The organism is Prescottella sp. GW823-FHT02E09, assembly GCF_058797375.1.
In genome coordinates this window covers 346,029-403,699 of the sequence record NZ_JBXAJP010000004.1, presented here as the reverse complement: position 1 = coordinate 403,699, position 57,671 = coordinate 346,029, and the positions used below count along the sequence as shown (strand labels likewise).

The window sequence follows — 57,671 nt, the reverse complement described above, 5'->3', positions numbered from 1 at the left end:
CGCCGTCCGTGAGCGGGGCACACATCGGTACCGTCAGCGGTGGCGCGAGAGGACGTGCAGCGAGCACCTCGCGAACCGTCATCCCTGCTCTGTAGAAGGCACGTTCGTTGTGAACGGCATGCAGGTGGTTCTTGGCGGCAACGGCAGCGATCTGTTCGTCAGTCGTGCCGAACTCGCGCATGTGTGCGCGCGCAACTGCAGCATAGATATCCATGAATACGGAGCGCTGGCCGATGGCGGAGTCATCGATGTCACCGCCGAGTTCGGTAAGGGTCTCGGCGAGGGTCTCGGGCCTCGAGGTGTCGTACGCTCCGTCGAACACAGCCATCGCACGGGCACGATCACCGACATTCATCTTCTCCGCACCGACGGCCAGCGCGATATCGGCGAGCCCTGCCCTGACGTGAGCGACCGCGAGATGGAAAGCGCTTGTTCCACTGGCGCAAGCATTCTCGACGTTGAAGATCGGGATTCCTCCCAAGCCGATTCTGCGCAGGGCAATCTGTCCGCCAATCATGTGCTGACCTTCCAGCGGCGATTGCGTGGTGTTTGCATAGAACGCGATGTCGATATCCGAGAGGGAGAGAGCAGCGTCAGCAACCGCAGCGTGCACAGCCTCAGCGGCGAGGTCAGCCACGGAGCGGTCCCGGTGGCGGCCGAAGGTAGTCATTCCTGCGCCGGCTATCTGAACGGAAGCAGAATTGGAAGCAGTGGTCACGGTCAGTCCTCGAGAGGTTTGCGGGCGGTCTCCGGCATGGAGACGAAGGTCAAGAAGGTGATGGCGGACAGGGCTGCGATGTACCAACTGAACAGTGACGTTCGACCCGAGTCGATCAGCCACGTGGCGATGTAGGGACCTGTTCCACCGAAGATCGCCACTGTGAGCGCATAGGGAAATCCGATACCGAGGACGCGAATCCGGGAGGGGAAGAGCTCGGCCTGGACCGCTGACGCGATGGACGCGAAACACGCAAGCGCCGCCATGCCGGCACACTGCACGACGAGCAGGCTCCAGAAGCTGTTCGACAGCATCCCCAACAACGGCACCGTGCCCACGGTGAAGGCGAGGGAACTGGCATACAAGAAGGGCTTACGGCCGACCTTGTCGGATGCCCATCCGCATACGGGGACGACAGCCCAGAAGAAGATCAGGGAAATCAGTCCGATACGGATCGACTCTGCCCGATCGAAACCAACCGTGATCTGCGCGTACGTCGGCAAGAACACAACCCAGGTGTAGAAGGCGACAGATGGTCCGAGTTGCATCCCGACCACCTGCAGAGTCTGACGGGGATGCTGCCTGACAAAGTCGAACATTCCAGACTTCGCACGGCTTCCCGAAGGCGCTTCACCCGTGGTGAGGGTCTCCACGCTGCTACGGCGAATCCAGATGGCACACAACGACGCCGCAGCGCCGATCAAGAACGGTACACGCCATCCCCATGACTCCATCGCGGCTTGATCGAGGATTCCCGAGAGCAGAGCAACGGACCCGACAGCGGCAACATTGCCGGCCGTCGCGCCCAGGTAGAAGAAGCTCGAGAAGAACCCCCGCCGGTTCGGAGGGGCCGATTCGACGAGAAATGCAGAGGCGGAACCGTATTCGCCGCCCGTGGACAAGCCCTGGAGCAACCGCGCCGCGATGAGGATCACCGGAGCGAGAAGGCCGATCTGATCGTACGTAGGAGACAGCCCGATAAGCAGGCTGCCGACCCCCATCAACGAAACAGTGGTTTGAAGTGCCTTCTTCCGCCCGTAGCGATCACCGAGTCGGCCGAGGAACAAGCTCCCGAGCGGACGCATGAAGAAGCCGACCGCAAAGACCCCGAGTGCCGCCAGCAGCGGGACGAGGCTACCTTCGCTGTCGCTGGGAAAGTACTGCTCGGCAAAATAGACCGCGAGCAGCGAGTAGATGTACCAGTCGTACCACTCGATGAGATTTCCGACGACAGCAGCAGCGATTTGCCTGTACGGGCGTTCCACGGCCGGGACGTGGGACACCTCGGCGATCTTCGATTTCATACACATGCCTCCGCAAGCTCGAGTACGCATGACAGCCGCCACCTGTGATGACGGTCATGTTCGCTTGAACAAGCATGGGGGGACACAGTCCGCTAGTCGACGGACGCCGGTCCGAAGATTATTGGAGATTCGAACAATTTATCGCTGTCAATCGATGCCGATCTCCAGCGCCCAGCTGAGCCCGATGATCACGTCGGTGCACTCGAGGTCGACATCGAGCAGTGCCTGGATCTTGTTCAACCTGTACCGGAGCGTGTTCGGGTGCACCACGAGGGCCGCAGCGGCAGACTGGACATTGCGGCGATGCTCGAGGAAGACCGCAAGCGTGCCCTCCAGTTCTCGGGATGAACGATCCTGTGCCCGTAAGGGATTGAGGTATCGATCGCGTAGCCACTCGCCAACCACGGGAGCACTCCGTGCAGCTGCCCGCCAGGTCACATCGTCGAGCGTGTACACCCCCGGGATGCCGCGAGGTGCTACCACGGCGTACACCAGTTCGGCGATCTGCATCGCTGCTGCGGCCGAGGCGGGCTCGCACGGTGGCCCGAGGGCAACGACACCGAGTCGATCGGGATCGGGCTTTCGGGGGCTCAACCCGATGCAACGCTCGTCCCACACACATGTCAGCGCCGCACGATCGCCGCTTCGTCCCGTCGACTCGAGACGTTGCCGCAGAGCATGGTGGCCGACACCGTCGATCGGTTGTGCAATGAGGGGATGGTAGGAGCTTGTGGGGGACAGGCCATACTCCGAGGTGATCACCGCACCGAACGAGCCGGTGACCACATCGCGAATGAAGTTCGTCCGCGCCCTGTCCTCCTCCAGCGCATTCTCGATACCGATACGCTGGTATGTCACCGCGGCCTGGCTGATGAAGTGGTCGCCGAGGCGCCAGAGCAGGCGGGCACCAGCGAGCACCTGGGCCGGATCGACCTGCTCCCGAGCTGCCCACTCGTTGAACCGCTCGTAGATCACGGTGATCGACAGTCGGTAGCCGCGGATGATGTCCTCGATCGGGATTCCCTGCGCGGCCCGCTCCGCGGTCGTACCAGTGGCCTCCGCGACCGTCTCGGGAGCCGGGACGTCTCCACGCTCGAGGACCTCGGCCGAACGCATCACGTTCCGGTGGAGCGAACTCCTCAGGTCATCGACAGGAATCGCCCGGTACGAGGGAATCTCATTCATCCCGCGGTCGATGCAGTCCTGCGTGATGCTGTCGACATCACGTCGCATCATCGACGCCCCCTCGGCTAGGACACGTAGTGCGCGCTCGTCAAGCATCCATTCCTGCCCGTCCATTCTCGCGACACCGGCATAGAGACTGCATCAGCCCGGGTGACGACAACAATAGGACCAGGGGCCGGCAAGAGGCACGAGGGGCAGCTGCAGGGCGGGGCGAGGACGAGGTGTGTGCTCCACGACTCGGAGCCTCGGGCCTATGTGCAATGGTTTCTCTCACAGCCCGACCCGGGGCTACGAAACGTGGCGAACCTCGCCCAGGCTGGAAGGGCGACGCGGCGTGAGTAGCTACGAGGAAGTCGAGAACTCCGTTCGCAAGTGTGCAACCCGCGCTACGGCCGAGGCGCAGGTCGCGTTCGGGATCGCGGTCACTCGGGAGCTTCTCACCGCCGATGGCGTGGAAGCGGCAGCGGCAGTGGAGCTGACGGAGTCCGGAGCACGCGCCGTCAGCGCGGCGGCCGACGGCGCGGGTACGGCGTCTGCCGAGCAGCTTCGGGCATGGATCGTGGAGATCGACGAGGGCGATCTGTCGGATGGCGACATGGACCCGGATCTCCTGCGCGCGATCACCGCGCTGGAGGCGTGGGCCGCCTATCTGGAGGAGAGGTCGTCGGAGCGGATCGCCGCACTCGGCATCGCGCTGCTCGAGCAGGCGGACTTCGAGGCCAGTGGGGCACCGTTGGACGACTTCCTCGCGCCGCCGGAGACTCGGCAGGCGTTCGAGCGGATTCGTGTGGCCCTCGCCGAGCCAACGATGCATGGAAGCGAGCCGCAGGCTGTGTGGGAGAACAGCATTACGATCGAGGCTGCGGACATGGCGGCTGTCCGGCAGGCCTTCGTCGCTGCGGCGGTGTCGCGTCGACTGCGGATCGCAGGCGCGATCGCGCTCCCGATCGCGCTGGTCGTCGGCGTCGTGGCGGCGGTGTCGGGTCGCCCCATCGGGGTGTTCGCACTCGGGGTGATCGCAGCCCTCGCGCTGCTGCTTGTCGTCTTCGTGCTCGTCCTTCGTCGCGTCGCCACGAAGGCGGTTGAGGACGGCATGAGTGCCGGATCGCGCCTCACGGTGCGGATCGACGCGGACGGGCTGGGGTTGGACGGCAGGTTCGGCTCATCGCGTGCGCCGTGGGATTCGCTCTCCGGCACCGTGCGCATCAAGGACGGCATCGTGTTTCGGAACATGGCGGGGAAGGCGGCTTTCTTCGTGCCAGGTCGCACACTCGACGATACTGCACTTGCACTGGTCGAGGAGTACATCGATCGGGATCGGACAAGGAGCGGAGATGAGTGACGCGTTCGTGATCAGGCGCAGCGTGACGAGCATGGAGGGCGTCACGTGAGCGAGACCTACGACTGGGATCGACTCTTCCACGCGTATGCCCTGGCGACGGACACACCGGCTCATCTGGAGGCGTTGGTGTGTCCCGACGAGACGGCGTTCTCGGCGGCGATCGAGCATCTGTACAGCGCGGTACTGCATCAGGGCACCATCTACCCGGCAACGGCGCCCGCAGTTTCCGCTGTTGCACAAGCGGTTTCGTTCTGGAGTGGCGATGCGGACCGGAAGACAGCGTCGGCACGCCTGCCTGCGCTGGCGGATTTCCTCGATGCCGCGGGCGACAGCCTGACCCAGGCCGGGGAGCTGCTCGCGGACGGAGACGAGGTCGTGTCGCCTTCCGCCGAGGAGGAACGCGAGTTCTTCGAGACGCTGGCGTCCGACGACGAGGAAGAATCGGAGGAAGCGTGGGAGTCGCCCGTGGCCGGCGTGCTCATGACTCTCGCCGTCCCGGCACTCCGGCAACAGACGGACCCGGTCCTGGAGGGGCTGCTTCAGCTCATGAGATCGGAGGCCGACGCCCACCAGGCCGGGGCGGTGAGCGCGTTGGCGCGGTGGCACGGCACCGCGACATCTCCGTATCAGCGCCGGGTCGCCGCGGCGCTGTCTGCGTTCGCGGACAGCGCCACGGGGCGTGACGACCGGGCCGCGGCTGTTCTCGCTCTCGGCACCGTCGGAGCCGACGTCAGCGGCTGGCTCGCCGACGCCGATCCTGCGATCCGCGCTTGTGCCGCAATGCATCTGCCGTCTTCCGGGCAGGCCGCGAAAGAACTCGTTCGTGCGCTGACCCAGCCGGACGAGGTCGACCAGTGGTTCGAACGGAATCCGAGCAGTTTTCCCATGCACGTCCGGTTCACGCTGCTGAACTCGCTCCTGCAACGGGACGCAACCTTCGCCGCGATCCTGCCGGCGGCCGTTGCGATAGCGCAGCTTTCGACTCCGTACACGGCCGACAGCGACTGGGGACCGTTGCTTCGTGCCGCGTTCCCCGAGGTCGAATTCGTTCCGGGCGAGTACCCACCGGTACCCGAGAACATCGGCGCGCCTCAGCGGCAGTTCCTCGCAGCCTTGGTGGCGAACGAGAAGTTGTGGGGAACGAACATCGGCAACGCAGGTCTGGCGCTCATGCGCGTCGGTCTGCCGTACGACCGACACGCAATCACGTTGCTGCTCAACCACGGGACCGTAGATGAGTGACGACGGTCGCGACCAGGCGTGGCGGGACGAGCTGATCCGCCTGGGCGGCAGCATCCATCAGGACGAGGCGGAGCCGCTCAGCGACGAGGAGGACGCCGTCCAGCAGGCAGGGATCGATCGGTACCTCGCGATGCTCGATGCCCTCGACGGGCGGGCCATCGATGCGGAAACCGTCGAGGCGATCCTGTGGTCGTTGCACCCGCTCGACGACTACGGCATCTACGAGGCCGCCTACGGCTCTCTCTCGCAAGCCGATCCGGCAACGGGTGGTGCCGCCACCGCGCGGGTGCTGCCGAACTGGCTGGAATCGCGCGGGGATCACGGCAGCATCCGTACCGGCTCGATGTTCGTCACGAGTAGCGAGAACGCGAGCCGCGCGTTCCTCACGGCGGCCGACACCTGGGGCGATGCGCAGCGTGCACTCGTGCACCGCACGCTCGGCCGCTGGGTCCGTGACGACGAGCAGTGGGAGCCGATCCACGAGGCACTCGGCGGCACGAACAGGAAGCCGATGCTCGATCCGATCCCGGACGACTGGCCCGAGGACTGGAGATCCGCGGCCGAGGCGTTCCGCGAAAGTGGTCGGGTCGATCGCGCCTGGACGAACGAGAAGGACTTCCCGAGCAACTTCGAGCGCGTGTTCGCAATCATGGAGCTCGGCCACGGCGCGCGCTGGCGGGAGGTGCCCGACTTCCTCAACGCGCTGCTCCTGCGGCGAAGGAACGAACTCCCGAAGTTCATCGGTGCACTCGCCGCGCTCCCCGACGATCGCCGCGAACGCATCGTCCGTGCCGTCGACGCCGCGCGGCCGGACACCGCCGAGTACCTGCGGGAACTTTTGGAACGACTCTAGGACCGCGGCGGTGGCGGAGGGGCGGACGTGTTTGCCGATTCTGCTGAGCGCCTTGGGGACCCGATTGCCGACACAATGGGAGCGTCCCCTCCGCACTGGCCGCGGAGGGGACGCTTCACCGTCCGGGGCGCTCGGGCGTCCGGGCCGAGGACTACTCGCCGAGCCGCTCGTCCGCGTAGACGACCATCGCGTCCCGCTGGTACTCGGCCAGGCCCTCGGCGATCCTCTCGTAGTTCGCCTTGAACCGCTCGTCGTCCACATACATCTGCCCCAGGCATTTGTACGCGTCCCGGTTCGGAGTCCACATGCGGCAGATGCCCTGGTATTGCGTGTGGATCTCGGCCTGGACCGCCCCATCGCCGACCGGGGTGCCGGCGGCCATGAACTCGGCCATGCGGATCATCGCCGCGGTCAGCTCACGCTGCATACGCTCGACGTCCTCGGCGGTCATCGTCCCGGTGTTGCGCCGAGACTGCTCGAACTCCTCCGGCCAGCGTTCGCGGGCCTCGTCGTCGTACTGCGTGTGGTCGAAGCCCTCGAACAGGTTCTCCGGGCGGTTGATCTTTGCTGTCATTTCCGTCGTCCCTTCGAGTTCGGCGATGGTGCGCGCCACGGTGTCGGCCATCCGCGTGAGGCGGTTGCGCTCTCCGAGGAGGCGGATGTGCTGGCGCTTGAGGGCGGCGAGCGTGTCCAGCTCGGAGTCGACCGACTCGGCGATCTCGGCGAGGCCCAGGCCGAGCTCGCGCAGGACGAGGATCTGCTGCAGGCGCAGCAGTTGCGCATCCTCGTAGTAGCGGTAGCCGTTGCTGCCCACGTAGGCGGGCTCGAGCAGTCCGATGTCGTCGTAGTGCCGCAAGGTGCGGGCGGTGACGCCCGACATCCGCGCCACATCCGCGATCGACCAGCCCATGGTGCTTCCCATCTTCCGTGAAGCCGGTCCGTCCGGCCTCGTCTTCGACCGTAGAAGTTGCCGCTACGTGAAGGTCAAACGGGAATGCGCCGAACCACAGCCGCCGGCCGCGTGCCTGAGCGCGATCCGAGCTGAGCCTCAGCGACCGAAGCAACGCCCGAAGAACCCACCCCTGCCCGACGCGAGCGGCACCCACTCAAGGTTCCACAGTTCCTCGACCGTGATCCTGGCGAGGCGGCAGACGAACTCCAGGTGCGCGTCCTCCGGGTCGTCCTCGGTCTCGAACACCGCCTCGGCGTCGATCGGGGCGCCGAGGTCTTCGGCGACCTCGCGCTCGGCGAGCACTCGGAGGCGGGGGTCGTCGCCGAACGACTGGACCACGTAGACGTCGCTGGTGCCACCGAGAGTGACGAGCACCGTTCCCGCGGGCGGCTCGGAGAGCTGCGGAAGCTGCTGGAGATCGAGACCGGGATCCACGAGCACCACGTGCGCGCCGACCTGTGCGGCCGACGGGCCGGCCGCGGTGCTGCGGCTCGCTTCGTCGAAGTCGATCGTCGATTCGGCGTCAGCTCCGAAGGCCGAGAGGTCGGTGTTGGGCACGAAGCCCAGCATGAAGTTCATCGACATTTGCGACAGCCTAGCGACCGGGGACGGCGGTTCCCCGGATCGAGTAGCCGCCGTGTGCCGCCGGGTTCGCGCTCGCTACTCGCCGTCGGCCCGCCCGTCCGCGTACTGCGCGACCACGCGGTCACGCCATTCGCGGAAGTCGTCGAACTTGCCGGCGAGCGCCTGCCACAGCTCGGCGGCGCTGTTCACCCAGTCCGTGTCCTCCGGATCCGGAACATCTTCCGGGGCATGGTTGGCGCCGGGGACGACATAGGTCGGGTTGCCCTGCGGATTGACGATGAGGAACCCGGCCGCGATGCACAGCTCATAGATGAACGTCGTCTCCTCCTCCGTCAGCGAGGCGTGATCGATCCCACCGCTCAGCGGCTCCTCCTGATCGAGCGGGTCGAGGTGTAGGTCGGTCCAGTGGCCGTCGAACGAGAGCGCCTGCCCGTCCGCATCGACGAGAAGCGAACTTTGGCCGTCGCTGTCCACCACGTGCAGGCCGCGCGTCTCGAGGAAGGCGGCGACGGCATCGCGATCCGCGTCGCACTGCTCGTCTCCCTGGACGCGGACGAAGATCAGCGAGAATCCCATGCCCGGAATACTGTGCCGTCGCGTGTCCCTCCGCAAGGAAGACAATGACGGTCGCGGACGATGCCCCGTTCGCACAGTGCGGGCTAGGAGACGGCTTCACGCAACGTCCCCATCGGCCGGCGAGTTCGGCCGAGGCTAGGCGGACGGCTTTCGGCGGTCGTCGATTGCCCCAGACGGCACCTCGCTGCGGATCCCAGAGCATCAGGCCATGGCTCAGTGCCACCTCCATCAGGACGCCGGTGTAGTGCTCAACCGCCGAGTGCGGTGCGTGGACGATGATCCATGCGGTCTCGCCATCTCGACCCGAACTCGCGATCAGCGCGTTGTCAGGATCCGTCGCCTCGTCCGGGAAGAGGGCAGCGAGCTCCGCCGGCGCCGCGGGTAGAAGTGCGACGCGCGGTTCATGAACGCAGCCAGGGGGATCGGCATACCGCAGTGCAGGCAGGGCTCCCAGTGCGGCCATGAGGATTCAGCAACCCGGCAGGTCGAAGAGCCCGCCGGTACGTCGCGCGTCTCACGACGGAACTGTCGCCCCTCCGCATCTTGTCGATTCGCCAGGCCTCGTGGTCGGCGACCATACGGTCGGCACGATGCAGCCAAACCTCGAACTTGTTCTTCCCGTTGGGCGTAGCGAGTAATCGACGTTACGTGTCGATGTGGAGGGCGATGGTCTTCTCCGCGAGCGCGGTGAGGCGTTCTGGGGGATAGATCTTCGGGTCGGCTAGGACGAGGCGCCCGGATTCCCACATCACAGCGAGCAGCATTCGCGCGAGGAGGGGTACGTCGGTGTCTTTGTCGAGACCAGCACCGACAGTCCGGTCGAGGAGTTTCTCGAGGCTCTGCGCGGCGACTTCCCTACCGAGTTCGAGTCGTGCACGGAATTGGGGGGTGCTGCTGTCGGCGAGCATGAACACCGCTCTCCACAGGTCCGGTGACTCCTGAACGATGTCGAGGAAGTTCCGAAATCCGGTCGTGGCTGCCTGGACCGGCGTCCCGTGATCCGCCGGCGGCATCGCCGCGACCCATTGGGCGGTTGCGCGTTCCTCTTCTCGTGCCAGTGAGGCACGCAGCAGCGCGTTGCTGTCCTCGAAGTGGCCGTAGACCACCGGCCGGGTCACCCCGGCCTCCCTTGCGACGGAGTCGATGGAGACCTTGTGAACTCCCTGGGTCACGATCACACGCAACGCAGCATCGAGCAGCTGTTCGCGGCGCTTCTCGGGTGCCATGCGCTCGGCGTACCGCCCCTTGGCCTGCCGCACCGTGATTGCCATCGCTCCTCCTGCTTCGGTTCCCGCCTCTTGACACGTGACTCCCACCGGACAATTGTTACACGCACTGTAAGTTACAGTTAGTGTAGGAATTGAGGGGCGTCGATGGTTCGAGACAGAAGCGACCGCGTTTGCGTGATCGGCGCCGGATACGCCGGTCTCGGCTTGGCATATGCGTTGAAGATGGCGGGCATTGCCTATGAGCAGTTGGAGGCCACTGGACGCATCGGCGGGAACTGGGCCCACGGCGTGTACGACTCCACCCATCTGATCAGCTCTAAGAAGTCGACCCAATACGTCGAGCATCCGATGCCGCAGGGATACCCGACGTTCCCGAGCGCAGTACAGATGCTCGACTATCTCGAGTCCTATGTGAGTCGTTTCGGCCTCGACGGCAACCTCGAGCTCGATACGGAGGTGGCCCGCGTTTGGCCGGTGGACGCGACCGGCACAGCGGGGTGGTACGTGGAACTGGCGACCGGCGAGGTCCGCCGGTATCGCGCCGTTGTGATCGCCAACGGTCACTACTGGGAGCGCAACATACCCACCTACCCGGGCGAATTCACCGGTCGGCAGCTGCACTCCAAGGACTACCGGCGGCCCGAGGATTTCGGGCCGAGCTACCGGGTACTGGTGGTCGGGGCGGGTAACTCCGCCAGCGATCTCGCGGTCGAGGCGGCCGCAACGTTCGGGACGGCCGATATCTCGATGCGCCGCGGCTACTGGTTCATCCCCAAGTCCATCTTCGGCATCCCATCCTCGGAGTACGACCGGCTCTGGTGCCCAATGCCCCTGCAACGGTTCGTGTTCAGGCAGATGCTGCGACTGTCCTACGGCGACTACCGCCGCTACGGCCTGCAGAGGCCGGACCACAAGCTGTTCACCAAGGACGTGACCGTCAACTCCTCGCTGATGTACGCGCTGGAGCACGGCAAGGTTCATCCGAGACCGGAGATCGAGGGGTTCGACGACGAGGTGGTGCACTTCGCGGACGGCAGCTCGGAAACGTACGACACGATCGTGTGGGCCACCGGGTTTCGAACGCGGTTCCCGATGCTCGACGAATCGATGTTCGTGTGGGAGAACGGCCAACCGCTGCTCGTCGAGCACGTGCTGGTTCCGCGCTACGCCAACCTCTATCTATGGGGGCTCGTGGCGCCCCGGTCGGGTGCCGGCCGGATCATCTCCCACGGCGCAGCCTTCCTCGCCGACGCCATCGGCGCCCAGGAGCAGCTCGACGAACCATTGTCAGACATGGTCGGCCGGTGGATCCCTACGCGGTCTTCCATGCTTGCCGGCTCGGCGGAGATCCTCGGCCGAATCACCCTCGCCCGACGACTCTTACGCCTTCTCACCACCCATTCCGCCCCACAGCCTCACCGTCAGGAGGTCACAGCATGAGCCTTCCCGCGCCGTCCGCCACCGCTCGCGCCGTGATCACCGGCGCCTCCAGCGGCATCGGCGAGGCCATCGCCGAAAGCCTCGCCAAACGCGGCCACTCCCTGATCGTTGTGGCGCGACGCGAGGATCGGCTGCGCGCCCTGGCCGAGCGGCTCAGCAACCGGTACCTGGTCGCTGTCGACATCGAAGCATGCGATCTCGCCGACCGCACCCAGCGTGGCGCGCTCGCCGCCTCTCTCGCCGAGGCGGAGATCAACATCGTGTGCCTCAACGCCGGCTTCGCCACCTACGGTGCTCTCGGCGCTCTCGATCCAGACCGGGAACACGAGCAGGTCGAGCTCAATGTTCTTGCCGTGCACGACTTGCTACTGGCCGTGCTCCCGAAGCTTCTCGACCGCGGGTCAGGGGCGATCCTCGTGACCGGATCGACAGCAGGAAACCAGCCCAGCCCCAACAACGCCACCTACGCCGCGACCAAAGCGTTCGCGAACACATTCGCGGAGTCGCTTCACGGGGAGTTGGCCGGCACCGACGTCACCTGCACCCTGCTCGCGCCGGGCCCGGTGCGCACCGAGTTCGCTGCGGTCTCTCACCTAGGCAACGTCGAGAAACTACTCCCATCGTTCGCGTGGGTCAGCGCGCAGCAGGCCGCCGAGGCCGCGGTGCGGGGTATGGCGGCGGGTCGCCGCCGAGTGGTGCCCGGTATCACCGCGAAGCTGCAGGACATCGGCGGCCGGCACACCCCGCGCACCGTGCTCAACCCGATACTGCGCCGCGTCTACGGGCAGATGCGATGACTCCCCGGCGCACCGGCGACTACGGGCTGCTCGGCGGGGTACGCCAAGCTCTCGAACTCGCACCGCCACGCGGCCTGCTCTACCGAGACGCGCACTACTTCACCGCCACCGTCGAGGTCGACCCGACGGCGATGCGACGCTGGCTTCCGGCCGGCATCCGCCTCGCCGCCCCCGCCCGCGCCGAGGTGTTCACCGCCTGGTTCCCCGACTGCACCTACGGCTCGGCGTACCACGAGGCGGGTGTGTTCGTGCACATCAAAACACTGCGCGGCACCGGCATTCACTGCCCCTGGATGATCCTCGACGACGACGTCGCGCTCATCTTGGGTCGAGAGTTGCTCGGCTACCCCAAGAAGCTCGGCGACATCAGCTGGCAAGTCCAGGGCGACGAGATCGCCACCAGCGCATCCCGACGTGGCACCCAGTTGCTGACCATGGCGGGCAGCCTCGGCGACGTCCTCGCTGATGCGCCTCCGATTCTGGGCCGGCCGCACCGCAACGTCACCGGCACCCTCGGGCTTGCATTGCCCCGCGTCGTCGCCTTCACCCCGGGCGAGCATCCGATCCAGACCCGCCGAGTCGATCTGACCCAGTTCGCAATCGGCGGCTCCGAGCGCGATCCGCTCCATCTGATGGGCCTCGGCGAGGTCGTCGAAGCCCGACTCCACCGCGTCGACCTGTCCGCCGGGATCCCACCGGTTCCCATCCGACCTCTTACCCCGCTGTTCTCCCTGACCCGACTCCGACCGAGAGTGCTCTGACCATGACCACCAGTACCCTGGCCACCCCCTTCCAGCTACCCTGCGGCACGATCCTGCCCAATCGGATAGCCAAGGCCGCCATGAGCGAGCAGCTCGCCCACCGCGACGGCACACCCAGCGACAAACTCAGCCGCCTCTACGCCGTGTGGGCACGCAGCGGCGCCGGCCTTCTCATCACCGGCAACATCATGGTCGACCGCGACGCCCTCACCGAACCAGGCAATGTCATCCTCGACGACGGCCGCGGACTTGACGCCGTCCGTTCATGGACCACCGCGGCGAAGGAGTGCGGGTCGGCGGTCTGGGCGCAGCTCAACCATCCCGGCAAGGTCGCGGTCTCGCCCTTCAACAAGCGACCGGTCGCTCCAACAGCTACACGCAGCAGCGTGCCTGGCTACAACATCCGCAAGCCACGCGAACTCACCGCCACCGACATCGACGCCCTGATCGGCCAATTCGCCCGTAGCGCCGAACTCGCGATCGCGGGCGGCTTCGACGGCGTCCAGATCCACGCCGCCCACGGTTACCTTCTATCCCAGTTCCTGTCCCCGCTGGCCAACCAGCGATCCGACGCCTGGGGTGGTGACCCGAAACGCAGGATGAGGTTGCTGCTCGAGGTCGTGACCGCCGTCCGCGGCACTGTCGGAGCGCAGGTGCCGGTGTCGGTCAAACTCAACTCGGGAGACTTCACCTACGGCGGATTCGGTAACGGAGACGCCCTCGACGTCGCTCTCGCGCTCTCCGACGCCGGCATCGACCTGCTCGAGATCAGCGGCGGCGGATACGAGCAACCCGCGATGACCGGAGTCGCCCACGGGCAGGAAAACCCAACGCATGAGGGGTACTTCGCCGACTTCGCTGCCCAGGTCCGTCGCTCGACCCCGGTCCCTCTGCTCCTGACCGGCGGCCTGCGGACGCCCGGATACCTCGACGCCCTGGTCAACGACGACGCCGTCGACCTGGTCGGTATCGGTCGCCCAATGGCCTTCATACCCAACTATCCCGCGCGGGTGCTCTCCGGCGATCAACCCCGCCTGCCTTCGCATCCGCCCCGGCTGGGCTACCGGCCCCTCGACGGCTACATCGAATTGGCCTGGCACAACGACCAACTCCACAAGATCGCCACGGGAAAGTCCCCACAACGGAACCCCGGGATGCGCACGATCGCACGTGCCATCGCGCGTGTCAGCAACGCGGCCATCAAGCAAGTCACCATCCCCAGATAGGCGCCACCTGACCGGCGCCGCCGATCACACTGCCAGTGGGCCACCATCACTGGTGGGGGCGTTCGCGTATCGGTTCGGGCACCGCACCACGGTGCGCCCGCCACACGTACTCAACACCCACCAACGCCCACGGGATGCGAATCTGACCGGAAGCGAGGAACCCAGTGAACGTTCTGCACCTACACCAACGAATCTACGAAAAGACCGACGGCCGCGTCGGCCACCGCCTGATCGGTCCGCCCACATTGCTACTACGCACCCGCGGCCGACGAACCGGATACACACGCACAAACGCCCTGGTCTACGCTCGCGACGGCGACCACGTCATCGTCGTAGCCTCCAACGGAGGTCGCCCCGCAGACCCCGCGTGGTTACTCAACCTGACCGCCCACCCCGCCGTCGAACTACAGATCGGCCGCGCCCGTCGACAGGCCCACGCACAGCCCGTCTACCCCAAACACTTCGACTACGACCGCCTGCTCGCGCTGTGCGATGGCGTCAATCACGGCCGCTTCAGCGAGTACCGCCAGCTCACTGCCCGGCCAATCCCCATCGTGATCCTGAGCCCCGAAATCGAAAATCCGAGTCACGGAGCCCCGATACGTCCCCAAACGATGTAGGCGTCTCGCCGCCTCTCACAGCAGTGATCTTCGGATCCAGAAGGAACTCCGGACCGGGTGACACGCAGTGCCGACACCAGTCGCCGGAACGCGACCAGAATGGACTCAGCCTGGATGGAAGACAAGTACGGGACTGATTACCACTGATTACCTCGGAAAAGGGCATCCAGATCCGGAGCCTAACGCAGCAGCAGCTGTAGGTTCCGGGCCCCACTTGTCCGAGCCACCTTGGATTTTCAAGATCTTCCACGACACTTGTCACCCGAAATTCCGCGCGACGATGTCCTTTTCCACAGCCCTGGTCCGAGTCGATGCCAGATCATCGCGGCCACACACACTCTCGGTCTCCATTGTCACCCGTCCGCAGCCCCAAGAAACCACAGGCCGTCACAGGCACTCGGTGCCGGTACTGCCAGCCCCTCCGGGTTTCAGGCAGCCCGCCGATCGGCGCAACACGCCGGGTTGCGGCTTGTATGGCGTGGCGGCGCGTAGTCGAACCGCCGTTCCCCTGAGCTGGGGCTACTGCGCGGCCCAGAGATGTCCTGTTTGACGATCCTTGGGTTCGCGCGGTGAGGCCACGAATCCGGGGCGTGCACGGGTGGAACCGCTACTGGTATGCGAGGCGGAGTACCGCGAGCATACCGGCAGTAGCCTTCGTCATCCGAGCTGAAAGGGACAGCGCGACAAGGCGCCCGGCGAGGTCAAAGTGCCATGACCGGGGCATGCCCGGGGCGTCCATGGTCAGCCGACGCTCGCATAGAAGGGCTCGAGTCCCGTCAGTAGATCGTCGATCAACGCGGCAACAGCGTCCACCTCGTTCAGGTGGATCACCTTCCGCGTCGTCGTCGGCTTGTCGAGCTTGTAGGTGAGTTCGGTGTAGGGATGCTTCGACATCCCCATGTAGACGCAGTACGGCCGATCTTCGATCCGGGTGTAGGTGACGTCGATGAAGAGCTTCCCACGAGTCGCCGAGAAGACCAGTTCCACGTCGTCGTGCGCAGCTTCTGTTTCAGTCAGATTGTTGACGACAACCGTCCAACTGGAGAGCCGGAGAGGAATCAGGTCCTTGTCGAGTGGGTTGAGGAACCGGGGGAGCAGGCCGTAGATGGCCTCGATGTCGTGGCCGGCCGCGATCGTCTTGTGGACGCTCCTGTCTTCGTCGTACATCCATCGGCCCAACGATCTCGACAGCAGAATCCGCTCGAGCGAGTAGCCGATGGCTGCGTTCTCATAGGAGAGGGAAACCGTCTCGCCGGTGATGCTGTTCACCGCGGTGAACAGGACGGTGTCATCGAACGGCACGTCCTGTGCGTTGTAGTGCTCGTCGACGAACGCATTGGAGTCGACACTCCACCCGCCGTCGACCTGGATCCCTCTTGTCCTGATCTTCGCCACCGAGCTCCCTCGAGTCCATCCTGCGTCCGTGAGCGTAGCCCGGCGCTCTCCACGGCTGCATCGACGGTCCCACGCCTAGGACATGCGGCGGGCGGCCTGCTCAGCGATCGTCGAGGAGGAGTTTTGCTGCGCGTTCGATCGTGTGTCAGCCCGAGTTGGCTGACTTGGCCGCGGTGAGTGTCTGCTCGAGAAGGACTGCGATGGTCATCGGGCCGACCCCGCCGGGCACCGGTGTGATGAGCCGCGCCCGCATGGCGGCACCGGCGTAGTCGACGTCGCCGAGGTTTCCCGGGTTGTAGCCGGCATCGATGACTACCGCGCCGTCTTTGATCCACTCGCCGGGGATCAGTTCGGGACGGCCGACGGCAGCTATGACGACATCGGCGCCCCGGACGTGCTCTGCCAGGTCCCGGGTGTGGGAGTGGCAGTAGGTGACGGTCGCATTTCGAGCGAGGAGCAGCATGCCGACTGGTTTCCCAAGGATCGGGCTGCGACCGACAACGACCGCGTGTCGCCCTGCGAGTGGGACGTCGTAGGCATCGAGGAGACGGAGTATTCCGCCGGGAGTGCAGGAGTGGAATCCGCTCTCGCCGAGCGCCATTGCGGCGAAGCTGTGCATAGTGACGCCGTCGACGTCCTTGGCGGGAATGATGGCCTCGAACGCGGCGCGTTCGTCGATGTGGTCCGGGACCGGGTGCTGCAACAGGATCCCGTCGACGGTTGGGTCCGCAGACAGGGCCGCGATCTCGGCGACGAGAGTGGCAGTGGTGGTGGCCGACGGGAGTTCAACGTATCTCGACTCCATGCCCACCTGGGCACACCGGTTGCGCTTCATACGGACATAGGTGTGAGAGGAGGGGTCGTCGCCGACCAGCACGGTAGCCAGACATGGTCGTCGTCCGTGCGTCTGGGTGAACTGCGCCGTCTCGCGGGCGATGTCTTCCAGGAGCTTTGCTGCTTCAGCGCAGCCATCGATGATCTGTGCGGTCACGGTCGGTCCTCTCGATCGAAGTCGAGGGACACCCAGGCGGTCGATGTCTGCTCTGCTCGCACTCCCCGATGGTTGCCCACCCGCGCCAGTCGTGCAGAGCAAGCGTAGCGGCGCGATTCACCGATAGCTACGACAGGAGACCGCCAGCCGGAAGAGCCATCGATTGGGTGCCCTGTTCGACGATCCCCACCAGGCCGCAGCGATTACAAACAGTGCGTGTCGGTGTCTCCTGGAACGATCGGTCGATGCAACCTGCCGTTCGTTCCGTCCGTGACCTTGTTTCCAACATCGAGCCACTCGACGACCTCGAGCGCGAACACATCTCAGATTCGCTGGCCTGGATCGAAAGCACCGATGACATCTTTCGCCGTGCCAAGCCGGCGACTCCACCACGTCACCTGGTGTCCTACACGGTTGTGGTGGATCCGTCCGATCAGAGCGTGTTTCTCGTCGACCACATCAAATCTGGACTGCAGCTCCCCACTGGCGGGCATGTCGAGCCCGGCGAACACCCCCTGGTTGCTGCCAGGCGGGAGACGAAGGAGGAGCTCGGCGTAGAAGCCGACTTCACCGTTGCCGGGACTGAACCGCTATTCCTCACAGTCACGGCAACCGTCGGAGCCGACAACAACCATGTCGATGTCAGCCTCTGGTACGTGGTCGCGGCGCGCCGCGACACGCGGTTCACCCTCGATCCCCGCGAGTTTCGTGGCGGCCGGTGGTGGACAGTTGGCGAAGTACGGACGGGCGACCCCCAACAGTTCGATCCGCACTTCCTTCGCTTCATCGACAAGTTGCGTGGTATTCGTCGGCCGAGCCGTAAGTCCGGTCAGCGGAAGAATCGGATCCCCGACATGGTCAACATCTCCCACTGTGCTGACCACGTGAAAGACCTTTCTGCGCTGGGACATTGGGAGAACGGTAAACAGGACACCCCGCTGGCATGAGGTATGGAGCGCTACGTTCGATCGGAAGCCCAGCGGGTACTCGAGCATCTCCCCGCGGCGTGCGGACGGCAGCCGTGGACCGATCTTCAATTTCAACTCGAACGGTTGGTCGCGCTGAGCAGCACCGGCGCCTGTTCCGGGGGGGGTCGCCACGTTGGCGACTCCGTGAAGGCTGGGCTGGATCGGCCCGCCCTGCAGGGCAGTAGTCAGGAGTGAAGGCGTCCGGTCTGTCGCGCGACAGCCTGAAGCGTCGTAGCGGATGCCGGCGACGCGGTAGGGGAAATCAGGCACGCGCGCACCGCGCAGGTGAACCGAAAACAATAGTAGGCGGCAAAGAAGGATGGTGTCTTGATTATGGGAATCTTCTTGAAGATCACTTATGATTCACAAGGAGGGAAAACGGCGGAAAAGGCCACGGTAAACCAGGGAATCCTGGACGACGTTCTCGATAGCCTGAATGACTATGCCTGGCAGGATCGGATTGCTCCCCAATTGCGAAACCTTGATGCCCAGTTCAGCCACATTACGCTCGGTTTGATCCTGCGGTTCTACCACATGGTCAATATCGAGAAGGGCAACCTGCGGTCGCTTGCTCGGTACACCAAGAAGGACGACAAGCTTCTGGTCGATCAGATGCTCGTCGTAGACGAGTACGAGGATCTATCGGAAGGGGAGACGAGGACACAACTTTGCGACGATATCGTGAGTCATCTCGAGCAAGCCCTCATGAGGTACAGGGACCGCTTCCAAGACTTTGATGCCGTTACGTTCATTCCGTTGCTCGGAGAGCGATTTGAAGAGATCAAGCAGCAAGGAAGTCGCTAGCTGTTGCGGTTCATGAGGTTGGTGATGGAGACCGCCGCCGCTCGGTTCATGAAGCGATGAGGGGCTCTGGGTAGCGACGCGACGCCGAGAGAGGCCATCAGCGCCTTGCTGAACGAACTGCTTCCACTGCACGACGCGCGCCGAGAGGAAGCGATCGTCCTCGGGGCCTTCAATACCGCGTAGATTCCGGAAATGGCATCACCGCGGAGGAAACGCTGGCGGCACCGCGCGCCTTGGTGGCAGTTGTGACAGAACAACTTCGGCGAGCCGATCGCCCAACGCCCTCCGCAAACCCGGAACTTGATGCCGAACTCATCTTGGCCGCTACCGGCGGAATCGCCCAAGGAATGCTCCCCGGCCACCACACGCCAGAGCTCGCGATCGACCTTGTCGACCGCCTCCTCGACCGCGTGCTCGACGCGGAGCACCCGTCTGCCCATCCAGCAGACAGCTAGGGCGGTATCCGGCGGGATCGCGCGACTCAGGAAAAGGTCGAGGTGATGGTGGGGTGGACGCTTCGGCAGGCAATCGGATTGAAGCGTGACCCTGCCGCCATTTCAGGTGTGCCTGGGCTCGGATGGTGATCATCGTGCGAATCGCCCCGTAACGGCCCCGCGGGTGGCTACGCTGCGACGCATGCGCAGATCGAGGATCTTGGCGGCAATGGGGGCGTTTTCAACTCTGGTGGCGGTGTGGGGCGGTGCAGTGACGCCTCCCGTGCTCGCGGGTGCCGCTCCGGTACAGCCGAGTGTCGACGACTTCTACCGTGCGCCGGACGGATTCGGAATGACAGCTCCCGGCACCATCCTGCGCGAGCGTCCGATACAGCTGGCGTCCTACTCCGCGTTGCCGTTCAACGCGCAGGCATGGCAACTTCTCTATCGAACAACGGATCTCGCGGGCAATCCCATGGCGAGCGTGACCACCGTGATCCTGCCTGCCGGCGCGCCTCCTCCTGGTGGGCGCCCGTTGCTGTCGTATCAGATGGCAACGGACAGTATCGATCCCGGCTGCGCGCCCTCTGTTGCTATGCGGCCTGGATCCGGACTCGAGGCATTCACCAGTCAGGGCCAGATGACCTTCGTCGGACAGGCTCTCCAACGGGGCTGGGCTGTATCGGTTCCCGATCACGAAGGGCCCGCGCCGCGTGTGGGCACTCCACGAGAGCCCGGTTATGTAGTGCTCGACGGCATCCGGGCCGCGGAGCAGTTCACTCCGCTCGGGCTCTCCGGGGCACAGACTCCGGTCGGGCTGTGGGGCTACTCGGGCGGCGGGCTCGCGTCCGCATGGGCCGCGCAAGTGCAGCCCACGTACGCGCCGGAGCTGAACGTACGAGGATTCGCGGTGGGCTCGCCGTCCCCGGATGCTGGGGCGGTCATCGACCATCTCGGCGGAACGCCCTGGGCTGGACTGCAGACAATGGTTCTCGCGTCGGCACGGCAGGTATTCCCCGACGCAGCACGCGAGATCGATGTACGCCTCACTCCGGAGGGACGCGCAGCGTTGGCCGCGCAGTCTGATCAGTGTCTGGCGTCCACGGTGGTCAACAACCTCTTTCGCGACAACACCGTCTACTGGACAGTCCCGTTCACGGAACTGATGCAGGTGCCCGCGGTTGCCGCCGCCATCGAGCAGACGAAACTCGGCGGCACTGCACCCACGGCTCCCATGTATCTGTACAGCGGCGTAAACGACGAGATCGTTCCGATCGCCACCGTCGATCGCCTGGCCGACACCTACTGTGCGGGCGGTACTCCGCTCACCTACCGCCGAGACGAAATCAGCCTGCACGCCACGCTCATGGTGACCGGCGCCGCAGACGCGCTGAACTGGCTGGGCGACAGGATCGGTGGCGAGCCGAGCGCGCCGGGTTGCGATACACAAACACTGACCTCGACCCTGCAGGCGCCGGGTGCCGCAGAGACCTACGTGTCGACCGCCCTGGGGATGGGTGACATCTTGATGGGCCGACCGATCGGGCCCCGGTAGATCGTCGGGTCACCTGCCTATTCCGGTTCAGGCTCGTCCGAATTGATGGCGCCGCACCATCCTCGATGTCGGTATCGAGTTCGGTGAGCTCCACATCAAGGGACATGATCTGCTGCGCGAGTTTGCCGACTGTCGCCGCGGCGACGTCCTGTCCCGGCACACGCACATGCTGAAGCGTTCGCAGCCTCGATGGCGATGGCCGCAACCTTGTCGGCGTTGTAGGTCTTGCGTTCCGTAGCCAGGACTCGATCGAGCCGAACCCGCCCGCTCCGCCGAAGCCCGTCGGGTGTCCGGTAGCCGGTCAGCAGGATCAGTGCCGCTTTGGTGTTGCTGACATCCAATGCTCGCTCCAGGGCAGGAAAGTAGGTGCTCAGCAGTGACCGCAGGCGGTTGATCGAGCGGGTTCGGTCCCGCATCAGGTCGGTTCGATACGACGTCAGAATCCGCAGTTCGACACTGCTTTCGTCGTCAGTCCGCATCGGGTGCAAGTCGCGGCGCATACGAGCCTGATCGGCGATGATCGCGGCGGCCATTCCCTTCCGGCTATACGCGCAGCGAAAAAGAAAAAGCCATACCGCGACGCCCCCAGACAGCCCGAACCTACGACACTGGGCCCGAGTTGCCCGGCAACGACGTTAAGGAAAAAGAGTGTTGAGCTGGTCTTTCTGATCTCCGCATTCCACGCCTTTGGCGTTCACCGCTGGTGTCCGAGTCGCCGCCCTCGGGCACGTCGGGCCGCCGTCAACCTCGATCAAAGCCGAACTGCAGGCGAGCGAATTGACTCCGCACTCGCCGACGCGATCGACGAAGCCCACTGCGACCCGCAGGCCGCCCGCTTCCTGTCGCACCCCGACACGGTTGCCGCACCGAGCGGGAGCTCGAACGCCTACTGGCCATCATTGCCAAGGCCTACGGATAATCTCTGCCCTTGCATGTCGATGTCGAAGAGCAAGAAGCGACGACCACCTGGTCAACCAGCGTCGCGTCTCGCTTATCTGCGCTACATCGCGAGAACAGCAGCAGCAGCGGCCTACCCCCGCGCCATGTCCACGAACCGCGACAGGTGCAGCTGGTGCGCGACGGTGATGGTCGCGGTGGGACCACCACGGTGCTTGCCGAGGATGATGTCGGCCTCGCCGCCGCGCGGGTCGTCACGCTCGAAGGCGTCGGGGCGGTGCAGCAGCATGACCATGTCGGCGTCCTGTTCGAGCGAGCCGGACTCACGAAGGTCGGAGACCTGCGGGCGCTTGTCCGTTCGCTGCTCGGGACCACGGTTGAGCTGACAGATCGCAACCACCGGCAGCTCGAGTTCCTTCGCGAGCAGCTTGAGGCTTCGCGAGAACTCGGAGACTTCCTGCTGGCGGGACTCGACCTTCTTGCCCGACGACATCAGCTGCAGGTAGTCGATCACGATCAGCTTGATGTCGTGCTTCTGCTTGAGCCGACGCGCCTTGGCCCGGATCTCCATCATCGTCAGGTTGGGGGAGTCGTCGATGTACAGCGGGGCCTCGCTGATCTCGCTCATCCGCCGCGCCAACCGCGTCCAGTCGTCGTCGGTCATCTTGCCCGAACGCATGTCCGAGAGCTTGATCTTCGCCTCCGCCGACAGCAGACGCATCACGATCTCGGTCTTGCTCATTTCCAGCGAGAAGATGACACTGGCCATGCCGTGCTTGATGGAGCACGAGCGCATGAAATCCATTCCAATGGTCGATTTTCCAACGCCGGGGCGCGCCGCGACGATGATCATCTGCCCGGGGTGCAGACCGTTGGTGACCTCGTCGAGTTCGGCGAATCCGGTGGGCACGCCGAGGGACAGGCCGCCGCGGCTGGCGATGGAGTCGATCTCGTCCATCGTGGGCTGCAGCAACTCCTCGAGCGGCATGAAGTCCTCGGTGGTGCGGCGCTCGGTGACCTCGAAGATCTCCGCCTGCGCGCGGTCCACCACCTCGGCGACGTCCTGGCCGTCGGAGCCGGCGTAGCCGTACTGCACGATGCGGGTGCCGGCGTCGACCAGGCGGCGCAGCACCGACTTCTCGGCCACGATCTCCGCGTAGAAGGCGGCGTTGGCCGCGGTCGGCACCGTCTGGGTGAGCGTCACCAGGTAGGGGGCGCCACCGATGCGGCGCAGCTCGCCGCGACGGTCCAGTTCGGCGGACACCGTCACCGGGTCGGCCGGCTCGCCGCGGCTGTACAGGTCGAGGATCGCGTCGTACACCGACTGATGTGCGGGACGGTAGAAGTCGCCCGGCCGCAGGACCTCGAGCACGTCGGCGATCGCGTCCTTGCTCAGCAGCATGCCGCCGAGCACCGACTGCTCGGCGACCATGTCCTGCGGAGGCTGCCGACCGAACTCCTCGCTGGGCTCCTCCGGGGGTCCCGGGTACTCGGAATGACCACGATCATCTACAACCGCCAACGCGACCGCCTTCCCCGCACGAGGCTTTCGGTCCCGCCCGAACCACTCGCCGGACGGCACCTTTCACACTCTTTGTACCCGTATCCCCCGACAATCTGTCGCCGCCCCGCGGGCGGCTCGAGAGACACGCTCGGCACGACGGTAGGGGCCTCGAGTACCCCTTACCAAACCGGGTTGTGGACAAGGCTGTAGATGAATTGGGGACGCGGAACTCTCGAGTGTTAACCGGCTGGGGAAATCTGGGGATAACCTGGGGATCGACGAACATCACACTCAACAATTCGCAGGTAGAAGGCGGTTTTTCTTTTCACAGCCCTGTGGATGAAAGGTAGTTCGGCGTGTCGCCCAGGTTGACAACCCGGGCGTGTTGGGTAAACGGCCACCCAACAGGGGTATGTCGCAGGTCACAATATTGGCACCGGGTGGCGAATCTATCCACAGTCCGTCCCCAGCCGACGCGAAGGGCCCCGCGGAACTGGTCCGCGGGGCCCTTCGGGAGAACGGGTCGACTACGCGCCGACGACGTTCAGGTGGAACTTGGCAGCAACCTCGGGGTGCAGGTTGACCACGATCTGGTGCTTGCCGGTGCTCTTGATGTGAGCCTTCGGCAGCTCCAGGCTGCGCTTGTCGACGACCGGGCCGCCGGCAGCCTTGATGGCGCCTGCAACGTCGGCCGCGGTGACGGAACCGAACAGCTTGCCCGAGTCACCGGCGGTCTTCACCGACAGCGACACACCCTCGAGACCCTCGATGGCAGCCTTGAGCTCCTTGGCGTGGTCGAGGCCACGGACCGCGCGCGCTTCCTGCGCACGACGGATGCCCTCGACCTGCTTCTGGGCGCCACGGGTGGCAACGATCGCCAGGCCGCGGGGGAGCAGGTAGTTACGGCCGTAGCCGTCCTTGACCTCAACGGTGTCGCCGGGCGCACCGAGGTTGTCCACGTCAGCGGTGAGGATCAGCTTCATGTCGTCCCTCCCTTTCCTTAGCGAGCCGTCGAGACGTAAGGCAGCAGGGCCACCTCACGCGAGTTCTTCACGGCAACGGCCACGTCGCGCTGGTGCTGAACGCAGTTGCCGGTGACACGGCGGGCGCGGATCTTGCCGCGGTCGCTGACGTACTTACGCAGCAGCGTCGTGTCCTTGTAGTCGATCTGCGTGTTCTTTTCCTTGCAGAACGTGCAGACCTTCTTCTTCATAACCTTGTCGCGCAGCGGCGGCTTCGGCATGTCTTTCTCCGTTTTCTGGATGTTCCGATCGGGTACGGATCAGAACGGCGGTTCGTCGTCTCCGCCACGGGCGCCTCCGAAGGAGCCCGCCTGCGGCGCGCTGCCCCACGGATCGTCTCCGCCCTGGCTGTAATTGTTGGACGCCGGACGTCCGCCGCCGGATCCGCCGGAGGAGCCACCGAAGCCGCCCCCGCCACCGCCGCCACCACGGTTGGCCTTGTTGACCTTGGCCGTGGCGTAACGGAGCGAGGGGCCGATCTCGTCGACCTCGAGCTCTACGACAGTGCGCTTCTCACCTTCACGAGTTTCGTAGGAGCGCTGCTTGAGCCGGCCGCTCACGATCACTCGCGAGCCGCGGGTCAAGCTCTCCGCCACGTTTTCCGCTGCCTCGCGCCAGATGTTGCAACGCAAGAACAGGGCCTCGCCGTCTTTCCATTCATTGGTCTGACGGTCGAAGGTGCGGGGCGTGGACGCGACGGTGAAGTTCGCGACCGCGGCACCCGCGGGGGTGAAACGAAGCTCGGGATCAGCCGTCAGGTTTCCGATGACGGTGATTACGGTGTCGCCTGCCATGTGGTTCCTCCTGCTGTGTGTGGAGTTCCTGTTGGTCCAAAGCCTAGGGGCTGGTACCGACGGTGCCGGTACCGACCGAATCCTGTGCCTGGATCAGACGGGAATCACTTGCCGTGGCGCAGGACCTTCGTACGAAGCACCGACTCGTTCAGACCCAGCTGACGGTCGAGCTCGTTGACGGTGGCCGGCTCGGCGGTGATATCGATGACCGCGTAGATGCCTTCGCTGTTCTTGGCGATCTCGTACGCGAGACGACGCTTACCCCACACGTCGACCTTGTCGACATTGCCGCCATCCTTGCGGACGACATTGAGGAACGTATCCAGCGACGGGGCGACAGTGCGCTCGTCCAGGCTGGGGTCGAGAATGACCATCAATTCGTAATGACGCATAAGACCTCATCACCTCCTATGGACTGTGAAACGGCCACGGACTGTCCGTGGCAGGAGGGTCGTTGCGTCAGCAACCTTTGCAGGGTACACGAGCGCCCTTTGACCTGCGAAATTGGTCCGGACGGTCGCTTCCCGTCGCGATCTGCGACCGCAGCCGATCACACCGATGACCGGGATCGCCCTACGCTGGATTTCATGCGGGCGGCGGCGAACATCCGGGCCGGAACGACGGTCACCGTCCTCACCGCCTGCCTGCTCACACTGATCCTGGGCTACCTCGACAAATCCCGCTGCATCGGTCCACCGTTCGGCGCCGACGGGCGCAGCCTGATCTTCGACAGGATCAAGGACCGCGACGTCTGCTACTCCGACATCCAGCTCCTGTGGCTGGGCCGCGGCATCGACCAGCACCTGTTCCCGTACGCCGGCGGCATCACCGCCGACGGGACCCTCACCGGCAGCACCGTCGAGTACCCGGTGCTCAGCGGCCTGCTGATGTGGCTCGGCGGGATCGGCGCCCACACCGATGCCGCGTTCCTGCTGCATTCGGCGCTGCTGCTGGCCCCGTTCGGGCTGCTCACCGCGTGGATGCTCGGACGGCTCGCGGGGCGCGCCGCGTTGCTGTGGGCGGCCACGCCGCCGCTGCTGCTGTACGCGTTCCACAACTGGGAGCTCCCCGTCGTCGCGACGTCGGTCGGGGCGATCGCGGTGATGGCGTCGCACCGCTGGCCGCTGCGTACCCGTGCGGTGCTCGCCGCCGTCCTGCTCGGGGTCGGGTTCTGTCTCAAGCTCTATCCGGGACTGTTCGTGCTGCCGCTGGCGCTGTACGTCCTCACCGAGGGCCGGGACCGGAACCGTCTCGACGTCCGGGGCGCCGCCGCGGTACTCGGGGCCGCGGCCGCGACGGTGGTCGCGATCAATGTGCCGTTCGCGCTGACCCACTACGACGGCTGGCGCGCGTCGTTCACGTTCCAGCAACTGCGCACGGCCGATCTCACCAGCAACAGCGTCTGGTACTGGGGCCTGCGGCCGTTGATGGGTGTCGACGGGCACGGCTCCGACACCTACGACCACATCGTCGGCATCGTCTCGCCGCTCGCGCTGTGCGCCGGGCTCGCCCTCGCGGTGTGGCTGGGCTGGAAGCACTTCGAACGCTGCGGCAGCTATCCGTGGATCGGTGTGAGCGGCGCGATGCTGTGCGCGTTCCTGCTGCTGCACAAGGTGCACTCGCCGCAGTACACGCTGTGGCTGCTCCCGTTCCTGGTGCTGCTGCGGGTGCCGTGGGCGCTGGTCGCGGCGTACCTGGTGGCCGACCTGACGCTCGGTATCGGAGTGTTCCGCTGGTTCGACGCCCTCGCCACCCAGTCCGACAGCGGCGTCACCGAGTTCGTCGTCAACCTCGGTGTGTGGGGGCAGGCCGGGCTGCTCGTCGTGCTGTTCTTCGTCTTCGTCGGCGCCCCGCTGCGTCGGACGGACGCCGGCGACCCCGCACCCGCGAGGCCACCGGCACCGGTCCCGGCAGCGGCGCCCTGACCGGGCTCGGCCGGACCGCTCCGCACCGGCCTGCTGCGCGGTAGCGTTTCGAGCGCTATGGAATCCGCACCGATGCGCCCGCTGCTCCGCGTCGCCGCGCCGGCCGCGGTGGCGTCGGCGGCCGTCGCCGCGTGCGGGTTCGTGCTCTGGGCCGACCCGACGACACCGGGTGGGATCATCCCGGTGTGTCCGACGAAGTCCCTGCTCGGCATCGACTGCCCGGTCTGCGGCAGCACCCGCATGCTGTACTCGCTGCTCCACCTCGACGTCGGGGCCGCGCTGCGCTACAACGCGGTGGGAGTCGTCGCCGTGGTTCTCCTCCTCGTCGCGTTCGGCGCCTGGACCTGGGGACGGCTCCGGGGTCGTCGAGTGTTCCGCGCGCCGTATCTCCGACGCGTTCCCGCAGCCGTGCTCGCCGTGACCGCGGTCTGGTTCGTGGTCAGGAACATTCCGATCCCACCGTTCACCGAGCTGCGGATCTGAGCGACCGCTGCGCGAGATGTCGTCCGTTCGAACGGCTCCCGGACCGGGCACGACCCCGGTACTCTGAGGCGTTCCACGCGCATCCGGCAGCTCGAGATCGTAGTGAAAGAACCCTTCGGTTACCGAATCACTCTCTCCACCAACGGAACCATTCGTAGCGTCCTGAGCGGGCAGGACGCCCGGCACAATCGACCCGACGGAGACAGTCCATGACTCGTGACGATCCGTGGAACACCGAACCGCCCATGCACGGGTACCCGCAGCACGGCGGCGGCTACCCGCCGCAGTTCCTGCAGGCACCGCCCCCACCCCCCGGCTACCCGCCGCAGACGGGATACGGGCCGCCGGAACGCCCGCGACGCCGTGGCCCGCTCCTGCTCGTGAGCGCGCTCGTCCTCGTCGTCGCGCTCGTCGCCGGCGGTGCCTTCTGGTATCTCACGACAAGAGATGATCCGGGCAACACGGTGACAGCGAAAGGACTGCTGCACTACACCTTTCCCACGACACCCGCGGCGTCGTGGACCGTCACCCCCAGCGATGTCGGGGGACGACCGGGGGATTCCTTCTATGCCCCCACGACGGTAACGGGTATGGGAACTTCGCCCGGCTTCCTCGACACCGGTGGGACTCTGGTCACGTTGATGGCCGCAAGCTCACCGGACCCCGAACCCATGCTGGTCGGCCTCGATTCGGCGTCGGGAGAAGCGCGCTGGACCAGTGATGCCACCGACACGAGTTGCCTGATGACCGTCGTGGACAACGCAATGCCGTGCGTTGTCCGGTCCGGCAGGACGACGAACATCGTCGAGTTCGTCGACGTGAACACGGGTGCGACACGTAGTTCGTTCGCCCCGGAATACACCGTGAGCGACGCGACGACTGACGGTTCGACGATCTTCCTCGCCGGATACGACGGCCGTACCTGGTTCTACACGAGCGGGACGGTCGACGACCCCACCGGCAACTGGTCTTCCGGGGCACTCGAACCCGACCTGTGCCCGGGTGGCGCCGACGGAGCATCGTTCCGATACTCCGGGGGAAAACTGTTCCACACCGCCGGAATCAGCACCTGGATCGTCGATGCGGCGACGGGCGCGCCGGCCAGTTCCGAGGCCTTCCGCAGCAGCCTGCCGGTCGGCGACGGCTATGCGAAGCAGAGCTGCGCGGAGTTCCAGGGTTCGCAGCGTACGACGGCGGCGACGGTCACCGTCGTCGACGGTTCCGGAGACACCGTCTTCGAGAGGGACGGATCGCTTCGCGAACCCGGTCCTGTCGTCACGGCCCGCACGCAGGTCCCGTTGTTCATCGGCGACAGCGCGTACGCACCGGACAGCGGCGATTTCCTGTGGGATTCGAATGCACTTCCCCCCGAGGGAATCTGGGCGCGGGTCGCGGTGGTGGGCGACTCCGTCCTCGCCGTCGGTGACGGGTCGCTGACGGCCGTGGATCCCGACGACGGGACGACGCGCTGGGAGGTTCCGATCGGAGATCACGTGCAGATCGGACCCACCGACGGTGAGCGGATTCTCGTCGCCGACGACTCCGGCGTCGACGCCTACGACCTCACCGACGGCACTCGGGCGTGGTCGATCCGCGAACCGGCGTCCTGGATCGGTACGGCCGGTGACCGATTCGCGGTGACCGACGGGCAGTCGATCACCGCCTACGCGGCCACCGGCGGGCCCTCGACGCTACCCGGATCGGACTCCTCCGCATCCGACAGCGACTCTGCGGCAAGCGGTTCCGGAGGCAGCGAGCTGGTCACCAAGTGCGGCAGCCGACCCCGGTTGGAACCGGTGTCGTTCCGCACCGACGCGGGCGGATTGGTCGTCGAGATGCGGGTGCGGGCCGCCTGCCCCGGTGGTGACATCGTCTCGACGGACGCCCTGCGGGTAACCATCTCGGACAACGGAGTTCCGGTGGCATCGTCGACGTTCGACTTCTCGGACGACCCGTTGGTGGTGCCGTCGAACCGAACCGGGGGAGCGGACTACTCCTCGGCACAGTTGCGGTATCCGCTGGGTTCGTTCTGGCGACTGCCGAACTCACTGGGCGACGGCAGGGGCGGCGTCGGGGACACCGTGGTGGACTGCGAGGACGAGGGATCCTCGACCGGCCCCACCTCGGCGCCGGAGCCGTCGGGCACGTCGACGCCGGCGACGTTCGACCCCAAGACATCCGCTGTCTCGCGAGTCGACGCCGAGTCCGCGAGCCGGGACGCTCTTCGCGAGCAGGCCGACGCCGACGCGCCCTTCGTGCGATCCGACCTCGCCGACCGCTGGGTGCCGCTGCTCAGTTCCAAGCGCCCGGGACTGGTCGCCGACGGGATCACGTGGAACAACGCCGAAATCCTGCGGGAGCACCTGGACCTGCGATTGCGTTTCCCGGAGGTGCGCCTGATGTGGAGCGGCGACTGGAGCACGTTCACCGAGCGGGACTGGTGGGTGACGGCGGCCGGGGTCACCTTCCCGACGCCGGAGGGCGCCAATGCGTGGTGCGACAGCAAGGGGTTCGACGCCGACCACTGCTTCGCCAAGCTGATCAGCACCACGCACTCGGTCGACGGGAGCACGCTCTACCGGAAGTAGGTACTCACTCCGTGCGCACCGGGACCCGAGGGCGCAGCCACGCCGGCAACCACTTCGGTGGCGCGTCCTCGGCCTGGTCGAGGACGCCGCCGACGGGGTCGTCGATGAAGCCGAACCGCACCAGGTCCTCCGACGGCCGGTAGATCTGCCGCAGCACCAGGGCGCACAGTACGAGGACGGCGAGGTCCCGCAGCACCACGGTCCCGGTGAACCACTGCTCGGGCAGGCCCTTGTTGGACACTCCGAGGTAGTACATCATCCGCGGCACCCAGACGAGGGCGTCGATCGTCATCCACGCCAGCAGGATCCGGCGGTGGGGGAGCGCGAGGACCGCGAGCGGCACCAGCCACAGCGAATACTGTGGGCTCCATACCTTGTTGGTGAGCAGGAATCCGGCAACCAGCAGGAAGCACAGTTGTGCCACCCGGGGTCGGCGCGGCGCGGTCAGGGCCACCCAGGCGACACCGGCGCAGACCGCGACGAACGCCAACAGCGACACCGCGTTCAACACGCTGGGCGCCTCACCCGCGGCGAGGGGGCCGTCGAACCCGGTCCACCCGGTGAACGAGGTGATGACGTTGTAGATCGAGTCGGGGTCGGCGCCGCGCTCGGAGTTGAGCCGGAAGAACTCGGCCCATCCGCGCGGGAACAGCACCGCGATGGGCAGATTCACCACCAGCCAGGCACCTGCGGCGGCCGCGGTGGCCTGCCACCACGGGCGCATCCGTCCCGCACGCAGACACAGCACCAGCAGCGCCCCGAGCAGGAACAGGGGATAGAGCTTAGCGGCGCCGCCGAGGCCGAGGAGGACACCGGCGAGAACCGGACGTTTGCGCGACCACGCGAGCAGACCACCCGCCGCGAAGGCCGTCGCCAACAGGTCGAAGTTGGTGAACGCGTGCACGATCACCAGCGGCGAGCACGCGACGAGCGCCGCGTCCCACACGCGACGGCCGGCCAGCAGCGCGCTGGCCCACACCGTCACCAGCCACGCCACGGCCAGGCCGAGCGCCACCACGTTGAAGTAGATCGCGACCTGCAGACCGCCGGGCAGCCACGGCGTCGCGTCCCACGCCTTCGCGACCACCATCGACGCGTACTGGTACAGCCCGGACAGCACCGGGTACTCCATGTAGCGACGCTGCACGGACCCGTCGGCGGCCGGCTCCTCCCACCACTTCTTGTACGGGAAGGCACCCTCGTCGAGATGTTCGGCGCCGTACAGCGGGACGGTGTCGGAGTAACACATCGCCACGTACTGACGGTTGCCGCTCCAGTCCAGTCCCAGCGCGCCTTCGGCACCGACCGGGCCCTGCTGGATGCAGCCGGCCTTGGTGAACCAACCGAGACTCAGGAACACCACGGCCAGCAGCAGGATCACCCGCATCGGGGTGAAGAAGCGGGTCCGCCCGATCAACGCGTGCCGACCGACCGGGCCACCGATCGTCGACGACAGTTGTGCCGTCAGCGGATCGGTGTGCCCCGGCACGTCCCGCCAGTCCGCGGAGCGCCGATCCGCCGCGAGCGGCGCCGGCGACACCAGCTCGACGCCGGTGTCGGTCTCGGTGCTGCCCGGTGCGTTGTCGGCCACCCCGCGAGGCTACCGGGAAACGGCTAGCCGACGGGGACCGGCTGCGGGACCGCTCGCTGCTGTCCCTCCGGTTCCGTCGTCTCCGGCGGCTCCTGGCCCGACGTCGGCTCGTCCGGTGACGGCGAGGTCGAGTCGGTGGGCTTGCCCGGCTTGATGCCCGGGATCGGGATCGTCACGCCCGGAAGGATCTCCATGTTGCTCGTGGTGATCTCGAGCGGCGGCGGAGTCGTCGACGACGGAGCCGTGGTCGACGGGGGCACCGAGGTGGTCTTCGGCGCTGCAGGAGCCGAGTACTGCGGGATGCCCGCCTGGCCGGCGATGGGCGCCGGGGTCGGGAACTTCTCGACGCTGGTGCCCTCGAGGGCGCCGTCCATCGTCGCCTTCCAGATGTCCGACGGCAGACCCGAGCCGTAGATCATTCCGCCGTAGCTGTTCTCGAGCGGCAGACCCTGCTCGGTGCCGACCCACACCGCCGTCGACAGCGACGGGGTGTAGCCGACCATCCACGCATCCTTGTTGGAGCCGGTGTCGCCGAGCTGCGCGGTACCGGTCTTGGACGCCGACGGCCGGCCACCGGCCAGCCCGTGGCCGCGCGAGTACGCGGCGATGGGCGTCATCGCGGCGGTGGTGTTGTCGGCCACCGCGGCGTCGATGACTTCCTCGCCGGTCGGCGTGCCGCGGTCGAGCAGCACAGTGCCGTCGGAAGTGACGACCTTCTGCACGAAGTGCGGCGTGTGGTAGACGCCGGAGGCCGCGAGCGTCGCGTACGCGGACGCCATGTCGATGGGCCGGGACTGGTACTGGCCCAGCACGATGCCGTTGTTCGGTCCGACGCCGCCCGGCTCGGTGAGCGAGGGGCCCACGCCCGGGATGTCCTCGGGGATACCGGCCTTGTGGGCGATGTCGGCGATGGCCTGCGGGCCGTTGTCCATCTGCAGCATCTGCCGGTAGAAGCTGGTGTTGAGCGAACGCTTGAGGGCCTCGGCAATGGTGCACGTGCCGCAGGACTCGCCCTCGACGTTCCCGATCGTGATGCCGTTGACGGTGAGCGGGCCGCTGTCGTACATCTGCGACAGCGGGATGCCCTGGTCCAGCGCGGCCGCGAGGCCGAACACCTTGAACGACGAACCGGTCTGCAGGCCGGCCTGCGCGAAGTCGTAACCGCCGCCGTCGGCGCCGCCGTAGTAGGCGCGCACGGCACCCGACTTCGGATCGACGGACACGACCGCGGTCCGCAGCTCGGACGGCTCACCGTCCATGTACGTCTCGACGGCGTCGACGGCAGCCGCCTGCGCCTGCGGGTCGATCGTCGAGGTGATCTGCAGGCCCTCGGTGTTGAGGTCCTGCTCGCTGATACCGGCCGCCGACAGCTCCTGCAGCACCTGTTGCTTGATCAGTCCCTCCGGCCCGTTGGCGCCACTGCCGTTGTCGACCTCGGCGAGAGGAATGACCTGCGGGAACTGGGTGGCGGCACGATCGGCGGCGCTGAGCGTACCGCTGTCCACCATGCCGTCGAGGACGTAGTTCCAACGCGACTGGGCGCCGGTGGGATTGGTCTCGGGGTCCAACAGCGACGGCAACTGGATGACCGCGGCGAGCACCCCGCCCTCGGCCACAGTCAGCTGCTCGACCGGCTTGCCGAAGTACGCCTCGGACGCGGCCGCGATGCCGTAGGCGCCGCGACCGAAGTAGATGGTGTTGAGGTACGCGGCGAGGATGTCGTCCTTGGACCACTGCTTGGCCATCTTCGAGGAGATGACGAGCTCACGCATCTTGCGGGTGAGCGAGCGCTCCGAACCCACGAGCGCGTTCTTCACGTACTGCTGCGTGATGGTCGAGCCGCCGCCGGCGCTGTCCTTGCCGAGCAGGTTGTCGCGGGCCGCGCGCGCGAAACCGGACACCGAGAATCCGGGGTTGGTGTAGAAGTTCCGGTCCTCGGCCGAGAGCACCGCATTGCGCACGTGCTCCGGGATCTGATCGATCGTGACCTCGGTGCGGTTGCCTTCCGGCGGCACGACACGAGTGATCTCCGTCGTCCCGTCCGACGCCAGGATCGTCGCGACCTGGTTGGTCTTCATGTCACCGGGCCGCGGCACGTCCTCGACGATGTACGCGACCATGAACGCCAGCATCGGCACGATCAGCCCGACCGCGATCACCGCGTACGCGGTGCGGCGCGCGATCTTCCACTTGCTGGACTTGGTCTTCTTCGGACCCTTCGGCGGCTGTCCCCCCGATCCGCCGCCGGACTTGCGCGCGGTCGGCGGCGGGCCGGCCGGCGGACGCCCACCGGGTCCGCGGCCGCCACCCTGTGCCGGACGTGGTCCTCCCTGCGGCGGACGCTGACCGCCCTGCGGCGGACGCTGTCCTCCCTGCGGCGGGCGCTGGCCACCCTGCGGCGGGCGACCACCCTGCTGCGGCTGCCGCGGAGCGGGGCGACCGCCCTGCTGCGGGCCGGGGTTGCGGCGCGGCGCGGGGCCCCCGGGGCCGCTCACGGGACGGCCGGGCTGCTGCCCGGCCGGTCGTCCACTCTGCTGCGGGCCGTTCGGACGCCGCGGTCCGGTAGGTCGACCCTGAGGGTTGTTGGGGGAACTCACGTACGAATCTCCAGTAATCGGGTGACTGTGGGCAGTCCTCGGTTGCGTCGGTCGGTGGGCACAGCTGTCGGTGTTCCTACGCTGTCTGTTCTCTACTACTCGCTGGCGGTGCGGCGGCGCGGTGAGGACGTTCGCCTCGGCCGCTTCGGTGCCGGCACCGCACCGAGAACGTAGGACTGGACCAAGTGGTTCCAGCTGCATGTGCGGCACACCTCGACCACATGGACCGAGAATTCCTCCTCTGTCGCGGCCAGACGAACCAGTTCCTCGGGTGTCCGCGCCGAGCCCGACACCGGACCCAGCTTGTCGCCGAACACCCAAGATACGAGGGTCAACTCTTCCTTGCGACAGATCGGGCACATCACCGAACTGCTGCGGCCGTGGAACTTGGCCGCGCGCAGCAGGTAGGGGCTCGCGTCGCAGACTTCGGTCACGCCGGTCCGCCCCGAGTAGACCTCGGCGAGCAGGGACCGGCGCTGCAGCGCGTAGTCCACGACCTGCCGCTGTATCCGCACGGAGACCAGAGTACGTGCGTCCGCCGACGGCGGGGTGGGCCGGGAGTGGCCGCACGTGGGGACGAACACAAGGTCTTGACATGCGGCGGACCGCGCGAAACCGGCGGTGTCGGGCGGCCCCGAGCGCGGTTTCCTAAGATCACGACCGTGTCCGGGCAGGTTTCCTCGAGTACTCGTGCGCGCGATATCGATCGCGCGCAGACGTGCGGACTTCTCGACGCCGGTTACAGCGAGGGCCAGCTCGACACCGCCGAGTACGACGCCCGCACGGCAGCCGCGATGACGGCGAAGACGCTCGGCGAACTCGACGCATTGGTCTCCGACCTGCAGATTCCCGCGCACCTGGTCGAGTCGGCGCTCCGGACCGCGACGGCACCCCGGCGCCCGCGACGCCGACCGGTGATCGCCGCGGCGATTGCGGCCGTCGTCGTCGTGACCGGTGCCGTGTTCTTCGTCGCACGCGGCGACGACGAAGCGGCGCAGGCGGCGGCCACGGAGGAAGCAGTTGCCGCTGCCGAGGAACCCGCGCCGCTGCCGGCGCCGGCGGGCGAGCCCGACGCGATCGTGATCGATCCGATCGACACGACGACGGCCGACGGCATCGAGGAGTTCCTGCGACAGTTCGGGAACAAGTTCGGCGACCTGACCGTCGACGACCTCTACCTGGCTCAGCACCACGCCTCGTTCGAGCGGATGGTTCCCGAGCAGCCGCATCGCGCCCAGGACTGGGACTTCTACGGCGGTTTCACTCCGAGTGGGTCGTCGACCCCCCGCTCCGACGACACCACGGTCGATCTCGACCGGCTCGACATCGGGCGGCTCCGAGTCCTACTCGGGGATGCTCCGTCGACCGTGGGGCTACCGGCCGCGCGGATCGACTACATCGTCGTCCGCCCCCAACCGATCACCGGCGATCCCGAGATCGGCATCTACGTCAAGGATCCGGCCCTGCGCACCGGCTATCTCTATTCGACGTTCGACGGACAGATCACGTACACGTCCACGCCGACCGGGGGAGGCTGACCGTGTCCGCCACCCGTCGCAAGGTCTCCGACTCGACGCGCCTACGGGCTCGTGACTCCGATCGCGCCGCGGTACGCGACCAACTGGATGCCGCCTTCGGCGACGGTCGACTGTCCGAGGCCGAGCTCACGAGCCGACGTGAGTCGGCAACGGCGGCACGCACACTCACAGACCTCGCAGGACTCGTCCGCGACCTGCAGATTCCGCGTGAGTTGCAGGGCTCCGTGCCCGCGGCTCCGCGGGACCGGAGCGCGCGCTGGATCGTCGCGCTCGCCGCGGCGGCCGTCCTCGTGGTCGGTGGTGTCGCGGTCGCTGCCATGCTGTCGGACTCGGGCGGCTCGACGTCGTCGTCCGAGCACACGGCGAGTTCGGCAGACCTCGACACGGCAGCCGGCTTCGGCCGGCTCCTCGACGAGATCCGGCAGAAGTTCGGGGATTCCGTCGTCGACGAGCTGGAGGTGAATCCGGAGTACGCGCGGTTGGCCCGACAGATTCCGGGGAAGCCAGGCATGGCGCAGTCCTACCGGTAGCGGCGATCGCAGCCTCGCCGTCACCGATCCCACGATCACGCACATCGCGGTGAGACAGGGCGAGCACCGCCCCGAGGCCCGGCTCTACATTCGCAATGAGGACCTGGACGCGAGCGGCTCCCTGACCATGGGGTTCGACGGTGAGATCCTGGAGGTCCGCAGAGCCGACCGGTAGTCGTCTCCGCGGACGCGGGCGCTCGACATTCCGACCGGTTCCCTATGATCAGCCGGGTGCCAGAGCGAGCCCCCGCCAGAAAGCGCGCGCGCGACATCGATCGCGCCCAGACCTGCGCACTCCTCGACGCCGGGTACGCCGAGGGGCAACTCGACCCGACCGAGCATCAGACCCGGACCACGAAGGCCATGAAGGCCAAGACGCTCGGGGCACTCGACTCTCTCGTCGCGGACCTGCAGATTCCCGAGCATCTCGTCGAAGCGGCCCGAGAGTCCACGCCGGCACCGCGCAGAAGGGTCCCGGGTCGCGCGGTGGCCGCGATCGTGGTCGCGGTCGTGGCGATCTGCGGAACGGTGATCTACACGAGTCGGGGCGACGCCGCGGCCCCCGAGACGATCGCCGCGGCCGAACCGGCGCCCGCTCCCGTCGCGCCGGGCGAGCCCCAGCCGATCGTGGTCGAAGCGTACGACCCTGTTTCGCCGGAGGGGATCCGCGACTTCCTTCGTCAGTACGAGCAGAAGTTCGGTGATCTGCAGGTGGACGATGTGACCTTCTACCCGGAGTACGTGTTCCTGGCCCGGATGCTGGACGACCAGCCACACCGTGCCCAGAGCTGGAGCTTCCGGGGCGGCTTCTCGAAATCGCGGGCGCCGGATTCGCGGCCCCTGGACACCGGCACGGTCGACCTCGCGACGCTCGACGTCGACCGGATCGCGGACGTGCTCACGTCGGGACCCGGCCGTGTCGGCCTCTTGTCCGCGAAGGTGTCCCACATCTTCGTGCGACGCCCGGATTCGACCGGCGAGGCTCTGGTCTCCGTCCTGTTCGAGGACCACGAGGAACGAACCGGAATGATCGATACGCTGATGGACGGCACCGTCGTCGACGTCTCGCCGGCCGAGGGACAGTGAGCATGACGCCGCCGGAGCGACGCGATAACGCCCCCGCCTCGCCACCGCCGGAGAGCACCCGCTGGATCGTCGCGCTCGCGGCGGCCGTGGTCCTGGTGTGTGGCATCGTCGTGGTCAACTCGACCCGGGATCATGCCGACTCCACAGTCCCCGATTCGGGAGCCGCGTTGACCACCGCGGCGGGCTTCGGGCGGATGCTGGACGAGATCGTCGACGAGTTGGGCGACTCGGAGGTCGACACCCTCACCGTCTACCCCGACTACGCGTCGGTCTCGCGCCCGGTACCCGGTTCGCCCGGCAGCGAGCAGTCGTATCGGTACGAGGACGGACAACTGACGGACGCCGGAACCTCGCCGCGCCGCACCGAGGGCGTACCCGTCGACCTGACGGAGCTCCGCCCGAACGTTCCCCGGCTGATCGGGCTGCTGTACGGCGCCGACCGCACGCTGGGCGTGAGCGACCCGACCCGGGTCTATCTGATCGCCCAACGCGACGACGACAACGGGCCCGGCGTGGGTATCTATCTGTCGAACGAGGCCACGGGTGCACAGGGCTTCCTGACGGTCGGCTTCGACGGCGCCGTCCACGAGGTCTACCGGGCCGACCGATAGGTCTTCCACCTGCCTTTTCCGCTCGACGGTGTGCTCGTATATATCGGTGCGATATAGTTGGCAATCGCATCTATCGGTTATGTTCGGGACACTCAGGGGGTGTGATCTTGCTCGAGCTCGCAATTCTCGGGCTGCTCCTCGAGTCACCCATGCACGGATACGAGCTGCGCAAGCGGCTGACCGGCCTGCTCGGTGCGTTCCGCGCCTTCTCCTACGGCTCGCTCTACCCGACCCTTCGGCGCATGCAGGCCGACGGGTTGATCGCCGAGGACGCCGGCGCGGACGGCACCGTCAAGCGCCGGGCGCGTCGCGTGTACGAGCTCACCCCCGCCGGTCGGAAGCGATTCTCCGAGCTGGTGGCGGACACGGGGCCCCAGAACTACACCGACGACGGGTTCGGCGTGCACCTTGCCTTCTTCAGCCGCACCCCCGCCGAAGCGCGGATGCGAATTCTGGAAGGCAGGCGACGTCAGGTCGAGGAGCGCCGCGAAGGCCTCCGGGACGCCGTCGGGCGGGCCACCGGGTCACTCGACCGCTACACCCGCCAGCTCCATCAGCTCGGTCTCGAGTCGAGCGAACGGGAAGTGCGGTGGCTGAACGAGCTGATCGCCGCCGAACAATCATCAACAGCAACAGCACCCAAGAAAAACGAAGGAGAACCCGACCATGGGTGAGAACAGCACCGCGGTGCGCGTAGCCATTGTGGGCGTGGGTAACTGTGCCTCGTCCCTGGTCCAGGGCGTGCAGTACTACAAGGACGCCGACGAGAACTCGACCGTCCCCGGCCTGATGCACGTCAAGTTCGGCCAGTACCACGTCCGCGACGTCCAGTTCGTCGCCGCCTTCGACGTCGACGCCAAGAAGGTCGGGTTCGACCTCTCCGAGGCGATCAACGCCAGCGAGAACAACACCATCAAGATCGCCGACGTCCCCCCGCTGGACGTCCCCGTCCAGCGTGGCCCCACGCTCGACGGCATCGGCAAGTACTACGCGCAGACCATCGAGGTCTCCGACGCCGAGCCCGTCGACGTCGTCGCCGCACTGAAGGCTGCCAAGGTCGACGTCCTCGTGTCCTACCTGCCGGTGGGCTCCGAGGAGGCCGACAAGTTCTACGCGCAGTGCTGCATCGACGCCGGCGTCGCGTTCGTCAACGCGCTGCCCGTGTTCATCGCCTCCGATCCGGAGTGGGCCGAGAAGTTCCGCGCGGCCGGTGTCCCGATCGTCGGCGACGACATCAAGAGCCAGGTCGGCGCCACCATCACCCACCGCGTGATGGCGAAGCTGTTCGAGGACCGCGGCGTCGTGCTGGATCGCACGTACCAGCTCAACGTCGGCGGCAACATGGACTTCAAGAACATGCTCGAGCGTGAGCGCCTGGAGTCCAAGAAGGTCTCCAAGACGCAGGCCGTCACCTCCAACCTGAACGGCCCGCTGTCCGGCAAGGTCCACGACCGCAACGTCCACATCGGTCCCTCGGACTACGTGGAGTGGCTCGACGACCGCAAGTGGGCGTACGTCCGCCTCGAGGGCCGCGCGTTCGGTGACGCCCCGCTGAACCTGGAGTACAAGCTCGAGGTCTGGGACTCCCCGAACTCGGCCGGCATCATCATCGACGCCATCCGCGCCGCGAAGATCGCCAAGGACCGCGGCCTCGGTGGCCCGATCCTGCCGGCGTCGGCGTACCTGATGAAGTCCCCGCCGGTCCAGATGGCCGACGACACGGCTCGCACCGAGCTCGAGGCCTTCATCATCGGCGCCGAGTAGAAGCAGCCGTACCACGAACCTGTGGCGGTGGGCGGGTCTCCGGACTCACCCACCGCCACAGGCGTTTTCGCGTCAGTTCATGTGACCGGAGATAATCGGTGGCCGGGCCGGACCGCTGGTGTTACCTTCGTCGGCATGGGCACACTGAATTCCTAGATCGGGACGCCGCGCCGAGCACGCTCCGCGGCGAGTCCTGAGCGCACGCACCCCGCCGAAGTCGGCGGGCCGGTCGTGCGAGGACTCGTTCCTCTCGATCACCCGGACCAGGTCCGGGGGCAAGGACGCACCCATGCCCGTCCCTCAATTCTCTCTTCGCTCCGCCTCGAAGCGTTTCGGCGACCGCATCGTCCTCGACAGCGTCGATCTGTCGATCGCGCCGGGCGAGAAGGTCGGCGTCGTCGGCGACAACGGTTCCGGCAAGTCGACCCTGCTGGCGCTGCTCGCCGGACGAACCCACCCCGACAACGGCGACGTCCGGGTGGTCGCACCGGGTGGCGTCGCGTACGCCGCACAGTCGCTGGATCTGTCCGACGACGCCACGGTCAGCACCGCGATCGATCACATCCTCCGCGACGTGCGGGCACTCGAGGCACGGATCCGCGACATCGAGCGGCGCCTGTCCGGTGCCGCCACGGACGAACTACAGGCGCTGCTCGACGAATACACGCAAGCGACAAGTCTTTTCGAGAGTCTCGATGGCTACACGGTGGACGATCGGGTCGACGCCGGACTGCACGCGCTCGGTCTGCCGCGCCTCGACGAGTCGCGTCGGCTCGACACGCTCTCGGGCGGGGAACAGGCCCGGCTGGCGCTCGCCACGAGTCTGGCCTCGAACGCCGAACTGCTCCTGCTGGACGAGCCCACCAACGACCTCGACGACGCGGCCGTCGCGTGGCTCGAGGAACGTCTGATCGCCCACCGCGGAACGGTAGTGGCGGTGACGCACGATCGCGAGTTCCTGGCCCGCCTGACTCCGGTGATCCTCGAGGTCGCCGACCGGGGTGTCCGGCGCTACGGGGACGGCTACGCCGGGTACCTCACCGCGAAGGCGGCCGAGCGCCGCAGGCACCTGCAGGCGTACGAGGACTGGCGGTTGGAGGTCGCCCGCAACGTGCGACTGGTCGAGGCGAACGCGTCTCGGCTCGAGGCGATCCCGCGCAAACAGGACAAGGCGGGGTTCGGCCACGGGGCGTTCCGCGCCCGCGGCCGTGACCACGGGGCCATGGGGCGAATCCGCAACGCCAAGGAGCGGATCGCGCGACTGACACTGAACGAGGTCGTGCCACCGCCGGATCCGTTGCGATTCACCCCGTCGCTGTCGGTACAGCTTCCGTGCCCGTCCGACGGCCCGCTGGTGCGACTGCACGGCGTGCGCGTCGGCTCCCGACTGACGGTGCCCGACCTCGAGGTGCAACCCGGGGGTCGGCTCCTGGTGACCGGACCGAACGGCGCCGGCAAGACCACCCTGCTGAGGGTGATCGCCGGGGAGGTCGTGCCCGACGGCGGCGAGGTGCGGGTCCCGGATCGCGTCGGGTTCCTGCGGCAGTCCGGCGGAGCATGGCCCGCGACGGAGACGCTGTCGCAGGCCTTCGCGGCGCAGCGGTCCGGTCATCCGGACGAGGCAGCCTCGGAACTGCTCTCGCTCGGCCTGTTCCACCCCGACGACCTGCACCGGCCGGTCGCGGACCTGTCGTTCGGGCAACGCCGACGCCTCGAGGTGGCTCTGCTGGCGACCTGCGGCGCCGATCTACTGCTGGTGGACGAACCCACCAATCACCTGTCGCCTGCGTTGGTCGAGGAACTGGAGGAGGCACTCGACGCGTTCACGGGGACGGTAGTCCTGGTGACCCACGACAGGAAGATGCGGCGGCGGTTCCGCGGCGACTACCTCACGCTGTGACCCGACGGCGGGACCGGCCCCGGGTCGCGTGCGCTCCGCGGCACCGGCGCCGTCACCACGTCGGGGAGACGCCGTTCGCCCGCAGCCAGCCCTGCGGATCGACCTGCCGACCGCTCGGATCCCAGACCTCGAAGTGCAGGTGCGGACCCGTCGACTGGCCGCGGTTACCGACCGTGGCGATCTTCTGTCCCGCCGCGACGCGCTGGCCGACGCTGACGGTGTAGGTGTCGACATGGCCGTACACCGTGATGGTGCCGTCGGTGTGCTGCACGCGCACCCACTGCCCGAACCCAGAGGCCGGGCCGGCAGAGATCACGGAGCCGGCCGCAGCCGAGTAGATGGGTGTGCCGATGCTCGCACCGATGTCGATGCCGTCGTGGTGGCTACCGCCGCGCGGGCCGTAGCCGGACGTGAGAGTTCCGGAAACCGGCTGTACCACAGCGGAACTCGATCCCACACTGTGGAAGAACCCGGCGGTCTGGGCCGCGGGGGCCGCGGACGCGGTGGCGGCGCCGAGCTGCGCCCCTCCGACGAGGAGGGTTCCGGCGATGGCCACGAATGCTGCCGCCTTCCGCGACCGGCGGGGGGCAGCGTATTCGGATGGGTCGGTGTTGCGAACGAAACGGTGCGATGACTGGTGGTGCTTGCCCACGGGAGTTACCTCATTTGCGTCTTACTCATCGGCCCGGGGAGGTGCTCCCCAGAGGGCCCGTCACAAAAGGGTAACGAAGCTATATCGATTCGTCGAGCGTTATCGAATATTTATCTTGTCCAGTTATAAACCAACCGGTTTCGCGAATCATGCAGGTCAGGGCGCCCTTCTCGGCACGAACGGCGATCGAAGGACCTCGGCGGGCGCCTCTCCGGCATCTCCGAGTGGTCGTACGCGATACCCCGCTGGTCCCCCGGATCCTCGTCTCCGTGGACCCCCGTGCCTGCCAGGCGCTCATCTGGGACGACACCCCCGGCCTGATCGCGGTCACGGCGCGCTGCGGCCCCGGCGGCGGCCAGGCTCGCACCCGCCGAGCCGAACTTCTGGCAGCAGGTATTCACGCCATCGCCGGAGAGCATCGAGGCACTCCTCCGCGAGCTCGGTCTCGGCGACTGGTCCGACACGCTGTACGTCGAGCCCGCACCCTAGGTCATCTTCGAGACCACCGGCAGCGGCAGCACCTTCATCGCCATCGACAGCGGCAGCCACGGCCAGGCCGGGACGTACGCCTTGTTCGGTTCCTTCTCGATCGCGGCGGCCAGTGCGCGGCAACCGGTCTCGGTGTCGACGATGAACGGCACCTTCTTCACCTTCTCGTTGATCTCCGAACGGATGAAGCCCGGGAAGATGGTGCTGACGTCGATCCCGGTGCGCGCCAGGTCCGCCCGCATGCCCTCGCCGAGTGCCGCGACACCGGCCTTCGACGCCGCGTAGGTGGTGAGGTTGCGCGGCATGCCCCGCACCGCGCTCACCGACGAGATCAGTACCACGTGGCCGGCGTTGCGCGGGCGGAACAGCTCGAGTGCCGCCTCGCTCTGCGCGAGTGCGCCGAGAAAGTTGGTGCGCGCCGTCGCCGCGTTGGCGCGGAAGTAGCCGGTGCCCAGCGGCTGCCCCTTGCCGAGGCCGGCGTTGACGATCACGCGGTCCAGGCCGCCGAGTTCCTCGTCGAACTCCCGGAACACGCTGAACACCTCGTCGTGGACGTCCACGTCGAGCCTCCGGATCGCGACGGTGATCTGCGGGTGCGCGTCCAGCAGTTCGTCGCGCAGTTCCTCGAGTCGTTCGGTGCGGCGCGCGGCGAGTGCGAGGTTGCGTCCCCGCGAGGCGAATTCGCGGGCCATGCCGCGGCCGAGGCCCGAGCTGGCGCCCGTGATGAGAATGTTCCTGCGTGTCGCGCGGCCGCCCACCTACTTGCCCTCCGTCATCGTGTCGATCAACTCGTTGCAGCGAGTGTCCAGGTAGCCCACCGCGATCCAGAAGTGTTCGAACGCCGGGTTGGTGGTCTGCCCGTGGTGATAGCGGTAGTAGATCTGTTGCGCGATGACCGCGAGGCGGAACAGCCCGAACACCTCGTAGAAGCCCCAGTTGTGGACGGGCAATCCGGTGCGCTCGGCGTAGTAGTCGACGATCTCACGGCGGGTGAGCATGCCCGGCAGGTCGGACGGCTGGCGTTTGGTGGCCTGCATCATCGGATGGTCGTCGGCCTGCACCCAGTACGCCAGGCTCGACCCGAGATCCATGAGCGGGTCGCCGATCGTGGCGAGCTCCCAGTCGAGGACGGCCCGCGGCCGCAGGTCCTCGCCGAGAACGACGTTGTCGAGCCGGAAGTCGCCGTGGATGACCCGCGAGGCGACATCGGCCGGCTGATTGTCGTCGAGCCACCTCGTGACCCGCGCGAAGTCGGGCACGTTGTCGGTGCGGGCCGCCGCGTACCGCTTGGTCCAGCCGGACACCTGCCGTCCCACATATCCTGCGCCGCGCCCGAACTCGTCCAGTCCGGAGGACACCGGATCGACGCCGTGCAACTCGATCAGCAGATCGATCACCCGCAGACACAACTCGCGCGTGTTCTCCGGGGTGAGGCCCAGTTCGGCCGGGGGAGCGGAGCGCAGGATCGTGCCCTCGACGCGTTCCATGACGTAGAAGTCGCTGCCGAGCACCGACGGGTCGGTGCACAGGCCGACCATTGCCGGGACGTGCGGGTACCCGGGTGCCAGCAGTGACTGGATGCGATACTCGCGGACCATGTCGTGCCCGGACGACGGCTTCGCCCCGGCCGGCGGCCGGCGCAGCACCAGGTCGCGATCCCGGTAGCGCAGCAGGTAGGTCAGGTTCGACGCACCGCCGGCGAACTGGCGCACCTCGGGAATGCCGCTCTCGTGCACACCGTTTGCTCGGAGCCACCCCGCTACCGCATCGACGTCGAACACGTCCTCGTCGCGAACGGTGCGCGCGTTGTCGGGAAGCTTCGCGGTCACGTGTACTTGCCCAGCTCGAAGCGGGCGACCAGGCCCTGGTGCACTTCGTCGGGGCCGTCGGCCAGGCGCAGTGCGCGGGCCGCCGTCCACGCCCCGGCCAGCGGGAAGTCCTCGGACAATCCACCGCCACCGTGGATCTGGATCGCGAAGTCGATCACCTGCTGCACCACGCGCGGCGTGGCGACCTTGATCTCGGATACCGCCGAGCGCGCCCCGAACAGGCCCTGCGTGTCGAGCAGCCACGCGGTGTGGAGCACCAGCAGACGCAGCTGGTTGATCGCGATGCGGGCGTCGGCGATGCGTTCGCGGTTGCCCCCGAGGTTGACCAGCGGCTTGCCGAAGGCGACGCGCTCGGTGCCGCGGCGGATCGCGAGCTCGAGGGCGGCCTCGGCCAGGCCGATCAGCCGCATGCAGTGGTGCACGCGGCCCGGACCGAGCCGGCCCTGCGCGATCTCGAATCCGCGTCCGGGCCCGGCGATCACTGCGTCCAGCGGCAGCCGGACATCGGTGAAGGACACCTCGCCGTGGCCACCGGGTTCGTCATAGAAGCCCATTGTCGAGAGCATCCGCTCGACCTTCACACCAGGCGTGTCCATCGGCACCAGCACCATCGAATGCCGTTGGTGCTTGGGCGCTTCCGGATCGGTGAGCCCCATGAAGATGAGGATCCGGCAGTCCGGGCTGCCGATGCCGGTGCTCCACCACTTGCGACCGTTCAGCACCACCTCGTCACCGTCGACAACGGCGGTAGCGGCCATGTTGGTGGCGTCGGACGACGCGACGTCGGGCTCGGTCATGCAGAATGCGGAGCGAATCTCGCCGTCCAGCAACGGCTTCAGCCAACGCTCCTTCTGCGCCGGGCTGCCGTAGTGGTACAGCACCTCCATATTGCCGGTGTCGGGGGCGTCGCAGTTGAAGATCGCGGAGACGAACGGAGAGCGCCCCATCTCCTCGGCGAGCGGTGCGTACTCGACGTTGGTCAGGCCGGCGCCGAGCTCGGCGTCGGGCAGGAAGAGGTTCCACAGCCCCTGTGCCCGAGCCTTCGCCTGCAAGGCGCGGAACTCGTCGGACACCTGCCACATCGCGGCACCGGGGACGTCGGAGCGCTGCGCGAACGGCACCACCCGTTCGGCCCGCAACCGCGCCTCGACGGGCGCGACCTCGGTCGCAATGAACTCGCGCAGTCGATCTAGGTACTCCCTCGACCGTGCGCTCTGTCCGAAATCCATGCCAGCCTCCGTGCGTCGACTAACTGAGCATTGCTCAGTTAACCTAGACGTAGACTTGCCCCGCAATCAAGATCCTGGACGGTGTCATTCTCGTGTCGACCGAAACTGCCGCCACCCGGCGGCGGCTCCCGCCGGAGGAGCGCAAGCGGCAACTCGTCGCGATCGGCCTGCAGGAACTCGCGACCCGACCCATCCATGCACTGTCGATCGACCTGGTGGCCGAGAAGGCCGGCATCTCCCGCGGCCTGCTGTTCCGATACTTCCCGACCAAGCAGGACTACTACGTCGCCGTCGTCGGCGCGGCGGCCCGGCGCCTGTTGCGCGCGGCGAAGGCGGACCCCGACGACGCGTCCGGTGAACCACTGCGGGCCGTCGTGCACGCATTCGTCTCGTTCATCGACCGGCACGGAGCCAACTACCAATCGTTCTTCCACGGCGGCTTCGGCGCCGACCCGCAGATCCAGGAGATCCGCGAGCACATGAAGGACACCATGGTCGAGCGCACCCTCGAGGCGACCGGCACACCACCGTCCCCCGAGGCCCGGATGCTGCTGCGCGGATGGTGGTCGATGGTCGAGAGCCTGGCCATCGACCGCACCGTCGAGCCGATCTTCACCGTCGACGGCGTCGCCGACCACGCGCTCGCGGCGCTGCCGGTGCCGCACGCGCACCCCACCCGGTAGGGAACCGGCCTCGTCCGGAAACACTGTTTCCGAGCACGCGAGTTTTGTGCAAAACCCGCGGAAAGGTACAGATCGGCGCCGACCCCGAAAGGCCTGTTCCTAGCGCACCACCAGATCGGTGTCGGTGGCACTGAGGCTGATCGGCGCGATCTGCTTGCCGCGCATCCAGTCCCGGACGAAGGCGTCCAGAGCGGGGTCGGTGGCGCGGGCGTCGAACGCGGACTGCGGGATCTCGATGGCACCGACCAGGTGCCGCGGCTGCGCGTCGAGGCCGGCACCGCGAGGTGCGAAGCGGAGCCCGTCCGCGGTGTGGACGACGACGGGAACGGTCTTGCCGTCCGGCGTGGTCACGGTGGCCTCACGGGTGGTGGCGACGGGATCGAAGTGGTCGATCGAGATCCGGTAACCGGACGGACCGGCGTGCAGACCCACCTGGTCGAGCAGGCGCGGGTCCAGAATCGAGTACGGCAGCACGCTGTCCACCAGCACCTGGCCGTCCACCCACGCGTCGCGGGAGGGCAGCGTGGTGGACAGGTTCCACGGCGCCGGCGGCGCCAGCGTGTCCGCGGATCGGTCACGCTGCGAATTCTCGAGTGGGGTTCCGGGCAGGCCCGCCCCGGTCGCGGTGAACTCCCACGTCGGCGCGTTCAGATGCTTGTGCCAGAAGCCGGTGACGCCGCCCGATCGTCCGGCCACCCGCAGCTCGCGGGCGTCGGGCCCGACACCGGTGGAGTGCACGCTGATCGCCGAGGTGATCTCGCCGGGAATCTTGGGCTGGCGCTTCCAGTCCTGCGCGGGCAGCTGGATCGCGGCGTATCCCTTGAACCACGACTCGAACGCCGAGTTCGGCGCCGTCGGCCTGCCGGTCTGGTCGTCCCAGCTGTAGCGGAAGAAGATCGAATCCGAGCCCGAGCCGTCGAAATCGAAGTTGCGCGTGTACATGTCGCCGTACTTGTTCACCACGAACGTCGTCGACGCCGAGGACGACAACGCGACCGAGCGGAACCGGCCACCGACCGGTCCACCGATCTCGTAGCTGTCGTCGTTCGGCAGCCACGGGTCGGCGTACGTGATGCGGCTGCCGTCGCCCGTCAGGGACGGCACCATCGTCATCTTCGCCAGCCCGTAGTAGTGCAGACGGCCCGCGGCGTCGGCGTATGTCTGGTTGTCCCACGGCGATGCGACGCTCAGCGCCCACTGCCCGGGCGCCCCGCCCAGGAGGCGCTTGCCGCCGCCGGTCCAGATCGGGGCGCCGAAGGCCGACGTCCAGTTCCAGGTCAACGGCGTCTGTGACGCGTTGTCCAAGGTGTAGATCCAGCCGTCGGCGTCGATCGCGGCCAACTCGTCGTCGTCGGCGGAGATGCCGACCAGCCGGCCCCGCAGGCACTCCGGCAACGGCGTGTACCGCCACGCCTCCGTGTTCGATCCGGTCCAGACGCGCGGGCGGGTCAGCAACGCGCCGTCCACCAGCGAGAAGTCCCAGAACTTGTTGAACTGTGTTGTCTGCGTGCGCAACTCGACCGACGAGGGCGCATGACTTCCGGTGAACACCGGCAGGGTCTCGAGTCCGGCCCGCCAACCCGACGAGGGCAGTCCCGGTGGCAGCTGCGCGGTGCCGAAGGGCACGCACGACGCGGGCCCGGACGCACTCGCGGATGCCGACGGCGCAGCGGACAACAGTCCCGTCACCACCGCCACGCACACGAGGGGCGCGGTGAGACGGGACAGGCGGAGCTTGCCGCGGAGGGCACGATCGATCACACCCTCCGTATCCGAGGGTCAGGACCGGTCGTTACATTTCGGACAAAAGTGTGATGCGGGCCATGGACCCGGCCGAGCTACCGCACCACGAGATCGGTGTCGGTCGCGCTCAGCGTGATCGGCGCAATCTGCTTGCCGCGCATCCAGTCCCGAACGAAAGCGTCCATCGCGGGGTCGGTGACACGGGCATCGAACGCCGACTGCGGGATCTCGATCGCACCGACCAGATGCCGCGGCTGCGCGTCCAGGCCGGCACCGCGCGCCTCGAACCGCAGACCGTCGGCGGTGTGCAGCAGCACCGGGATCGCCGCGCCGTCCGGCGCCGTCACCGTGGCCTCACGAGTGGTGGCAGCGGGATCGAAGTGCGACACCGCAATCCGGTACCCGGACGGTCCCGCCTGTTGGCCGACAGCGTCGAGCAGACGCGGATCGACCAGCGTGTACGGCAGGCCGGCGTCGATGAGGAACTGTCCGTCGACGAGGGTGTCGCGGGAGGGGAGCGAGCCCGACAGATTCCACGGCGCGGGCGGAGCGAGCGTCTCCGACGACCGGTCGGACGGCGAGTTCTCCAGCGGCACACCGGGCAGGTCCGCGCCGGTCGCGGTGAACTGCCACTCGGGCGCGTTCAGCTCCTTGTGCCAGAAGCCCGATTCGCCGTCCTGCAGTCCCGCGACCCGCAGTTCGCGAGCACCGGGCCCGACGCCGGTGGAATGCACGCTGATCGCCGACGTGATCTCGCCCGGAATCTTGGGCTGGCGCACCCAGTCCTGGGCCGGCAACTGGATCGCCGCGGTGTCACGGTCCAGCAACTCCGCGAACATGTTCGGTGCAGTGGGCTTGTCGGACTGGTCGTCCCAGCTGTAGCGGAAGAAGACCGAGTCCGAACCACCCGCATCGAAGTCGAAGTTTCGGGTGTACATGTCGCCGTACTCGTTCGTCACGAATGTCGTCGACCCGGCCGACGACAGTGCGATCGAGCGGAACCGGCCGCCGAGCGGCCCGCCGATTTCGTAGCTCTGGTCGTTCGGCAGCCACGGGTCGGCGTAGGTGATGCGGCTACCGTCGCCGGTGAGCGCGGGCACCATCGTCATCTTGCCCAGTCCGACGTAGTGCACGCGGCCCGCCGCATCGGTGTAGGTCTGGTTGTCCCACGGCGACGAGACGCTGAGTGCCCACGTGCCCGGGGCGCTGCCGGGCAGCCGCTGGCCCGACCCGGTCCAGAGCGGCGCACCGAAGGCCGACGTCCAGTTCCAGAACAGCGGAGCCTGCGACGCGTTGTCCATCGTGTAGATCCACCCCGCATCGTCCACGGCGATCAACTCGTCGTCGTCCACCGAGATTCCGACCAGGCGGTCCCGCAGACACTCTGGCAGCGGCGCGTACCGCCACGGCTCGGCGGCTCCGCTCCGTGGGCGCGTCAACAGGGCGGCGTCGACCAGGGCGAAGTCCCAGAACCGGTTGAACTGCGTCGTCTGCGTGCGCAGCTCGACCGACGACGGTGCGTTGTCCCCGACGAACTCCGGCAGGCGCTCGAGCCCTGCGTCCCCACCCTGGGACGGGACCCCGGGCGGCAGCTGAGCGGTGCCGAACGGCACGCACGCCGCCGGACGCGCGGGCTCCGCGCCGGCCACCGGCGCCCACGCCAACAGCCCGGCCACTACCGCGGCACCGGCCAACGGCGCGCGGAGACGGAGAATCGGGGAGAGGCGCGCTGGCTCAGTCACGGTAACGAGTAGACCTTCCGAATCGTGATTCTTCAATCACCGATGGGACACGTCGGCACCCTGTCCACGAATTCGTCACGATTGCACCCGGCCTTGACCTGCGTCACGCCTCCCCGGCCGATCATCGGTTCAGCCCGGCAACGTGATCTTGACTCCGGGCAGAATCTCGATGACACGGGGACCCGGGGGCGGCGGGAGCTGCGGGGCCGGTGCCGGGGCCGGAGCGGGAGCCGCCGGGGCAGGCGAGCCCGCCGTGCTCTGACCGGACGCCGCACCCGACCCCGCCCCGCTGTACGCCGGGACACCGGCCTGACCACCGATCGGATCCGGCCAGGGGAACTTCTCGACATCGGCGTCCTCGAGCGCGCCGTCCATCGTCTTCTTCCAGATGTCCGACGGCAGACCCGAGCCGTACACGGATCCGCCCCAGGTGTTCTCGATGGCCTTGGCGTCGGCCGTGCCGATCCACACCGCGGTGGACAGCTGCGGGGTGTACCCGACCATCCAGGCGTCCTTGTTCTGCCCGGTGTCACCGAGCTGCGCGGTGCCGGTCTTCGACGCCGACGGACGCCCACCGGCCAGACCGTGACTGCGCGAGTACGCCGCGATCGGCAGCATCGCCTGCGTGACGTTGTCGGCGACGGCAGCGTCGAGCCGGCGTTCACCCTCGGGTACCGGCCGATCCAGCAGCACGACACCGTCCGCCGTCACGACCTTCTGCACGAAGTACGGCTGGTGGTAGATACCCGACGCCGCCAGCGTCGCATACGCCGATGCCATGTCGATGGGACGGGACAGATACTGGCCCAGCACGATTCCGTTCTCCGGCGAGCCACCCTCCTGTGTGAGCGTGGGATGCTGCCACCCGGGAACGGTCTCCGGGATGCCGGCGGCGTGCGCGGCGTCGGCGATCTTCTGCGCACCGTCGTCCATCGCCAGCGTGAGGCGGTAGAAGCTGGTGTTGAGGGACCGCTTGAGCGCCTCGGCGATGGTGCACCTGCCGCAGGACTCACCCTCGACGTTGGTGATGGTCACGCCGTACACGGACAGGGGGCCGCTGTCGTACATCTGCGACAGCGGAATGTCCTGCTGCAGTGCCGCAACCAGACCGAACACCTTGAACGACGAGCCCGTCTGGAGACCGGCCTGCGCGAAGTCGAAGCCCTTGCCGTCGGCGCCGCCGTAGTAGGCACGCACCGCGCCCGAGCGCGGATCGACGGACACCACGGCGGTGCGCAGGTTCTCGGGTTCACCGTCGAGGGTGTCGGCGACCGCGTCCAGGGCGGCCTGCTGAGCCTTGGGGTCGATCGTCGTGGTGATCTGCAGCCCCTCGGTGTTCAGATCCTGTTCGCTGACACCGGATTCGGCGAGTTCACGCAACACCTGTGCACGGATGAGACCCTCCGGGCCCGGCGCCGCACCCGCGTCCGCGAGCGGTGCCGTCGGCAGCACGTCCGGGAACTGCATGGACCCACGCTCGACGGACGACAGCGCCGACATCGTGACCATGCCGTCCAGCACGTAGTCCCAACGCGCCTTCAGCGCATCCGGGTTGGTGACGGGGTCGAGGCTCGACGGGCTCTGGATCACCGCGGCCAGCACGGCGCCCTCGGACACCGTCAGCTCGCCCAACGGCTTGCCGAAGTACGCCTCGGACGCGGCCGCGATGCCGTACGCGCCGCGACCGAAGTAGATGGTGTTGAGATACGCCGCCAGGATCTCGTCCTTGGACCACTCGCGCGCCATCTTCGACGAGATGACCAGTTCCTTCATCTTGCGGGTCACGGACCGCTCCGAACCCACCAGCGTGTTCTTCACGTACTGCTGCGTGATGGTCGAGCCGCCCCCCGCGCTGTCCTTGCCGAGCACGTTGTCGCGAGCCGCGCGCGCGAAACCGGACACCGAGAATCCGGGATTGGTGTAGAAGTCCCGGTCCTCGGCCGACAGCACCGCATTGCGCACGTGCTCCGGGATCTGATCGATCGTGACCTCGGTGCGGTTGCCTTCCGGCGGCACGACACGGGCGATCTCCGTCGTCCCGTCCGACGCCAGGATCGTCGACACCTGATTGGTCCTCATGTCACCGGGCCGCGGCACGTCCGCGTCCTTGTAGGCGACGCCGAAGGCGACCAGTGGGGTGGCGATCAGCAGGACCATCACGCACAGCGTCACGTACAGGGCGATCCGACGCCCGCGCCGACGGGGTTTGCGTCGCCGAGCCTCGGTGGCGGGTGGGCCCGATTCCGGACCACCCGCGGCTTCCGTGTTTGTTGAATTCACAATCGAACTTCCGTCTCAATCGGTACACTCGTCCGAATTTTTGCACTGCGCAGCGCCTTCGAGCCGCATTTGCCGCGACACGCATCAACCCCCGCAAACCTCTCGAACAGGTTGACATCGGACCGGAGGCCGTGCAACCTCTATTTCACTATTGTTGTAGTGAAATGGAGATTCGATGGTGGAGTTCCACATCAACCGTCGATCCGGGATCCCCGCGTACGTCCAGCTGGTGCTCCAGGTGAAGCAGGCCCTACGACTGGGCGACCTGAAACCGGGTGACCGGCTTCCTACCGCGAAGGATGTGGTCGCAGCCGTGACCGTCAACCCCAACACCGTGCTCAAGGCGTACCGGGAACTCGAGAACGACGGACTCGTCGAGGCCCGGCCCGGGCTGGGCACGTTCGTCACCCAGTCCCTGCTCAAACCCGGAATGGCGGAACGGCAGGCACTGCAGGCCGAACTGTCGACATGGGCGCGTGCGGCCGCGGCCGCGGGGCTCGAACGATCAGACCTCGAGGCGCTGGTGACAGCGGCATTGGACAGCGAATTCGGTGAAGACACAGGAGAGTTCACATGAGTGAGGGAGCCGGCGCGCTGACGGTGCGCGACGTACACAAGAAGTTCCGCCGCACGGAGGCACTCCGGGGCTGCTCGTTCGACGTCCAGCGCGGCAGCATCACCGCGCTCGTCGGCGCCAACGGGGCCGGCAAGTCCACGCTCCTGTCCATCGCCGTCGGCCTGCTCGAACCCGACTCCGGCGAGGTGACGGTCCTGGGACAACGACCCGGCCGGGACGGGATCGTGCCCGGGCTCGCCTACGTCGCACAGCACAAACCGCTGTACCGCGGGTTCACGGTCGCCGACACCCTCCTGTTCGGCGAGAAGTCGAACACCCAGTGGGACAACGACTATGCGACCCACCTGGTGACCGAGGCCCAGATCCCACTGTCGGCGCGCGTGAAGACCCTGTCACCCGGGCACCGCACCCGCGTCGCGCTGGCGCTGGCGCTGGGCCGCCGTCCCGAGGTACTTCTGCTCGACGAGCCGCTGGCCGAACTCGACCCGCTCGCACGACGATCCGTCGTCCGCGCACTCATGGAGGATGCCGCCGAGCGCGGCACCACGGTCGTGTTGTCGTCGCATGTCCTGTCGGAGGTTGCCGAGATCGCCGACCAGCTGGTGATTCTCGGTTCCGGTCGCGCCCGGCTGACCGGCGCCCTGGACGACCTGCTCGAGGAGCACTACCTGCTCACCGGCGCGGCCGACCCGGCCGGCGTCGTCGGCAGCGGCTCGATCGTCGAGTCACACCGGCACACCCACCTCGTCCGCGGCCCCCGTCCCACGGCCGGCGACGGCTGGCGAGTGGAGCCCCCGGACCTCGACGACATCGTCCTGGCCTACCTCACCACCATCGACGAAGAGGCAGCATGATCTGGGTTACCTGGCGGCAGCATCGAACGACGATCCTGGCCGCGGTCGGCGGGATCCTCCTGCTCGCGGTGGTCGCGGCGGTCTGCGGCCTCACGATTCGGGACGCGACCAGCCCGGAACCGTTCGGCAACGTCTTCGGCTGCGTGCCCGGTGACAACTCCGCGGAGTGCTGGGCCGAGTCGACACTCACGTTGATCACCCTCGTCACCGTGGTGCTGCCCGTACTGCTCGGCGTGCTCGTCGGCGTCACCGTCTTCTCCCGGGACATCGAGCACGGCACCCACGTCCTGGGGTTGTCCCAGTCCGTGAGCCGCGCTCGGTGGTACTGGACTCGGGTGCTGGTCGTGTTCGTGCCCGCAGTCCTCGCCATGGGCGTCCTCGGGTCGGTGCTGGAGTGGACCCGTGACGTGGGAACCGGGCCGAACTACGCGTTCGTCTCGTCCGGCTGGTTCGGGTACTCGCGTCTGACCTTGCCCCTGTTCCAGTCCACCGGGTTGATCGCGGGGGCCTACACATTCCTGGCCCTGATTCTCGGAAGCCTGCTCGGTATGCTGCTCCGCAACACGCTCGGCGCCATGACGGTGACGCTGATCGCGATGACGGCGCTGCTGGTGGGATTCCAGGTCGAGGCGCGACCGCAGTACGCGACGCCCGTGGTCGAGACGCGGCCGCTCGATAGCACCGGCCATTCGATCTACTCCACGCCGGACGTCGAGTCCGGCGGGCCCGTGTGGACCCTGAGTACGGGCTACGTCGATGCGGCGGGACGCAGCATCGACATGGACTACTCGATGTGCGACGAGGCGGCAGCCGGGAACGACTGGGGGCAGCAACCCGACGAGACCCTCGCCGAGTACGAGGCCCGCGGGGAGACCATCTACGCCGCACAGGGCCGCGTGTTCACCGCCTGCAAGCGAGCTCAGGGCATCGATCATTTCGAGTCCCGCTACCACCCCGACACCCTGTTCCGCCGCTTCCAGCTGACGGAAGTCGCACTGACCCTGGCACTCTCGGCTCTTCTGCTGATTCCGTCGATGTGGGCGCTGCGCCGACTGCGCCCCTGATCCCTCGCACGACGAGAGCTTCGAACGCTCGGTTCCCGGACTTCCGGGCACCGAGCGTTTGTTTTTGTGCACCGTCGGGAACGACGGTCGAGCCCGGATCCCGGAAGCGCCGATCCCCGCAATCCGACAAATGACCCAAGACGGACTCCTTGTGGCACTCAGGCGCTCAATAGCATTGGTAACAAGTCGAATTCACCTGTTCCGATACTCGGTAACACCCCGCCGACAATTGTCCCACTGGGCGGACATGTGACTGGCGTCACGGTTTTGCGGTCAGTGTGATGTGAGTGCGCCATCGATCGACCGAGGGTGCCACGGTGGGAGAACTGCGCACCCACCGTCTCCGGAGACTTCACGGGGACCGGAAACCTCTGGCCCCGTTGCTTATTGGTGTCTGAAAGGATTCCACGGATGGTCACCACCCCGACCGGCGGCGCGATGCCGTCGCACACCGACCCCACGGGTCGGGCGTCAGAGGAAGGCTGGAGCCCTCGGCTCGTCCTCTCGCTGGCCTCGATCGTGCTCCTGCTCGAACTTCTCGCGGTCAGCTACATGATGATCTCGACGGCGCTGCCGGCGATCGCGATGCACTACCAAACCACGCAGGGCGCGTGGCTGCTGACGGCATTCCTGCTGGTCGGAGCCATGGCGGCGCCGCTGATCGGCAAGCTCGCCGACATGTACGGCAAGCGCAAGATGCTGCTGGCCTGCGTGGGGATCGCGCTGGTCGGATCGTTCATCTCGGCCATCGCGACGTCGTACGCGATGATGATCGCCGGCCGCTGCCTGGCCGGCCTGATGGTGCCCACACTGTTCCTGAGCTACTCGCTCATCCGTGACGTCTTCCCGAAGAAGACGGTTGCCCTCGCCGTCAGTATCGCCACCAGCGGCATGGGCCTCATCGCGATCCCCGCGCCGTTCCTCACCGGCTGGCTGCTCGACGACTTCGGCTTCCGCTCGATCTTCTGGTTCTTCGTCATCTGCCTCGTCGTGCTCGGTGCGCTCATCCAGTTCACCACACCCGAATCGAACGTTCGTTTGCGCTCGCGCGTCGACCTCGTCGGTGCGATCCTGCTCGGCGCCGGCATCGCCGGCATCCTCATCTCCGTCAGTTTCGGCCCCTCGTGGGGCTGGACGGACAGCGGCACCCTGACGTACCTCATCGGTGGCATCGTGCTCCTGATCGCCTGGCTGGTGTCGGCACGGATGATGAAGGAGCCGCTCATCGACCTCGACGTGCTCGGCAAGCGTCCCGTACTGCTCACCACGATCAGCTCCGGCGTGGTCTACGGTTCCTCGGGCCTGTTCACGATCCTGCTGCCGATGATGGTCATGACGCCGGCCCTGTTCGGTCTCGGGTACGGCTTCGGCGTCGACGCCGAAGGGTTCGCGCTGTACCAGGTACCGATCGGCGCCGCTGTCGTTCTCGGTGGACTGCTCGTCGGCACCCTCGTCGGCCGCAACATGCGACCGCGGCTGATGCTCGTGGCCGGCCTGCTCCTCAACGCCCTCGCGTTCGCACTGATGGCCCAGATCCACGACGACAAGGCCCTCGTCATGATGATCTGCGCCATCTTCGGTTTCGGCATGGGCATGGGGTACGCCTCGATCCCGAACCTGCTGATCGAAGCCGTCCCGCCGCAGCTCCAGGCCAGCTCCGCCTCGATGGTGGGCGTGTCGCAGTCGGTCTTCCCGGCCATCCTCCCCGTCGTCGCGTTCGCGATCATGAACAACTCGCACATCGTGCAGTTCCCGCCCGAGATTCAGGCGACGCTGCAGGGTGCCGTGTTCTACGACGAGGCCGGATTCCAGGTGGCCTTCTGGATCGGCGCGATCGTCGCCCTCGTCGGCGCGGTCGTGGCCTTCCTCCTGCCGCGCAACATCTCGCAGGTCGAGATTCCGGCGTCGGCCACTCGCTCCACCCCGGACGGCGACGAACTGGTCGCGGCGGGCTGATCATCCGAACGATTCGGAGTTTCCCACTCGCAGAATCGAACTACCCCGGGAGGGGGATGGTGACACCCGGGAGTATCTGAATTCCCGGCGGCGGTGCGGGGGCCGGCGCCGGGGGAGGGGGAGCAGGGGCCGGCGCCTGTGGAACGGGTGCCGGCGCCTGCTGCTGCGGCTGCTGAAACTGTTGTTGCTGCTGCTGCGGCGCAGGAGAATTCCACTGTTGCTGGGGCGCGCTCTGCTGCATCGGCGCCTGCGGAACGGTCTGAGCGGGAGGCGTCCACGCGGGCGCCTCCCGCTGCGTCTGCACCGACCGCTGCCCCGTCGGTGCGGATTCGGTGTACTGCTGCTCCGCGGTGGTCGACGACGCTGCCGCCGGTGCGCGTCCCTGCTGGCCGCCGGACTGCGGCACGGGCTGCGCCGACTGGAACTGCTCGTTCGCGGTACCCGCGAGCGCGCCGTCCATCGTCTCCTTCCAGATGTCCGACGGCAGACCCGCGCCGTATATTGCTCCGCCGCCACTGGTCTCGATCGCCTTGCCTTCGGCTGTCCCCACCCACACCGCGGTCGACAGCGACGGCGTGAACCCCACCATCCAGGCATCCTTGTTCTCGCCGGTGTCCCCCAACTGCGAGGTGCCGGTCTTCGCGGCCGACGGACGACCGCCCGCCAGACCGTGGTTCCGCGAGTAGGCGGCGATCGGCGTCATCGCCTGCGTGACGGCGTCCGCGATGGGAGGCTCGATCCGCTGCTCACCGTCGGACGGCGCGCG

53 protein-coding genes, 1 pseudogene and 1 riboswitch (2 of these 55 cut by a window edge) are annotated in these 57,671 nt (G+C 67.0%); of the genes and pseudogenes, 27 read left to right on the top strand and 27 right to left on the bottom strand.

What is annotated here, in order from left to right:
* The 3 genes from AC1RIF_RS12500 to AC1RIF_RS12490 form a co-directional block, all read right to left on the bottom strand.
* On the bottom strand, window positions 1–718 hold the 5' portion of the coding sequence (locus AC1RIF_RS12500; RefSeq protein WP_492601676.1) for a thiolase family protein. It extends 530 nt beyond the left edge of the window; 718 of the gene's 1,248 nt are visible here — the first part of the coding sequence; the start codon lies at window positions 716–718; its stop codon lies beyond the left edge, outside the window.
* A 2-nt stretch (window positions 719–720) separates the two neighbouring features.
* The gene (locus AC1RIF_RS12495) at window positions 721–2,022 is read right to left on the bottom strand and encodes an MFS transporter (RefSeq protein WP_492601675.1); all 1,302 of its coding nucleotides are present in this window, start codon (window positions 2,020–2,022) and stop codon (window positions 721–723) included.
* 147 nt (window positions 2,023–2,169) lie between these two features.
* Window positions 2,170–3,255, bottom strand: a complete 1,086-nt coding sequence (locus AC1RIF_RS12490; protein WP_492601885.1) for a PucR family transcriptional regulator — start codon at window positions 3,253–3,255, stop codon at window positions 2,170–2,172.
* Between the two features lie 286 nt (window positions 3,256–3,541).
* Here AC1RIF_RS12490 and AC1RIF_RS12485 point away from each other — a divergent pair, with 286 nt between their 5' ends.
* The 3 genes from AC1RIF_RS12485 to AC1RIF_RS12475 are packed head-to-tail and all read left to right on the top strand — an operon-like array spanning window position 3,542 to window position 6,644.
* Entirely contained in the window at window positions 3,542–4,549 is a 1,008-nt protein-coding gene (locus AC1RIF_RS12485) for a hypothetical protein (RefSeq protein WP_492601674.1), read from the top strand.
* Window positions 4,550–4,594: 45 nt separating this feature from the next.
* A complete protein-coding gene (locus AC1RIF_RS12480; protein ID WP_492601673.1) occupies window positions 4,595–5,791 on the top strand; it encodes a hypothetical protein in 1,197 nt (398 codons plus the stop codon).
* The gene (locus AC1RIF_RS12475; RefSeq protein WP_492601672.1) at window positions 5,784–6,644 is read left to right on the top strand and encodes a hypothetical protein; all 861 of its coding nucleotides are present in this window, start codon (window positions 5,784–5,786) and stop codon (window positions 6,642–6,644) included. Before AC1RIF_RS12480 ends, AC1RIF_RS12475 begins: the two co-directional genes overlap by 8 nt.
* A gap of 151 nt (window positions 6,645–6,795) precedes the next feature.
* Here the strand turns inward: AC1RIF_RS12475 and AC1RIF_RS12470 are convergent, their stop codons facing one another.
* The 4 genes from AC1RIF_RS12470 to AC1RIF_RS12455 all read right to left on the bottom strand — a co-directional run bounded on the left by AC1RIF_RS12470 (window position 6,796) and on the right by AC1RIF_RS12455 (window position 10,028).
* Window positions 6,796–7,566, bottom strand: a complete 771-nt coding sequence (locus AC1RIF_RS12470) for a MerR family transcriptional regulator (protein WP_492601671.1) — start codon at window positions 7,564–7,566, stop codon at window positions 6,796–6,798.
* A 126-nt stretch (window positions 7,567–7,692) separates the two neighbouring features.
* The gene (locus tag AC1RIF_RS12465) at window positions 7,693–8,181 is read right to left on the bottom strand and encodes a hypothetical protein (RefSeq protein WP_492601670.1); all 489 of its coding nucleotides are present in this window, start codon (window positions 8,179–8,181) and stop codon (window positions 7,693–7,695) included.
* A gap of 75 nt (window positions 8,182–8,256) precedes the next feature.
* Window positions 8,257–8,757: a hypothetical protein gene (locus AC1RIF_RS12460; RefSeq protein ID WP_492601669.1), complete on the bottom strand. Its 501-nt coding sequence runs from the start codon at window positions 8,755–8,757 to the stop codon at window positions 8,257–8,259.
* A 644-nt stretch (window positions 8,758–9,401) separates the two neighbouring features.
* Window positions 9,402–10,028 (bottom strand): TetR/AcrR family transcriptional regulator, encoded by a 627-nt coding sequence (locus tag AC1RIF_RS12455; RefSeq protein WP_492601668.1) that lies wholly within the window; start codon window positions 10,026–10,028, stop codon window positions 9,402–9,404.
* A gap of 132 nt (window positions 10,029–10,160) precedes the next feature.
* On the opposite strand from AC1RIF_RS12455, the gene AC1RIF_RS12450 reads away from it, so the two are divergent.
* From AC1RIF_RS12450 to AC1RIF_RS12430, 5 genes are all read left to right on the top strand, one after another.
* On the top strand, window positions 10,161–11,426 hold the full coding sequence (locus tag AC1RIF_RS12450; protein ID WP_492601667.1) for a flavin-containing monooxygenase: 1,266 nt from the start codon (window positions 10,161–10,163) through the stop codon (window positions 11,424–11,426).
* On the top strand, window positions 11,423–12,223 hold the full coding sequence (locus AC1RIF_RS12445; RefSeq protein ID WP_492601666.1) for an SDR family NAD(P)-dependent oxidoreductase: 801 nt from the start codon (window positions 11,423–11,425) through the stop codon (window positions 12,221–12,223). Before AC1RIF_RS12450 ends, AC1RIF_RS12445 begins: the two co-directional genes overlap by 4 nt.
* A complete protein-coding gene (locus tag AC1RIF_RS12440) occupies window positions 12,220–12,984 on the top strand; it encodes an acetoacetate decarboxylase family protein (RefSeq protein ID WP_492601665.1) in 765 nt (254 codons plus the stop codon). The genes AC1RIF_RS12445 and AC1RIF_RS12440 overlap by 4 nt, the downstream gene beginning before the upstream one ends.
* Window positions 12,985–12,986: 2 nt before the next feature.
* Window positions 12,987–14,210, top strand: a complete 1,224-nt coding sequence (locus AC1RIF_RS12435; RefSeq protein WP_492601664.1) for an NADH:flavin oxidoreductase/NADH oxidase family protein — start codon at window positions 12,987–12,989, stop codon at window positions 14,208–14,210.
* A 164-nt stretch (window positions 14,211–14,374) separates the two neighbouring features.
* Complete coding sequence (locus AC1RIF_RS12430) at window positions 14,375–14,830, top strand: nitroreductase/quinone reductase family protein (protein ID WP_492601663.1); 456 nt, start codon at window positions 14,375–14,377, stop codon at window positions 14,828–14,830.
* A gap of 741 nt (window positions 14,831–15,571) precedes the next feature.
* Here AC1RIF_RS12430 and AC1RIF_RS12425 read toward each other — a convergent pair.
* Window positions 15,572–16,225 (bottom strand): hypothetical protein, encoded by a 654-nt coding sequence (locus AC1RIF_RS12425; protein WP_492601662.1) that lies wholly within the window; start codon window positions 16,223–16,225, stop codon window positions 15,572–15,574.
* Window positions 16,226–16,370: 145 nt separating this feature from the next.
* A complete protein-coding gene (locus AC1RIF_RS12420; protein ID WP_492601661.1) occupies window positions 16,371–17,216 on the bottom strand; it encodes a bifunctional 5,10-methylenetetrahydrofolate dehydrogenase/5,10-methenyltetrahydrofolate cyclohydrolase in 846 nt (281 codons plus the stop codon).
* Window positions 17,217–17,239: 23 nt separating this feature from the next.
* Window positions 17,240–17,319: riboswitch (ZMP/ZTP riboswitch) on the bottom strand.
* Between the two features lie 142 nt (window positions 17,320–17,461).
* Between AC1RIF_RS12420 and AC1RIF_RS12415 the strand changes: the two genes are divergently transcribed.
* Window positions 17,462–18,163, top strand: a complete 702-nt coding sequence (locus tag AC1RIF_RS12415) for an NUDIX hydrolase (protein ID WP_492601660.1) — start codon at window positions 17,462–17,464, stop codon at window positions 18,161–18,163.
* 354 nt (window positions 18,164–18,517) lie between these two features.
* A complete protein-coding gene (locus AC1RIF_RS12410) occupies window positions 18,518–18,988 on the top strand; it encodes an Imm44 family immunity protein (RefSeq protein WP_492601659.1) in 471 nt (156 codons plus the stop codon).
* Here the strand turns inward: AC1RIF_RS12410 and AC1RIF_RS12405 are convergent.
* On the bottom strand, window positions 18,985–19,416 hold the full coding sequence (locus tag AC1RIF_RS12405; RefSeq protein ID WP_492601658.1) for a hypothetical protein: 432 nt from the start codon (window positions 19,414–19,416) through the stop codon (window positions 18,985–18,987). The genes AC1RIF_RS12410 and AC1RIF_RS12405 overlap by 4 nt on opposite strands.
* A gap of 112 nt (window positions 19,417–19,528) precedes the next feature.
* On the opposite strand from AC1RIF_RS12405, the gene AC1RIF_RS12400 reads away from it, so the two are divergent.
* Window positions 19,529–20,977, top strand: a complete 1,449-nt coding sequence (locus tag AC1RIF_RS12400) for a lipase family protein (protein ID WP_492601657.1) — start codon at window positions 19,529–19,531, stop codon at window positions 20,975–20,977.
* Window positions 20,978–21,072: 95 nt separating this feature from the next.
* Here the strand turns inward: AC1RIF_RS12400 and AC1RIF_RS12395 are convergent, their stop codons facing one another.
* From AC1RIF_RS12395 to rpsF, 6 genes are all read right to left on the bottom strand, one after another.
* Complete coding sequence (locus tag AC1RIF_RS12395) at window positions 21,073–21,510, bottom strand: IS110 family transposase (RefSeq protein WP_492601656.1); 438 nt, start codon at window positions 21,508–21,510, stop codon at window positions 21,073–21,075.
* Between the two features lie 497 nt (window positions 21,511–22,007).
* Window positions 22,008–23,396 (bottom strand): replicative DNA helicase, encoded by a 1,389-nt coding sequence (dnaB, locus tag AC1RIF_RS12390; RefSeq protein ID WP_492601655.1) that lies wholly within the window; start codon window positions 23,394–23,396, stop codon window positions 22,008–22,010.
* A 509-nt stretch (window positions 23,397–23,905) separates the two neighbouring features.
* On the bottom strand, window positions 23,906–24,361 hold the full coding sequence (gene rplI, locus AC1RIF_RS12385; RefSeq protein ID WP_492601654.1) for a 50S ribosomal protein L9: 456 nt from the start codon (window positions 24,359–24,361) through the stop codon (window positions 23,906–23,908).
* A 17-nt stretch (window positions 24,362–24,378) separates the two neighbouring features.
* Complete coding sequence (gene rpsR / locus AC1RIF_RS12380; RefSeq protein WP_031936841.1) at window positions 24,379–24,621, bottom strand: 30S ribosomal protein S18; 243 nt, start codon at window positions 24,619–24,621, stop codon at window positions 24,379–24,381.
* Window positions 24,622–24,660: 39 nt separating this feature from the next.
* The gene (locus tag AC1RIF_RS12375) at window positions 24,661–25,194 is read right to left on the bottom strand and encodes a single-stranded DNA-binding protein (RefSeq protein WP_114720113.1); all 534 of its coding nucleotides are present in this window, start codon (window positions 25,192–25,194) and stop codon (window positions 24,661–24,663) included.
* A 104-nt stretch (window positions 25,195–25,298) separates the two neighbouring features.
* Window positions 25,299–25,586: a 30S ribosomal protein S6 gene (gene rpsF / locus AC1RIF_RS12370; protein WP_492601653.1), complete on the bottom strand. Its 288-nt coding sequence runs from the start codon at window positions 25,584–25,586 to the stop codon at window positions 25,299–25,301.
* Between the two features lie 195 nt (window positions 25,587–25,781).
* On the opposite strand from rpsF, the gene AC1RIF_RS12365 reads away from it, so the two are divergent.
* From AC1RIF_RS12365 to AC1RIF_RS12355, 3 genes are all read left to right on the top strand, one after another.
* On the top strand, window positions 25,782–27,119 hold the full coding sequence (locus AC1RIF_RS12365) for a glycosyltransferase 87 family protein (protein ID WP_492601652.1): 1,338 nt from the start codon (window positions 25,782–25,784) through the stop codon (window positions 27,117–27,119).
* 57 nt (window positions 27,120–27,176) lie between these two features.
* Entirely contained in the window at window positions 27,177–27,602 is a 426-nt protein-coding gene (locus AC1RIF_RS12360) for a DUF2752 domain-containing protein (RefSeq protein WP_492601651.1), read from the top strand.
* Window positions 27,603–27,811: 209 nt separating this feature from the next.
* Window positions 27,812–30,190 (top strand): outer membrane protein assembly factor BamB family protein, encoded by a 2,379-nt coding sequence (locus AC1RIF_RS12355; RefSeq protein ID WP_492601650.1) that lies wholly within the window; start codon window positions 27,812–27,814, stop codon window positions 30,188–30,190.
* Window positions 30,191–30,194: 4 nt separating this feature from the next.
* Here the strand turns inward: AC1RIF_RS12355 and AC1RIF_RS12350 are convergent, their stop codons facing one another.
* From AC1RIF_RS12350 to AC1RIF_RS12340, 3 genes are all read right to left on the bottom strand, one after another.
* The gene (locus AC1RIF_RS12350; protein WP_492601649.1) at window positions 30,195–31,781 is read right to left on the bottom strand and encodes a glycosyltransferase family 87 protein; all 1,587 of its coding nucleotides are present in this window, start codon (window positions 31,779–31,781) and stop codon (window positions 30,195–30,197) included.
* 23 nt (window positions 31,782–31,804) lie between these two features.
* Window positions 31,805–33,964, bottom strand: coding sequence for a transglycosylase domain-containing protein (locus tag AC1RIF_RS12345; RefSeq protein WP_492601884.1), 2,160 nt, complete (start codon window positions 33,962–33,964; stop codon window positions 31,805–31,807).
* Window positions 33,965–34,473: 509 nt separating this feature from the next.
* Window positions 34,474–34,893 (bottom strand): DUF5318 domain-containing protein, encoded by a 420-nt coding sequence (locus tag AC1RIF_RS12340; RefSeq protein ID WP_174914146.1) that lies wholly within the window; start codon window positions 34,891–34,893, stop codon window positions 34,474–34,476.
* A 147-nt stretch (window positions 34,894–35,040) separates the two neighbouring features.
* Between AC1RIF_RS12340 and AC1RIF_RS12335 the strand changes: the two genes are divergently transcribed.
* The 7 genes from AC1RIF_RS12335 (at window position 35,041) to abc-f (ending at window position 41,807) form a co-directional block, all read left to right on the top strand.
* Window positions 35,041–35,916, top strand: a complete 876-nt coding sequence (locus AC1RIF_RS12335) for a DUF1707 SHOCT-like domain-containing protein (protein ID WP_492601648.1) — start codon at window positions 35,041–35,043, stop codon at window positions 35,914–35,916.
* A gap of 2 nt (window positions 35,917–35,918) precedes the next feature.
* On the top strand, window positions 35,919–36,446 hold the full coding sequence (locus tag AC1RIF_RS12330) for a DUF1707 SHOCT-like domain-containing protein (protein ID WP_492601647.1): 528 nt from the start codon (window positions 35,919–35,921) through the stop codon (window positions 36,444–36,446).
* Window positions 36,447–36,677: 231 nt separating this feature from the next.
* Entirely contained in the window at window positions 36,678–37,532 is an 855-nt protein-coding gene (locus AC1RIF_RS12325) for a DUF1707 SHOCT-like domain-containing protein (RefSeq protein ID WP_492601646.1), read from the top strand.
* Window positions 37,533–37,534: 2 nt separating this feature from the next.
* Window positions 37,535–38,143: a DUF1707 SHOCT-like domain-containing protein gene (locus AC1RIF_RS12320; RefSeq protein ID WP_492601645.1), complete on the top strand. Its 609-nt coding sequence runs from the start codon at window positions 37,535–37,537 to the stop codon at window positions 38,141–38,143.
* Between the two features lie 107 nt (window positions 38,144–38,250).
* Window positions 38,251–38,817 carry a PadR family transcriptional regulator gene (locus tag AC1RIF_RS12315; protein WP_022598568.1) on the top strand — a complete coding sequence of 189 codons (567 nt, stop codon included), beginning with the start codon at window positions 38,251–38,253 and terminating at the stop codon, window positions 38,815–38,817.
* Complete coding sequence (locus AC1RIF_RS12310) at window positions 38,810–39,907, top strand: inositol-3-phosphate synthase (RefSeq protein WP_492601644.1); 1,098 nt, start codon at window positions 38,810–38,812, stop codon at window positions 39,905–39,907. The genes AC1RIF_RS12315 and AC1RIF_RS12310 overlap by 8 nt, the downstream gene beginning before the upstream one ends.
* 289 nt (window positions 39,908–40,196) lie before the next feature.
* Complete coding sequence (abc-f, locus tag AC1RIF_RS12305; RefSeq protein WP_492601643.1) at window positions 40,197–41,807, top strand: ribosomal protection-like ABC-F family protein; 1,611 nt, start codon at window positions 40,197–40,199, stop codon at window positions 41,805–41,807.
* Between the two features lie 52 nt (window positions 41,808–41,859).
* Here abc-f and AC1RIF_RS12300 read toward each other — a convergent pair whose 3' ends face one another.
* Window positions 41,860–42,459: a M23 family metallopeptidase gene (locus AC1RIF_RS12300; protein ID WP_492601642.1), complete on the bottom strand. Its 600-nt coding sequence runs from the start codon at window positions 42,457–42,459 to the stop codon at window positions 41,860–41,862.
* Window positions 42,460–42,608: 149 nt separating this feature from the next.
* On the opposite strand from AC1RIF_RS12300, the pseudogene AC1RIF_RS12295 reads away from it, so the two are divergent.
* Window positions 42,609–42,758 (top strand): annotated as a pseudogene (locus AC1RIF_RS12295) (hypothetical protein); the annotation flags it as partial.
* A gap of 186 nt (window positions 42,759–42,944) precedes the next feature.
* Here the strand turns inward: AC1RIF_RS12295 and AC1RIF_RS12290 are convergent.
* From AC1RIF_RS12290 to AC1RIF_RS12280, 3 genes are read right to left on the bottom strand one after another with little or no spacing between them, the layout of a single operon-like run.
* Window positions 42,945–43,706 carry an SDR family oxidoreductase gene (locus AC1RIF_RS12290; RefSeq protein WP_492601641.1) on the bottom strand — a complete coding sequence of 254 codons (762 nt, stop codon included), beginning with the start codon at window positions 43,704–43,706 and terminating at the stop codon, window positions 42,945–42,947.
* A complete protein-coding gene (locus AC1RIF_RS12285) occupies window positions 43,707–44,777 on the bottom strand; it encodes a phosphotransferase family protein (RefSeq protein ID WP_492601640.1) in 1,071 nt (356 codons plus the stop codon). It lies immediately after the preceding gene.
* Window positions 44,774–46,006: an acyl-CoA dehydrogenase family protein gene (locus tag AC1RIF_RS12280; RefSeq protein WP_492601639.1), complete on the bottom strand. Its 1,233-nt coding sequence runs from the start codon at window positions 46,004–46,006 to the stop codon at window positions 44,774–44,776. The genes AC1RIF_RS12285 and AC1RIF_RS12280 overlap by 4 nt, the downstream gene beginning before the upstream one ends.
* A 92-nt stretch (window positions 46,007–46,098) precedes the next feature.
* Between AC1RIF_RS12280 and AC1RIF_RS12275 the strand changes: the two genes are divergently transcribed.
* Window positions 46,099–46,689: a TetR/AcrR family transcriptional regulator gene (locus tag AC1RIF_RS12275; RefSeq protein ID WP_492601638.1), complete on the top strand. Its 591-nt coding sequence runs from the start codon at window positions 46,099–46,101 to the stop codon at window positions 46,687–46,689.
* Between the two features lie 99 nt (window positions 46,690–46,788).
* Here AC1RIF_RS12275 and AC1RIF_RS12270 read toward each other — a convergent pair whose 3' ends face one another.
* The 3 genes from AC1RIF_RS12270 to AC1RIF_RS12260 all read right to left on the bottom strand — a co-directional run bounded on the left by AC1RIF_RS12270 (window position 46,789) and on the right by AC1RIF_RS12260 (window position 52,454).
* Window positions 46,789–48,378: a hypothetical protein gene (locus AC1RIF_RS12270; protein WP_492601883.1), complete on the bottom strand. Its 1,590-nt coding sequence runs from the start codon at window positions 48,376–48,378 to the stop codon at window positions 46,789–46,791.
* 149 nt (window positions 48,379–48,527) lie between these two features.
* Window positions 48,528–50,147 (bottom strand): hypothetical protein, encoded by a 1,620-nt coding sequence (locus AC1RIF_RS12265; protein WP_492601882.1) that lies wholly within the window; start codon window positions 50,145–50,147, stop codon window positions 48,528–48,530.
* Window positions 50,148–50,303: 156 nt separating this feature from the next.
* Window positions 50,304–52,454 carry a transglycosylase domain-containing protein gene (locus AC1RIF_RS12260; RefSeq protein WP_492601637.1) on the bottom strand — a complete coding sequence of 717 codons (2,151 nt, stop codon included), beginning with the start codon at window positions 52,452–52,454 and terminating at the stop codon, window positions 50,304–50,306.
* Window positions 52,455–52,629: 175 nt separating this feature from the next.
* Between AC1RIF_RS12260 and AC1RIF_RS12255 the strand changes: the two genes are divergently transcribed.
* The 4 genes from AC1RIF_RS12255 (at window position 52,630) to AC1RIF_RS12240 (ending at window position 56,905) form a co-directional block, all read left to right on the top strand.
* The gene (locus AC1RIF_RS12255) at window positions 52,630–53,031 is read left to right on the top strand and encodes a GntR family transcriptional regulator (RefSeq protein ID WP_492601636.1); all 402 of its coding nucleotides are present in this window, start codon (window positions 52,630–52,632) and stop codon (window positions 53,029–53,031) included.
* The gene (locus AC1RIF_RS12250) at window positions 53,028–53,885 is read left to right on the top strand and encodes an ABC transporter ATP-binding protein (RefSeq protein ID WP_492601635.1); all 858 of its coding nucleotides are present in this window, start codon (window positions 53,028–53,030) and stop codon (window positions 53,883–53,885) included. Before AC1RIF_RS12255 ends, AC1RIF_RS12250 begins: the two co-directional genes overlap by 4 nt.
* A complete protein-coding gene (locus tag AC1RIF_RS12245) occupies window positions 53,882–54,949 on the top strand; it encodes an ABC-2 membrane transporter-related protein (RefSeq protein WP_492601634.1) in 1,068 nt (355 codons plus the stop codon). Before AC1RIF_RS12250 ends, AC1RIF_RS12245 begins: the two co-directional genes overlap by 4 nt.
* Before the next feature lie 411 nt (window positions 54,950–55,360).
* Complete coding sequence (locus AC1RIF_RS12240; protein WP_492601633.1) at window positions 55,361–56,905, top strand: MFS transporter; 1,545 nt, start codon at window positions 55,361–55,363, stop codon at window positions 56,903–56,905.
* A gap of 40 nt (window positions 56,906–56,945) precedes the next feature.
* Here the strand turns inward: AC1RIF_RS12240 and AC1RIF_RS12235 are convergent, their stop codons facing one another.
* Window positions 56,946–57,671 carry the 3' end of a transglycosylase domain-containing protein gene (locus tag AC1RIF_RS12235; RefSeq protein WP_492601632.1) on the bottom strand. The gene runs 1,563 nt beyond the window's last position, so the window shows 726 of its 2,289 coding nt (coding positions 1,564–2,289); the start codon falls outside the window, past its right edge; its stop codon occupies window positions 56,946–56,948.

Bases quoted from the DNA above. Each gene is read 5' to 3' on its own strand.
- AC1RIF_RS12375 (WP_114720113.1), bottom strand. From the start codon at position 25,194: ATGGCAGGCGACACCGTAATCACCGTCATCGGAAACCTGACGGCTGAT.
- AC1RIF_RS12255 (WP_492601636.1), top strand. From the start codon at position 52,630: ATGGTGGAGTTCCACATCAACCGTCGATCCGGGATCCCCGCGTACGTC.
- rpsF (WP_492601653.1), bottom strand. From the start codon at position 25,586: ATGCGTCATTACGAATTGATGGTCATTCTCGACCCCAGCCTGGACGAG.
- AC1RIF_RS12470 (WP_492601671.1), bottom strand. From the start codon at position 7,566: ATGGGAAGCACCATGGGCTGGTCGATCGCGGATGTGGCGCGGATGTCG.
- AC1RIF_RS12250 (WP_492601635.1), top strand. From the start codon at position 53,028: ATGAGTGAGGGAGCCGGCGCGCTGACGGTGCGCGACGTACACAAGAAG.
- AC1RIF_RS12360 (WP_492601651.1), top strand. From the start codon at position 27,177: ATGGAATCCGCACCGATGCGCCCGCTGCTCCGCGTCGCCGCGCCGGCC.
- AC1RIF_RS12410 (WP_492601659.1), top strand. From the start codon at position 18,518: ATGGGAATCTTCTTGAAGATCACTTATGATTCACAAGGAGGGAAAACG.
- AC1RIF_RS12280 (WP_492601639.1), bottom strand. From the start codon at position 46,006: ATGGATTTCGGACAGAGCGCACGGTCGAGGGAGTACCTAGATCGACTG.
- AC1RIF_RS12435 (WP_492601664.1), top strand. From the start codon at position 12,987: ATGACCACCAGTACCCTGGCCACCCCCTTCCAGCTACCCTGCGGCACG.
- AC1RIF_RS12395 (WP_492601656.1), bottom strand. From the start codon at position 21,510: ATGGCCGCCGCGATCATCGCCGATCAGGCTCGTATGCGCCGCGACTTG.
- AC1RIF_RS12460 (WP_492601669.1), bottom strand. From the start codon at position 8,757: ATGGGATTCTCGCTGATCTTCGTCCGCGTCCAGGGAGACGAGCAGTGC.
- AC1RIF_RS12415 (WP_492601660.1), top strand. From the start codon at position 17,462: ATGCAACCTGCCGTTCGTTCCGTCCGTGACCTTGTTTCCAACATCGAG.
- abc-f (WP_492601643.1), top strand. From the start codon at position 40,197: ATGCCCGTCCCTCAATTCTCTCTTCGCTCCGCCTCGAAGCGTTTCGGC.
- AC1RIF_RS12465 (WP_492601670.1), bottom strand. From the start codon at position 8,181: ATGTCGATGAACTTCATGCTGGGCTTCGTGCCCAACACCGACCTCTCG.
- AC1RIF_RS12245 (WP_492601634.1), top strand. From the start codon at position 53,882: ATGATCTGGGTTACCTGGCGGCAGCATCGAACGACGATCCTGGCCGCG.
- AC1RIF_RS12440 (WP_492601665.1), top strand. From the start codon at position 12,220: ATGACTCCCCGGCGCACCGGCGACTACGGGCTGCTCGGCGGGGTACGC.
- AC1RIF_RS12320 (WP_492601645.1), top strand. From the start codon at position 37,535: ATGACGCCGCCGGAGCGACGCGATAACGCCCCCGCCTCGCCACCGCCG.
- AC1RIF_RS12240 (WP_492601633.1), top strand. From the start codon at position 55,361: ATGGTCACCACCCCGACCGGCGGCGCGATGCCGTCGCACACCGACCCC.
- AC1RIF_RS12310 (WP_492601644.1), top strand. From the start codon at position 38,810: ATGGGTGAGAACAGCACCGCGGTGCGCGTAGCCATTGTGGGCGTGGGT.
- AC1RIF_RS12490 (WP_492601885.1), bottom strand. From the start codon at position 3,255: ATGCGACGTGATGTCGACAGCATCACGCAGGACTGCATCGACCGCGGG.
- AC1RIF_RS12445 (WP_492601666.1), top strand. From the start codon at position 11,423: ATGAGCCTTCCCGCGCCGTCCGCCACCGCTCGCGCCGTGATCACCGGC.
- rpsR (WP_031936841.1), bottom strand. From the start codon at position 24,621: ATGCCGAAGCCGCCGCTGCGCGACAAGGTTATGAAGAAGAAGGTCTGC.
- AC1RIF_RS12365 (WP_492601652.1), top strand. From the start codon at position 25,782: ATGCGGGCGGCGGCGAACATCCGGGCCGGAACGACGGTCACCGTCCTC.
- AC1RIF_RS12475 (WP_492601672.1), top strand. From the start codon at position 5,784: ATGAGTGACGACGGTCGCGACCAGGCGTGGCGGGACGAGCTGATCCGC.
- rplI (WP_492601654.1), bottom strand. From the start codon at position 24,361: ATGAAGCTGATCCTCACCGCTGACGTGGACAACCTCGGTGCGCCCGGC.
- AC1RIF_RS12455 (WP_492601668.1), bottom strand. From the start codon at position 10,028: ATGGCAATCACGGTGCGGCAGGCCAAGGGGCGGTACGCCGAGCGCATG.
- AC1RIF_RS12355 (WP_492601650.1), top strand. From the start codon at position 27,812: ATGACTCGTGACGATCCGTGGAACACCGAACCGCCCATGCACGGGTAC.
- AC1RIF_RS12495 (WP_492601675.1), bottom strand. From the start codon at position 2,022: ATGAAATCGAAGATCGCCGAGGTGTCCCACGTCCCGGCCGTGGAACGC.